Source organism: Arthrobacter sp. MA-N2 (assembly GCF_000517125.1).
Lineage (GTDB): Bacteria > Actinomycetota > Actinomycetes > Actinomycetales > Micrococcaceae > Arthrobacter > Arthrobacter methylotrophus.
In genome coordinates this window covers 59378-116083 of the sequence record NZ_KI912155.1, presented here as the reverse complement: position 1 = coordinate 116083, position 56706 = coordinate 59378, and the positions used below count along the sequence as shown (strand labels likewise).

At 63.6% G+C, this 56706-nt stretch carries 52 protein-coding genes and 3 tRNA genes (2 of these 55 only partly in view); 31 read left to right on the top strand and 24 right to left on the bottom strand.

Annotated features, from left to right (window positions below; all coding sequences use genetic code 11):
- From nagB to A3M3_RS0100880, 3 genes are all read left to right on the top strand, one after another.
- Positions 1-117 carry the 3' end of a glucosamine-6-phosphate deaminase gene (gene nagB, locus A3M3_RS0100895; protein ID WP_028264730.1) on the top strand. Its footprint begins 666 nt before the window's first position, so only the last 117 of its 783 coding nucleotides appear in the window; its start codon lies beyond the left edge, outside the window; the stop codon is at positions 115-117.
- A 64-nt stretch (positions 118-181) separates the two neighbouring features.
- Entirely contained in the window at positions 182-523 is a 342-nt protein-coding gene (locus A3M3_RS0100890; RefSeq protein WP_028264729.1) for a DUF3039 domain-containing protein, read from the top strand.
- Positions 524-791: 268 nt separating this feature from the next.
- On the top strand, positions 792-2570 hold the full coding sequence (locus A3M3_RS0100880; RefSeq protein ID WP_028264727.1) for a DEAD/DEAH box helicase: 1779 nt from the start codon (positions 792-794) through the stop codon (positions 2568-2570).
- A 41-nt stretch (positions 2571-2611) separates the two neighbouring features.
- Here A3M3_RS0100880 and A3M3_RS0100875 read toward each other — a convergent pair whose 3' ends face one another.
- Both A3M3_RS0100875 and A3M3_RS0100870 read right to left on the bottom strand, forming a co-directional pair.
- Positions 2612-3238, bottom strand: a complete 627-nt coding sequence (locus A3M3_RS0100875) for an isochorismatase family protein (protein ID WP_028264726.1) — start codon at positions 3236-3238, stop codon at positions 2612-2614.
- The gene (locus A3M3_RS0100870) at positions 3239-4567 is read right to left on the bottom strand and encodes a nicotinate phosphoribosyltransferase (protein WP_028264725.1); all 1329 of its coding nucleotides are present in this window, start codon (positions 4565-4567) and stop codon (positions 3239-3241) included.
- Positions 4568-4628: 61 nt separating this feature from the next.
- Here A3M3_RS0100870 and clpS point away from each other — a divergent pair, with 61 nt between their 5' ends.
- The 6 genes from clpS to rdgB all read left to right on the top strand — a co-directional run bounded on the left by clpS (position 4629) and on the right by rdgB (position 9033).
- Positions 4629-5015, top strand: a complete 387-nt coding sequence (gene clpS / locus A3M3_RS0100865) for an ATP-dependent Clp protease adapter ClpS (RefSeq protein ID WP_028264724.1) — start codon at positions 4629-4631, stop codon at positions 5013-5015.
- The gene (locus tag A3M3_RS0100860; protein ID WP_028264723.1) at positions 5008-5574 is read left to right on the top strand and encodes a DUF2017 domain-containing protein; all 567 of its coding nucleotides are present in this window, start codon (positions 5008-5010) and stop codon (positions 5572-5574) included. Before clpS ends, A3M3_RS0100860 begins: the two co-directional genes overlap by 8 nt.
- Positions 5575-5677: 103 nt before the next feature.
- Complete coding sequence (murI, locus tag A3M3_RS0100855; RefSeq protein ID WP_081736657.1) at positions 5678-6751, top strand: glutamate racemase; 1074 nt, start codon at positions 5678-5680, stop codon at positions 6749-6751.
- Positions 6748-7545 (top strand): MBL fold metallo-hydrolase, encoded by a 798-nt coding sequence (locus A3M3_RS0100850; RefSeq protein ID WP_028264721.1) that lies wholly within the window; start codon positions 6748-6750, stop codon positions 7543-7545. Before murI ends, A3M3_RS0100850 begins: the two co-directional genes overlap by 4 nt.
- An 82-nt stretch (positions 7546-7627) precedes the next feature.
- Complete coding sequence (gene rph, locus A3M3_RS0100845) at positions 7628-8386, top strand: ribonuclease PH (protein ID WP_028264720.1); 759 nt, start codon at positions 7628-7630, stop codon at positions 8384-8386.
- Entirely contained in the window at positions 8383-9033 is a 651-nt protein-coding gene (gene rdgB, locus A3M3_RS0100840) for an RdgB/HAM1 family non-canonical purine NTP pyrophosphatase (RefSeq protein WP_028264719.1), read from the top strand. The genes rph and rdgB overlap by 4 nt, the downstream gene beginning before the upstream one ends.
- Before the next feature lie 107 nt (positions 9034-9140).
- Here the strand turns inward: rdgB and A3M3_RS0100835 are convergent, their stop codons facing one another.
- Positions 9141-9905 (bottom strand): DedA family protein, encoded by a 765-nt coding sequence (locus tag A3M3_RS0100835; protein WP_028264718.1) that lies wholly within the window; start codon positions 9903-9905, stop codon positions 9141-9143.
- 209 nt (positions 9906-10114) lie between these two features.
- On the opposite strand from A3M3_RS0100835, the gene A3M3_RS0100830 reads away from it, so the two are divergent.
- The gene (locus tag A3M3_RS0100830; protein WP_028264717.1) at positions 10115-11128 is read left to right on the top strand and encodes an exonuclease domain-containing protein; all 1014 of its coding nucleotides are present in this window, start codon (positions 10115-10117) and stop codon (positions 11126-11128) included.
- A 66-nt stretch (positions 11129-11194) separates the two neighbouring features.
- Positions 11195-11743 carry a DUF4395 domain-containing protein gene (locus tag A3M3_RS0100825; protein ID WP_081736656.1) on the top strand — a complete coding sequence of 183 codons (549 nt, stop codon included), beginning with the start codon at positions 11195-11197 and terminating at the stop codon, positions 11741-11743.
- 12 nt (positions 11744-11755) lie between these two features.
- On the opposite strand, the gene A3M3_RS0100820 is transcribed toward A3M3_RS0100825, so the two are convergent.
- The gene (locus A3M3_RS0100820; protein WP_028264715.1) at positions 11756-12838 is read right to left on the bottom strand and encodes an ADP-ribosylglycohydrolase family protein; all 1083 of its coding nucleotides are present in this window, start codon (positions 12836-12838) and stop codon (positions 11756-11758) included.
- Positions 12839-13006: 168 nt separating this feature from the next.
- Here A3M3_RS0100820 and A3M3_RS0100815 point away from each other — a divergent pair, with 168 nt between their 5' ends.
- The 4 genes from A3M3_RS0100815 to A3M3_RS0100800 all read left to right on the top strand — a co-directional run bounded on the left by A3M3_RS0100815 (position 13007) and on the right by A3M3_RS0100800 (position 19757).
- On the top strand, positions 13007-13954 hold the full coding sequence (locus A3M3_RS0100815; protein WP_028264714.1) for an MIP/aquaporin family protein: 948 nt from the start codon (positions 13007-13009) through the stop codon (positions 13952-13954).
- Positions 13955-14044: 90 nt separating this feature from the next.
- Positions 14045-15235: an exonuclease SbcCD subunit D gene (locus tag A3M3_RS0100810; RefSeq protein WP_028264713.1), complete on the top strand. Its 1191-nt coding sequence runs from the start codon at positions 14045-14047 to the stop codon at positions 15233-15235.
- Positions 15232-18249: an AAA family ATPase gene (locus A3M3_RS0100805; protein WP_028264712.1), complete on the top strand. Its 3018-nt coding sequence runs from the start codon at positions 15232-15234 to the stop codon at positions 18247-18249. The genes A3M3_RS0100810 and A3M3_RS0100805 overlap by 4 nt, the downstream gene beginning before the upstream one ends.
- 113 nt (positions 18250-18362) lie before the next feature.
- Positions 18363-19757, top strand: coding sequence for an MFS transporter (locus tag A3M3_RS0100800; RefSeq protein ID WP_028264711.1), 1395 nt, complete (start codon positions 18363-18365; stop codon positions 19755-19757).
- Positions 19758-19948: 191 nt separating this feature from the next.
- On the opposite strand, the gene A3M3_RS0100795 is transcribed toward A3M3_RS0100800, so the two are convergent.
- Complete coding sequence (locus A3M3_RS0100795; protein ID WP_035741168.1) at positions 19949-20686, bottom strand: IclR family transcriptional regulator; 738 nt, start codon at positions 20684-20686, stop codon at positions 19949-19951.
- Positions 20687-20831: 145 nt separating this feature from the next.
- Here A3M3_RS0100795 and A3M3_RS0100790 point away from each other — a divergent pair, with 145 nt between their 5' ends.
- Both A3M3_RS0100790 and hpaB read left to right on the top strand, forming a co-directional pair.
- Positions 20832-21368 (top strand): flavin reductase family protein, encoded by a 537-nt coding sequence (locus A3M3_RS0100790; RefSeq protein ID WP_028264709.1) that lies wholly within the window; start codon positions 20832-20834, stop codon positions 21366-21368.
- A 70-nt stretch (positions 21369-21438) separates the two neighbouring features.
- Entirely contained in the window at positions 21439-22893 is a 1455-nt protein-coding gene (gene hpaB / locus A3M3_RS0100785; protein ID WP_028264708.1) for a 4-hydroxyphenylacetate 3-monooxygenase, oxygenase component, read from the top strand.
- A 168-nt stretch (positions 22894-23061) separates the two neighbouring features.
- Here the strand turns inward: hpaB and A3M3_RS0100780 are convergent, their stop codons facing one another.
- Positions 23062-23715: a phosphoribosyltransferase gene (locus A3M3_RS0100780; RefSeq protein WP_197023091.1), complete on the bottom strand. Its 654-nt coding sequence runs from the start codon at positions 23713-23715 to the stop codon at positions 23062-23064.
- Positions 23716-23798: 83 nt separating this feature from the next.
- Here A3M3_RS0100780 and A3M3_RS0100775 point away from each other — a divergent pair, with 83 nt between their 5' ends.
- Positions 23799-24212 carry a hypothetical protein gene (locus A3M3_RS0100775; RefSeq protein ID WP_028264706.1) on the top strand — a complete coding sequence of 138 codons (414 nt, stop codon included), beginning with the start codon at positions 23799-23801 and terminating at the stop codon, positions 24210-24212.
- 13 nt (positions 24213-24225) lie between these two features.
- On the opposite strand, the gene A3M3_RS0100770 is transcribed toward A3M3_RS0100775, so the two are convergent.
- The 5 genes from A3M3_RS0100770 to A3M3_RS0100750 all read right to left on the bottom strand — a co-directional run bounded on the left by A3M3_RS0100770 (position 24226) and on the right by A3M3_RS0100750 (position 29034).
- Positions 24226-25056: an alpha/beta fold hydrolase gene (locus tag A3M3_RS0100770; RefSeq protein WP_028264705.1), complete on the bottom strand. Its 831-nt coding sequence runs from the start codon at positions 25054-25056 to the stop codon at positions 24226-24228.
- A gap of 4 nt (positions 25057-25060) precedes the next feature.
- The gene (locus A3M3_RS0100765; RefSeq protein WP_028264704.1) at positions 25061-25390 is read right to left on the bottom strand and encodes a biotin/lipoyl-containing protein; all 330 of its coding nucleotides are present in this window, start codon (positions 25388-25390) and stop codon (positions 25061-25063) included.
- Complete coding sequence (locus A3M3_RS0100760) at positions 25383-26414, bottom strand: alpha-ketoacid dehydrogenase subunit beta (protein ID WP_028264703.1); 1032 nt, start codon at positions 26412-26414, stop codon at positions 25383-25385. Before A3M3_RS0100760 ends, A3M3_RS0100765 begins: the two co-directional genes overlap by 8 nt.
- Positions 26407-27444, bottom strand: a complete 1038-nt coding sequence (locus A3M3_RS0100755) for a thiamine pyrophosphate-dependent enzyme (protein ID WP_051423268.1) — start codon at positions 27442-27444, stop codon at positions 26407-26409. Before A3M3_RS0100755 ends, A3M3_RS0100760 begins: the two co-directional genes overlap by 8 nt.
- A 207-nt stretch (positions 27445-27651) precedes the next feature.
- The gene (locus A3M3_RS0100750; RefSeq protein ID WP_028264701.1) at positions 27652-29034 is read right to left on the bottom strand and encodes an amino acid permease; all 1383 of its coding nucleotides are present in this window, start codon (positions 29032-29034) and stop codon (positions 27652-27654) included.
- A 176-nt stretch (positions 29035-29210) separates the two neighbouring features.
- Between A3M3_RS0100750 and A3M3_RS0100745 the strand changes: the two genes are divergently transcribed.
- The 6 genes from A3M3_RS0100745 (at position 29211) to A3M3_RS0100720 (ending at position 35561) form a co-directional block, all read left to right on the top strand.
- On the top strand, positions 29211-29690 hold the full coding sequence (locus tag A3M3_RS0100745) for an Lrp/AsnC family transcriptional regulator (RefSeq protein ID WP_028264700.1): 480 nt from the start codon (positions 29211-29213) through the stop codon (positions 29688-29690).
- A gap of 92 nt (positions 29691-29782) precedes the next feature.
- Complete coding sequence (locus A3M3_RS0100740) at positions 29783-30502, top strand: NUDIX hydrolase (RefSeq protein WP_028264699.1); 720 nt, start codon at positions 29783-29785, stop codon at positions 30500-30502.
- A complete protein-coding gene (gene nadA / locus A3M3_RS0100735; protein WP_028264698.1) occupies positions 30499-31806 on the top strand; it encodes a quinolinate synthase NadA in 1308 nt (435 codons plus the stop codon). The genes A3M3_RS0100740 and nadA overlap by 4 nt, the downstream gene beginning before the upstream one ends.
- Positions 31807-31842: 36 nt before the next feature.
- Complete coding sequence (nadB, locus tag A3M3_RS0100730) at positions 31843-33516, top strand: L-aspartate oxidase (RefSeq protein ID WP_028264697.1); 1674 nt, start codon at positions 31843-31845, stop codon at positions 33514-33516.
- Positions 33509-34399, top strand: coding sequence for a carboxylating nicotinate-nucleotide diphosphorylase (nadC, locus tag A3M3_RS0100725; RefSeq protein ID WP_028264696.1), 891 nt, complete (start codon positions 33509-33511; stop codon positions 34397-34399). The genes nadB and nadC overlap by 8 nt, the downstream gene beginning before the upstream one ends.
- Before the next feature lie 4 nt (positions 34400-34403).
- Positions 34404-35561 (top strand): cysteine desulfurase family protein, encoded by a 1158-nt coding sequence (locus A3M3_RS0100720; RefSeq protein ID WP_028264695.1) that lies wholly within the window; start codon positions 34404-34406, stop codon positions 35559-35561.
- A 90-nt stretch (positions 35562-35651) separates the two neighbouring features.
- On the opposite strand, the gene A3M3_RS0100715 is transcribed toward A3M3_RS0100720, so the two are convergent.
- From A3M3_RS0100715 to A3M3_RS0100705, 3 genes are read right to left on the bottom strand one after another with little or no spacing between them, the layout of a single operon-like run.
- Positions 35652-36143, bottom strand: a complete 492-nt coding sequence (locus A3M3_RS0100715; protein ID WP_028264694.1) for a GtrA family protein — start codon at positions 36141-36143, stop codon at positions 35652-35654.
- A 30-nt stretch (positions 36144-36173) separates the two neighbouring features.
- Positions 36174-37010 (bottom strand): fumarylacetoacetate hydrolase family protein, encoded by an 837-nt coding sequence (locus A3M3_RS0100710; protein ID WP_028264693.1) that lies wholly within the window; start codon positions 37008-37010, stop codon positions 36174-36176.
- Between the two features lie 21 nt (positions 37011-37031).
- Positions 37032-37700, bottom strand: a complete 669-nt coding sequence (locus A3M3_RS0100705) for a DUF1684 domain-containing protein (RefSeq protein WP_028264692.1) — start codon at positions 37698-37700, stop codon at positions 37032-37034.
- Positions 37701-37832: 132 nt separating this feature from the next.
- Between A3M3_RS0100705 and A3M3_RS0100700 the strand changes: the two genes are divergently transcribed.
- Positions 37833-38624, top strand: a complete 792-nt coding sequence (locus A3M3_RS0100700; RefSeq protein ID WP_028264691.1) for a hypothetical protein — start codon at positions 37833-37835, stop codon at positions 38622-38624.
- 79 nt (positions 38625-38703) lie between these two features.
- Positions 38704-39510: a transglutaminase-like domain-containing protein gene (locus tag A3M3_RS0100695; RefSeq protein WP_028264690.1), complete on the top strand. Its 807-nt coding sequence runs from the start codon at positions 38704-38706 to the stop codon at positions 39508-39510.
- A gap of 48 nt (positions 39511-39558) precedes the next feature.
- Here the strand turns inward: A3M3_RS0100695 and A3M3_RS0100690 are convergent, their stop codons facing one another.
- The 7 genes from A3M3_RS0100690 to bcp all read right to left on the bottom strand — a co-directional run bounded on the left by A3M3_RS0100690 (position 39559) and on the right by bcp (position 48642).
- Complete coding sequence (locus tag A3M3_RS0100690) at positions 39559-40023, bottom strand: MarR family winged helix-turn-helix transcriptional regulator (RefSeq protein ID WP_028264689.1); 465 nt, start codon at positions 40021-40023, stop codon at positions 39559-39561.
- Positions 40020-41153, bottom strand: coding sequence for an LLM class flavin-dependent oxidoreductase (locus tag A3M3_RS0100685; protein WP_028264688.1), 1134 nt, complete (start codon positions 41151-41153; stop codon positions 40020-40022). Before A3M3_RS0100685 ends, A3M3_RS0100690 begins: the two co-directional genes overlap by 4 nt.
- Before the next feature lie 126 nt (positions 41154-41279).
- Complete coding sequence (locus A3M3_RS0100680; RefSeq protein WP_028264687.1) at positions 41280-44519, bottom strand: efflux RND transporter permease subunit; 3240 nt, start codon at positions 44517-44519, stop codon at positions 41280-41282.
- Between the two features lie 64 nt (positions 44520-44583).
- Entirely contained in the window at positions 44584-46089 is a 1506-nt protein-coding gene (locus A3M3_RS0100675; protein ID WP_028264686.1) for a malate:quinone oxidoreductase, read from the bottom strand.
- Positions 46090-46168: 79 nt separating this feature from the next.
- Positions 46169-47836: an ABC transporter substrate-binding protein gene (locus A3M3_RS0100670; RefSeq protein ID WP_028264685.1), complete on the bottom strand. Its 1668-nt coding sequence runs from the start codon at positions 47834-47836 to the stop codon at positions 46169-46171.
- A 132-nt stretch (positions 47837-47968) separates the two neighbouring features.
- Positions 47969-48050, bottom strand: a tRNA-Leu gene (locus A3M3_RS0100665).
- Between the two features lie 118 nt (positions 48051-48168).
- The gene (bcp, locus tag A3M3_RS0100660; RefSeq protein ID WP_028264684.1) at positions 48169-48642 is read right to left on the bottom strand and encodes a thioredoxin-dependent thiol peroxidase; all 474 of its coding nucleotides are present in this window, start codon (positions 48640-48642) and stop codon (positions 48169-48171) included.
- Between the two features lie 114 nt (positions 48643-48756).
- Here bcp and A3M3_RS0100655 point away from each other — a divergent pair, with 114 nt between their 5' ends.
- A complete protein-coding gene (locus A3M3_RS0100655) occupies positions 48757-49245 on the top strand; it encodes a MarR family transcriptional regulator (RefSeq protein ID WP_028264683.1) in 489 nt (162 codons plus the stop codon).
- A gap of 87 nt (positions 49246-49332) precedes the next feature.
- Here A3M3_RS0100655 and A3M3_RS0100650 read toward each other — a convergent pair.
- The 3 genes from A3M3_RS0100650 to A3M3_RS0100640 all read right to left on the bottom strand — a co-directional run bounded on the left by A3M3_RS0100650 (position 49333) and on the right by A3M3_RS0100640 (position 50920).
- Positions 49333-49408 (bottom strand) — tRNA-Lys (locus A3M3_RS0100650).
- A 70-nt stretch (positions 49409-49478) separates the two neighbouring features.
- A tRNA-Lys gene (locus tag A3M3_RS0100645) sits at positions 49479-49554 on the bottom strand.
- Positions 49555-49912: 358 nt separating this feature from the next.
- The gene (locus A3M3_RS0100640; protein WP_035741160.1) at positions 49913-50920 is read right to left on the bottom strand and encodes a sunset domain-containing protein; all 1008 of its coding nucleotides are present in this window, start codon (positions 50918-50920) and stop codon (positions 49913-49915) included.
- Between the two features lie 226 nt (positions 50921-51146).
- Between A3M3_RS0100640 and ilvD the strand changes: the two genes are divergently transcribed.
- The 4 genes from ilvD to ilvC form a co-directional block, all read left to right on the top strand.
- Positions 51147-52868 carry a dihydroxy-acid dehydratase gene (ilvD, locus tag A3M3_RS0100635; protein ID WP_028264681.1) on the top strand — a complete coding sequence of 574 codons (1722 nt, stop codon included), beginning with the start codon at positions 51147-51149 and terminating at the stop codon, positions 52866-52868.
- A 408-nt stretch (positions 52869-53276) separates the two neighbouring features.
- A complete protein-coding gene (locus A3M3_RS0100630; protein ID WP_028264680.1) occupies positions 53277-55178 on the top strand; it encodes an acetolactate synthase large subunit in 1902 nt (633 codons plus the stop codon).
- Positions 55179-55180: 2 nt separating this feature from the next.
- Positions 55181-55693, top strand: a complete 513-nt coding sequence (gene ilvN, locus A3M3_RS0100625; protein ID WP_028264679.1) for an acetolactate synthase small subunit — start codon at positions 55181-55183, stop codon at positions 55691-55693.
- Between the two features lie 81 nt (positions 55694-55774).
- Positions 55775-56706, top strand: partial view of a ketol-acid reductoisomerase gene (gene ilvC, locus A3M3_RS0100620; protein ID WP_028264678.1) — the 5' portion only. Its footprint extends 94 nt past the window's final position; the window shows 932 of its 1026 coding nt (coding positions 1-932); its start codon is at positions 55775-55777; its stop codon lies off the right edge, out of view.

Here is a 56706-nt window from a genome sequence, read left to right as displayed (position 1 = left end):
CTGCAAATGCACCCGCACGCCACCATCCTGATCGATGAAGCCGCGGCTTCCTCCCTCAAGCTCGCCGACTACTATCGGCACACCTACGACAACAAACCGAAGTGGCAGACCATCTGATCCACTGCATCCGAGCAACGGCATCCGACGCGGTGCATCTGACGCCGCGGCTCCAGCGGCTAAGATGGATGGCATGACGACGCTGCCTCCGGACCCATTCGAAAACGATCCCATGCGCGAGCTTTCCGGAGCCGGAACATCCACTGCGACCATTGAGCGCGAGGAAACGCGCCAAGAAGTGGAACCCGGTGACCGGGAGCGCTTCTCGCACTATGTCCGCAAGGAAAAGATCATGGAATCCGCCATGACCGGCGAGCCCGTGATTGCGCTGTGCGGCAAAGTGTGGACCCCGGGACGGGATCCGCAGAAGTTTCCGATCTGCCCCGAGTGCAAAGAAATCTATGACGGTCTTCGCCCCGGCAAGGATGGCGGAGACAAGGGCGGCGGCTCGGGCGACTCGAAGTAGTGATCAAGCCCTAGAAGTCGGGAATTCCTCGTAGTACGCGGAGGAGAGCTTTCTCCTGCTTGCTTGCTGCCCCGCGTGATTCCGCGCATTCGGAACAGATTGGTGTTTTTGTGGTTATTTGGGTTTCGCTGGCTGCAGCGGCCTTGCTGGGAATTGCCGCTGCCTCGCGCAGCGGCCTGCATATAGCCGTGCCTGGTGGCGTGGGTACTTCTGTGGCTGATGGCCTGGTTGCCGCGAGTCAAGCAGACACCAGGCGGGTGGAATCCGCGTGACTGAAACACTCTTCGGCGGCCCTGCGCTGCCCCCGGCATATCCGGAGCGTGCAGCCTGGGGAACCGCCCCGAAGTTGCGCGCCTGGCAGCAGGAAGCACTAGACCTGTATCTCAACAGCAGCCCGCGAGATTTCCTCGCCGTGGCGACGCCGGGCGCCGGTAAGACCACCTTCGCCCTACGTGTTGCGTCCGTACTCCTTGATAGCGGAACCGTGAACCGTGTGACGATTGTGGCTCCCACGGACCACCTGAAACGGCAGTGGGCGGACGCCGCAGCCAGGGTAGGCATTGCCATCGACCCGAATTTCAAAAATTCCGACGGGCAGCACGGCAGGGGGTTCGTCGGAGTTGCCGTGACCTATGCGCAGGTGGCCAGCAAGCCCATGCTCCACCGGGCCAAGACCGAGGCTGCCCGCACCTTTGTCATTTTGGACGAAATCCACCACGGTGGGGAGGCATTGTCCTGGGGCGACGGATTGCGTGAGGCCTTCGATCCTGCTGCGCGGCGCCTGGCCCTCACGGGAACGCCGTTCCGTTCCGATACCTCGCCCATCCCTTTCGTCGAATATGCGGAGGACCGCGACGGTATCCGCCGCTCGAAAGCGGACTACACCTACGGCTACGGCAACGCCTTGAGGGACCACGTTGTCCGTCCCGTGCTGTTCATGGCGTATTCGGGCCAGATGCGCTGGCGCACCAGCGCCGGAGAGGAAATGGCCGCTTCCCTCGGCGAAGCTGCCGTGACCAAGGACGTCACCTCCCACGCGTGGCGGACCGCCCTGAACCCCAGCGGCGAATGGATTCCTGCGGTTCTTGCTGCCGCCGACAAACGCCTGGGCGAGGTGCGCCGTACCGTGCCGGACGCTGGCGGCCTGGTCATTGCCACTGATCACGACGACGCCCGTGCGTATGCCGGTCAGCTCAAGAAAATTACGGGCCAATCGCCCACAGTGATTCTGTCCGATGATTCCAAAGCATCGCACAAGATCGAGGAGTTTACCGCCAGCGACAAGCGCTGGATGGTGGCGGTCCGCATGGTGTCCGAAGGCGTCGACGTTCCCCGGCTTTCGGTGGGCGTTTATGCGACGTCCACGTCCACGCCGCTGTTCTTCGCCCAAGCCGTGGGCCGTTTCGTCCGTGCCCGCAAGCGCGGCGAGACGGCGTCGGTATTTCTGCCTTCCGTCCCGCCCCTGATGGTTTTGGCGAACTCCATGGAAGCCGAGCGGGACCATGCCCTGGACCGGCCCGAGAAGGAAGACCCGGACGGTCTCTTCAATCCCGAAGAGAACCTCATGGCCGAGGCCAACCGCGAGGAAAAGGCGTCAGATTCCCTCGAAAAGGGTAAGTTCGAAGCCCTCGATTCCCAAGCGTCCTTTGACCGGGTGTTGTTCGACGGCGGCGAATTCGGCACAGGAGCGGACATCGGCTCCGAGGACGAGCTCGATTTCCTAGGGATCCCGGGACTGCTCGACGCCGAACAGGTGGGGACGCTGCTGCGGCAACGCCAGCATGATCAGCAGTCGCGCAAGAAGAAGCAATCGCCGTTGGCAGCGTCAGCGTCACCCGCTGTTCCGGACCACCGTATGCTGATGGACTTGCGTCATGAGCTTGCGAAGAACGTCGCGGCGTGGTCCGCGCGGACCGGCACCCCGCACGGCCTGGTCCACAACAAGTTGCGCGAGGTGTGTGGCGGACCGGCGGTTGCACAGGCGAACGAAGAGCAATTGCAGTCTCGCTTGCGCAAGCTCCAGGATTGGTTCATCGGGCGGAAATAGCCTTGCTTCGCTGCTCCCGGGCGCGCTCCAGTCAGCGGGGCTTAGCCGGTGCTGAGCTCGACGCCGTTTTCTTCCAGTTCCGTGTAGGTCTCGTCAAGATCCTCCGCGATTCCGGCGGTGAGTTCGCCGATCACTGTCACGGAGTAGCCTGCTTGGACAGCATCCAGGGCAGTGGCTTTGACGCAATAGTCGGTGGCGATTCCCACCACCACCACTTCTTCCACCCCATGGCTTTGCAGCCAGTCGTCGAGCCCGAGCGCGTCTTCGTCCGGTTCGAGGGAGGGGACAGCTCCGGAAGCGAGTTCGCCCGTGGGCACCTCGTCTTCGGGTGCCAGGACCCCTTCGAACCCTGAATAGGCTGCGGTGAATTGTCCCTTGCGGAAGTAGGCCTGGACGTACTCCGCATCCAGGTCCGGATGGAGCTCAGCGCCTTTGCTTCCGGCGCGGCAATGCGGCGGCCAACTGTCCACGAAGTCCGGGGTGTCCGAAAAGTGGCTGCCGGGATCCACATGCCAGTCCTGCGTGGCCACGATATGGTCGAAGTGCTGGTGGTTGGAGTCAAGATATTCGCTGATGGCCGCGGCCGTGGCGGCACCACCTTCGACTGCGAGGGACCCGCCCTCGCAGAAGTCGTTCTGGACGTCGACGATGATCAGGGCACGGGACATTCAGTCCTCCTCATAGACGGTGGGGATTGCCGGTTCGCCGCGCTGCAGCCTCCGGACCACTGGGGGTAGTTCGGCCATGGTGGCAGCATGGCGTTCCTGGGCCCGGACCACGCCTTCGTGTCCTGTCCACCCGGGAAGCAACTCGCCGTTCTTCACGAACTGCTGGAGCAGGGGGCGGTCGTTGCCGTCGTCGTCCGGCCGATGCCCGATGCCCACGATCTCCTGGCTTGCGATACCGAGTTCATTGAGCTTGCGGAGGGCGTATTTGCGGCCGCCGACACTAGCTTTGTTCTTGGCGGTCTTGGCCACGGAAACGAATTCCCCGGCATCGTTGGCCCGGCTGACCAGTTTGTAGACCATGCTGGCCGTCGGGGCCCCCGAGCCCGTGACCAAGGAAGTTCCGACGCCGTACACGTCCACCGGGGCTGACTGCAGGGCAGCAATCGCGAACTCGTCGAGATCCGAGGTGACGACGATCCGGGTGTCGAGGTTACCGAGACTATCCAGGAGTTCCCGCACCCATTGCGCCTGCGCCACCAGGTCTCCGGAGTCCAAGCGGACTGCTCCGAGCTTGCTCCCTGCGAGTTCCACCGCGGTGCGTACCCCGGTCTCGACGTCGTAGGTGTCCACCAAGAGCGTCGTTCCCGGTCCGAACGCCGAGATCTGCGCTTCGAAGGCTTCACGCTCGGTGTCGTGCAGGAGCGTGAACGAATGGGCGGCTGTGCCCACGGTCCTGATGCCGTAGCGGCGCCCGGCCTCAAGATTGGAGGTACTGCCAAAACCTGCGATCACTGCGGCCCGGGCTGCCGCCGTCGCGGATTCCTCCTGGGTGCGGCGGGAACCCATCTCGATGCACGGCCGGTTTCCGGCCGCGCTGGTCATGCGGGAGGCGGCCGAGGCAATGGCCGTGTCGTGGTTGAGCACGGACAGGATGTACGTTTCCAGGATGCACGCTTCAGCGAAGGTTGATTCGACGATCAGGATCGGGGAGCCGGGGAAATAGGCCTCGCCCTCGGGATAGCCCCAGATGTCTCCGGAGAACCTGTAGTCGGCGAGGAAGTCCAGCGTCTGCTTGTCCACTACTTTGTTCCGGTCCAGGAAGGCAAGCTCGGCGTCGCCGAATTGGAAGTCCTTGATTCCCTCAAGCAAGCGGCCTGTGCCGGCCACTATTCCGTAGCGGCGGCCATCGGGCAGGCGGCGGGCGAAGGCCTCGAAGACCGAGCGCCGATGGGCCGCGCCGGAATGGAGGGCAGCTTCCAGCATTGTTAGCTCGTAGTGATCGGTGTACAGCGACGTGCGGGGGTGGTCCCAGGCGACGGATCTACTCACGAATTCACTCTAGTCCCCACTCTCGCCGGTGTGCGCCCATCCATCGCCTTAGAATGGACAGATGACCACTACCGTTGCCCCCGGCACTGCAGCCGTCACAGACGCAGGCCTCAAGGGGGAGGAACGGACGGACACCGCGGAGCAGTCGTCCACCGACCTCCTCAGCGCTGCTGACATCCCTTGGAACCTGGTGATCTGGAACGATCCCGTCAATCTCATGAGCTACGTGAGTTACGTCTTCCAGAGCTACTTCGGGTATTCCGAGGCCAAATCCAACAAACTCATGCTTGAAGTCCACAAGAAGGGCCGTTCCATCGTGGCGCACGGTGGCAAGGAACAAGTGGAGCAGCACGCGGTTGCCATGCACGGCTACGGCTTGTGGGCGACGGTTGAAAAAGCAAGCAACAGCGGCGACGGCCGGGGACGCAAGGGCGGCGCACGTGGCTAAGGCTTTCAAGTACGGACTCAAAGGCATCACCGGCTACCTTGAGCCCGCCGAGCGCGAACTCCTGCGCGGTCTCCTGGACGATGTCATTTCCATGCTGGAACCACAGCTGTCCCAGGGCGAAGATCCCCTGACGGCCTTGATCGGGCTGGACATGAATGTCAAGGAACCGTCCGACCGCGCCCTGTTGAGGCTTCTGCCGAACGTCATGAAGAACGACGACGGCGCGTCCCTTGAATTCCGCCAGCTCACCGAGCGCTCGCTGCGGGAAGGAAAGATAGGCGCGCTCCGGGCCGCTGCGATGGGCCTGGACCGCAGCGAGCTCGTGCTGACGAAGGAAGAGGCAAAACTCTGGTCCATGGCGCTCAACGACGTCCGTCTGGTGTTGGCCGAGCGCCTCGATATCCGCGACGAAGCCGATGCCGACCATGTCCACGCCATGCAGGATTGGTCCCAGGCCGAGGACGTTGAAAGTTACTTGGCGCTCGTCTACAACTTCACCACGTGGCTCCAGGAATCGTTGGTGCAGGCCATGATGGCATCGATGGAACGGAAATCCTGAGCTGACACGAGGCGCTCGTGGTCTTCCGTGTGACAAAACAGACACGAGGCCCCCGACACAAGTCGTGGCTGTGGCACATGCCTTGCTTTATTCTCTAAGAATCATGAACTCAGCATCGGACCCGGTATCGGACGGGGAGCGCGCCGCCGAGGCAGCGCCGGAAACCCAGCGCAGGCCGGAAACACTGACTAACAATGCAGACAACCCTTTGCTGGGAGCACGCCCCATCGGCGTCTTCGATTCCGGGGTCGGCGGACTCACGGTGGCACGGTCAATCATCGACCAATTGCCCAATGAGTCCATCATCTATGTAGGGGATACCGCCAACGGCCCGTACGGGCCGCTCCCTATCGCCGAAGTCCGGGCCAATGCGCTCGGGGTCATGGACGAGTTGGTGGACTCCGGCGTCAAGCTGCTGACCATTGCCTGCAACTCAGCCTCGGCAGCGGTTCTGCGCGATGCCCGCGAACGCTACACGGCCCGCTATGGGATTCCCGTCATTGAGGTCATCCAGCCCGCCGTACGCCGGGCCGTGTCCGCTACCCGGTCCGGCCGGATCGGCGTGATCGGGACATCGGCAACGGTGGGTTCCCGCGCTTACGAAGACACCTTCGCCGCTGCTCCGGACCTGAGCATCACCTCGGTGGCCTGTCCGGAATTCGTGAGTTTCGTGGAAGCCGGGATCACTACCGGTCCGGAGCTCCTGGCCGCAGCCCACGGGTATCTGGAACCGCTCAGGCAAGCCGGCGTGGATACCGTGGTACTGGGCTGCACACACTATCCTTTGCTCACAGGCGTCATCTCATACGTCATGGGGGAAGACGTCACCCTTGTGTCCAGCGCCGAGGAGACGGCAAAGGACGTGTACCGCGCACTGGTCACCCACGGAATCCAGCGAAGCGATGCGGTCCAGCCCCACCATGATTTCATGGCCACAGGAGACGCCGCGCAATTTGAAAACCTGGCCCGCCGCTTCCTCGGCCCCGAGGTCCTCTCCGTGCGCCACGTGGACCATGTGGCCGCCCAGTACCCGACCGGAAGCCTCGCGCGCATCACCCCGGAAATGTTGGAGGCCGCCCGCGCCGGCGGCCATCATGCGAGGACGTCCAACTTCGTTGACCCCGCAGCCTTCACGGTAAAGGAGTTCGGCGCGGCCCGCGGGGGCCGCATCCAGTGAAACTGACCATTGTTGGCTGCACAGGTTCCTTCCCCGGGCCAGGCTCTCCGGCGTCGTGCTACCTGCTGACCGCGCACGACGGTGAACGCCAGTGGAAGATCGTCCTGGATATCGGCAGCGGTGCCCTCGGAGCCATCCAACGCTACACGGACCTCGAAGATATCGATGCCATCTTCCTGACCCACTTGCACCCGGACCATTGCATGGACCTGTGCGGCCTGCACGTGGCCGTCCGCTGGAAGCCGGGCGGCTGGGGGCGGGACAGGATCCGGGTCTGGGGTCCCGAAGCCACAGCTGATCGCATGGCCACCGCCTATGGGCTCGAACTGAACCCGGGAATGCACGAGGAATTCGACTTCAGCATCTGGGCCGAACGCCAGCCCGTGCAGCTTGGACCGTTCACCGTGACGCCCTATGCCGTGAACCACCCCGTGGAAGAGGCCTACGCCTTGCGCGTGGAAGTCACCGAGCCGGACAAAGAAGGCAATGCCGTGCGCCGGATCCTCACCTACTCGGGGGACACCGACTCGTGCGAAGGCCTTGAGGATGCCGCGCGCAACGCGGACCTGTTCTTGTGCGAGGCGGCCTTTGAAGAAGGGCGCGACGACGACATCAAGGATGTGCACCTGACCGGCAAGCGCGCAGCCCAAGCAGCGACAGCCGCCGGAGCCCGGCGCCTCTTGTTGACCCATATACCGGTGTGGACATCGCAGACCAAGGTCATGGCCGACGCGAAGCCCGAGTTCGCCGGTGATGTCGCCGTCGCTGTTGCCGGAGTTCACTACACGGTCTGACGCAGGAGTCCGCCTGCGCAGTCCAGCTGTGCAGTCCAGCTGTGCAGTCCGGGGAGGGCCGGGAGATCGCTAAGCTTGCAGTATGACTTCCGAAGCCACCTCTGTCCCCGTCATCCGTGCCGACGGACGTACGCCCGATCAACTCCGTCCCATCAGCATCACCCGTGGCTGGTCCAAGCAGGCCGAAGGCTCGGCCCTGATCGAATTCGGCAATACCCGGGTGCTGTGCACGGCTTCCCTGACCGAAGGCGTGCCTCGCTGGCTCAAAGGTGAGGGCCGTGGCTGGGTCACCGCCGAATACGCCATGCTTCCGCGTGCCACGAACACCCGTTCAGACCGTGAATCGGTCAAAGGCAAGATCGGCGGCCGCACCCACGAAATTTCGCGCCTGATCGGACGTTCGCTACGTTCCATCATCGACACCAAGGCTCTGGGGGAGAACACGATCGTGCTGGACTGCGATGTCCTGCAGGCCGACGGCGGTACCCGGACGGCCGCGATCACCGGGGCCTACGTGGCGCTCGCCGAGGCGATCCGCTTCGCCCGGGAGAACAAGATGATCGCCAAGAACGCGCAGCCCTTGATCGACACCATCGCCGCGGTCTCCGTGGGGATCATTGACGGTATCCCGATGCTGGACTTGCCCTATGTCGAAGATGTGCGTGCCGAAACCGACATGAACGTGGTGGTCACGGGATCGGGGAAGTTCGTGGAAGTCCAGGGAACCGCAGAGGGCGCCCCCTTCGACCGCGATGAACTGAACGCTTTGCTGGACCTTGCCCTCATTGGCACGGGAGAGCTGGCAGCCATCCAGCGCGAGACACTGGCTGAGGCCCCGTGAGCGAGGCAACGACAGCAGCTGCGCCGCGACTCGTTCTCGCTAGCCACAACAAGGGCAAACTTCGCGAACTCAGGGAACTCCTCAGGGGGCAGGTGCCAGGACTCGACGTCGATACCCAAGTCATTGACGCAGGCGCGGCCGGAGCACCCGATGTTGCCGAGACGGGCGTGACCTTTGCCGAGAACTCCCTGCTCAAAGCACGCGCTGTCGCTGAAGCTACGGGACTGGTGGCGATTGCCGATGATTCAGGTCTCGCTGTCGATGTGCTGGGCGGAGCCCCGGGGATCTTCTCGGCGCGCTGGTCCGGCCGGCACGGTGACGATGCCGCCAATCTGCAGCTTTTGCTGGCTCAACTCTCCGACGTCCCGGACGCCCACCGTGGAGCGGCGTTCGTCTGTGCAGCGGCGCTCGCTGTACCGGACGCCGTCGACGGCGGGGCGCGCGAGGTGGTCGAATACGGCCAGCTCGAAGGCATTCTCTTGCGTGAACCCCGCGGTGCCGGAGGATTCGGTTACGACCCCGTGCTGCAGCCCCAGGGCCTGGATCGCAGTTGCGCCGAGCTGAGTTCCGACGAGAAGAACGCCATCAGCCACCGGGGCAAGGCATTCAGGGCACTGCTCCCGGCCATCGTGAACGCCCTGCGCTGAGTCCTCCGCGCGCAAGGGTCACAACGAGAGAGGCACCCCGCAACTGGACTGCGGGGTGCCTCTCTCGACAAATCAGTTAGCTCGGTTGGGGGCAGTCAAGCCCTGGCCTAGCGCTCGATGTGCTTGCCGGCTTCGTGTTCTTCGATGAACTCTTGGACGGGTTCTGTTCCACGCTCTGTGGCCTTGCGCTTGGCCAGGAAGCCGCGGATGACCTCGACGGCCACGGGGACCACCGAGAGCAGGACGATGACCACAAAGATGATGTCGAGGTTGTCCCGGACCCACGGCACCTTGTCGCCCAGAAGGTAGCCGAGCAACGTGACGCCGCCGCCCCAGAGCACGGCCCCGATGACGTTGAAGATGAAGAACTTGCGCTTGTCCATCTGCGCGACGCCCACAATCACCGGGACGAAGGTGCGGATGATCGGGACGAAGCGCGCCAGGACCAGGGCCTTGCCGCCGTGCTTTTCGAAGAAGGCGTGTGCGCTCTCGACGTTCTCCCGCTTGAACAGCTTGGAATCAGGCTTGTTGAAGATGGCCGGCCCGGCTTTGGAACCAATGAGATAGCCGCTTTGGTTGCCGATGATCGCAGACACGACAATGAGGGCCGTGAGTGCCCAGATATTGAACTTGATGGTATCCGTGGCGACGAGCAGTCCTGCGGTGAAGAGCATGGAGTCGCCGGGCAGGAAGAAGCCCACCAGCAGTCCCGTCTCTGCGAACACAATGCCGCACACGAGCAGGACGACCCATGGTGCCAAGGCGGGGTCGGCCAGGAAGACTTGGGGGTTCAACCAGTCGGGGAGGAGCGCGGACATGTGCGGCTGCACCGGTCCCGCGCCCACCAAAGTGGATACGGCAAAGTCGTTCATCGCAGAAAGGGTCACCCTTCAAGGGTACGGGACAACCGCCGTCGGGCCATTGAGACATCCGATGGGGCGGAGCAAGCGGCGTGGCAGCGTTCGCGACGCGTTGGGCAAGCTGCAGGTGACCGCGGATGAAGTCTGATCGTTTGCACACACGATGTGGCGACGACCGCGGGTGCGCCGTGCGGATTCGTTTCCACCTGTAACCTTGTCCAGTGGCATTGGACTTTACGGCGATCGACTTTGAAACTGCGAACGGCTTCAGGGGCTCGCCATGCTCTGTCGGCCTGAGCAAGGTCCGCAATGGAGTCGTGGTGGAGGAAGCCTCCTGGATCATGCGGCCACCGGAAAACCATGACCACTTCGAATACCACAACACCCGCATCCACGGCATCCGGGCCGAGGACGTCGCTGGCGCTCCCCGCTTTGGTGAGCTCTTTCCTGAAATAGGGGCATTTATCGGCGGGGATATCCTGGCCGCCCACAATGCAGCCTTCGACCTCGGTGTCATCCGCTCCGGGCTCGAAGTTTCCGGGCTGCCCGGCCCCGCCTACGAGTACGTCTGCACCGTGATGTTGGCCAGGCGCTGCTACTCCTTGGTGTCCAATTCCTTGCCCTACGCAGCCGAAGAAGCCGGCGTGCCCCTCGTGAACCATCACGACGCCGCCGAGGACGCCAGGGCCTGCGCCGGAATCCTGGTGGATATCGCGCAGCGGAACAACGCCAACAGCATTGCCGAACTCTATTTGTCCCTCGGCCTGGCCATACCCAAACAGCAGGCCTTCCAGCCCGGAGACAGCCTGTCCAAGCAGACTCTGGCTGCGCTCGCGGTCGGCGGAGGACGGGACGCGCAAGCCGCTGGCCGGGCCGGCGCCGGCCAGCTTGGGCGGGCTTGGAGCAACTGGCCGGAAGAGGGCACTAATCCGGAGCCCAACCCCGCCGCGGAACCGGGCCACCCCTTGTTCGGCCAAACAGTGGTCTTCACGGGTGAGTTGGCGATTGCCCGGCCCGAAGCGAAACAGCGCGCAGCCGAACTGGGCGCGCGTCCGGAAAGCCGGGTGACAGGAAGGACCACCGTCCTGGTGGTGGGCGACGGCTTTGTGGCCGGCGATCTGCGGAATGGTCGGCTTACCGGAAAAGCAAAGCGGGTTCTGGAGTTGCACAGCCGCGGCCAACAAATCGAGGTGCTCTCCGAAGGGGAGTTCCTACAAATGGTCGGCGGACGCTAGCGAGGCCAAAATTCACACGGAGCAACAAAGCTTCCTGTTGCGTTCCCGCGCTCCTAGCCTTGAGCCATGACACAAGGCAACCAGCCGTACACTGCACGGTTCATCTCAGGGACGCTGGCTCCGGCAGCCACCGGTTGGCGGGCCGTCTTCGCTTTCCCCAACCCGGTCAATGAATACGCCGCGAGGATCACCGCCGGGCTGGTGGTTTTGGCGTCAGTGGCCACCCTCGTGAGCGGCTTTGGCTGGGGACTCGTGCTGATCGCGGCCGGCTTCTGGCTGCGTGTGCTCTTCGGGCCGAGGATCTCGCCGTTTGCGCTGTTGTCCGTCAAGGCGCTGGCTCCCAGGGTGGGTTCAGCCAAACTTGTCCCTGGACCGCCCAAGCGTTTCGCACAGGGAATCGGCGCCGTGCTCAGCACAGCGGCCGCGGTACTGTTTTTCGCCGATTTCGCGCTCGGCGCCTGGATCCTGCTCGCCCTGTTGATTGTGGCTGCGTCCCTTGAGTCCATCTTGGGGTTCTGCCTTGGCTGCGCCATTTTTGGCTTCCTACAGAGGCACGGCCTCATTCCCGAGGAAGTCTGCGAAGCTTGCAACAACATCTCTCTTCGCCGGTTTTGAGCCGATTGCCTTCTAGCCGGCCGTGACAGCAATAAGCCGCTGCGCCATCCCGCGGATGACATCCGGTGCCTCAAGCGCTTCAAGCCAGTCGGAGGGCAAAGCGCCTTCGCCGTGGAAAGCACCCAGGATATTGCCCGCGATGGAGGCAGTGGAGTCGCTGTCGCCGCTGTGGTTCAGTGCCATGGCTATGGCTTGGCGGAAATGGTCCGCCGGATCGGGCCGCGCTTCGGCTGCAGCGGTTGCCAGCACAGCATAGAGCCCGACGGCGAGTGCCTCCTCCGCGACGCAGCCTTCGCCCAGTTGCGCCGTGAGTTCCTCCGGGCTGAGCAAGGTGCCGGTGGACGACAGTTCCAGGGCCTGGCGAAGGCGTTCCAGTAGTTCGGGAGCCGGATTCGGCAATGCGGCCACCACGCTCAACGCATGTTCAGCCGCGGACCGTACATCCGAGCCGGTGGCCAGCCGGTGCACCAGTACGCTGAAGGCGCCCGCACTTTGCCGGGCAGAGGGGTGGCCATGGGTCAAGGACGCGGCATCGGTGCTCAACTTGTAAACCGCAGCCTCGGAGATATGGGGGATCAAGCCAAACGGCGCGGACCGCATCACAGTGCCGCAGCCCTTCGATTCCGGGTTGACGGGGCGGAAGACGGTTCCCATGTCGCCGGTGGCAAGCCCGCTGAGACACGCCTTGCCCGGGTTCCTGCGATGCCGGAGCACATCCTGGCCGTCAATCCAGCGAGGCTGGGGAACGGGCCCCGACGCCGGCAAAGCTACCCCCTGGGTGGCGAGCCACCGTAAGTATGCGAGCCAAAGGCACGCAGTTTCATCGGCAGCCACGCCGTCGTTGGCCCATTCGAGGGCATCCACGAGCCCGTCGACGGTGTACAGCGTCATCTGGGTGTCGTCCGAAAAGTGGCTGCCGCCGTCGAGCTGTCCAAAAGAGGTGAGGCCCGCCGGGCCGAAGCGAGAGCGGATGGTCGCTACGTCGTCGAACTCCACCGCATAACCGAGCGAATCGCCGAGGGCGCCCCCCAACAGGCAGCCGTGTACCCGGGACTCGAAGGACGGCGCAGCGAAGGGGGACGGTTCAGCACTCATAGTGGTAATCTACCGCGGCTGCTTGCCGGGCTTGACCTGGCCCGGCGCTCGCGGTCGCCGTAATCGCGTTGGGCGGCTAGGCTCGGATTCAGGAAGCGTCCAGTCTCGGCTGGCAGGATGCTGCAGGCAAGAGCGCCACCCGAACCTCGAACTAAGGAATCATCCCCCATGACCACCACTGTGTCCGTTCCCTCCTCCCGCGGCCCCCGGCTCCTTGCCCGGGCGTCCGCTGAAGCTCTGGGGACGTTGTTCCTTGTGGTTATTGGCTTGGGCGTGCTCATTTTCATCAATCCACAGGCGGTTCCAATGCCGGCACCGCTGGCAAGCGGCCTTGCCGTTACTGCTGCGATGCTGGCGTTCGGCTACCTGTCGGGCGGCCACTTCAACCCGGCCGTCACGGTTGGCCACGTGATCGCCGGCCGCTTGAAGCCCGTGGATGGAGCCGCGTACCTCGGGGCCCAGATCGTCGGTGGCCTGCTGGGCGCTTTGGCGATTTTCGCCGTCGTGCGGACCGTGCCGGGTATCACGGACAGCCGCACCGTCTTTGACACGGCAACGTCGGGATTCGGTACGCACTCCAGCTTCCAGGTTCCGCTCGCCGGCGTCCTGCTGGTTGAGGTCCTTGGTGCCGCGCTTTTGGTAGGGGTCTTCCTTGGTGTCACGGCGCGACGAAACCCCAACCGGGTCGCGGCACCGTTCGCTGTGGGCCTGACCGTCGCTGTGCTGCTGCAACTGGGCCAGTCCACCGGCAACCTCGCGTTCAACCCCGCCCGTGCCACGGCCTCCGCAGTCTTCAGCTCCAGTTGGGCGCTCGAGCAGCTCTGGCCTTTCTGGGTTGCACCGTTGGTGGGGGCAGCGATCGCGGGTCTCGTCTTCCGCGGGTTCGGTGAATCCACCCCCGCAGCTGCGGTTGCGGTCGAAGAACCCGCAGAACCCTTAGATGCCGATGAATGGGACGAAAAGTCGGACGAAAAGTCCGACGACGGCGCTGACGCCGTGGCGCCTGTTGGCGCGGCCGAGGTTTCCACACCGGCTGCAGGGCCCGCAGCTGTGCCCGCTGAGGCGACGCCCGACGTCGACCCCGCCCGTGATTTCTTCGACGGCAAGCGGGACTGACACAAGAATCCAGCTGTCTGGAAGGCACTCTGACGGCCGGTGCCGCCGCGCCGCACCAATAATGTCCGTGCCTCCGGTTAGCGTGAAAACATGAGGCTTCTTCACACTTCGGACTGGCACCTGGGACGTTCGTTCCATGGCGTCGGGATGCTCGATGCCCAGCGCGACTTTGTCGAGCAATTGCTGGAAGTCGTCCGGGAACGGTCGGTGGACGTCGTGCTGATTGCCGGGGACGTCTACGACCGCGCGCTCCCTGGCCTGGATGTCGTGAAGCTCCTCGACGACGCCCTGGTGCGGATCACCGACGCCGGTGCCAAGGTGGTGCTGACAAGCGGGAACCACGATTCGGCGATCCGGCTCGGTTTCGCCTCACGCTTACTCGAACGCGGGGGAGTTCATCTGCGGACCCGGGTAGAGGATCTTGATTCTCCTATCTTGTTTCCACTGGACGGCAACGAAGACACAACAGCGAGGCCGGATGCCCCGGTGCTGGCCGTCTACGGTATCCCGTATCTCGAACCGAGGCTCGTCGCCGAGCGGCTCGGCACGGAAACCGCGAATCACTTCGACGTCACCCAGGCCGCGGTACAGCTCATCCACGAGGACATCTCGCGGCGACGTGAGACGGGACCTGTGCATTCCGTCGTGCTGGCACACACCTTCGCCAGCGGCGGCATTACCTCGGACAGCGAGCGTGATCTAAGCATCGGTGGTTTGGGGGCAGTCCCCTTGGATCTCTTCGAGGGCTTCGGCTACACGGCCTTGGGCCATCTGCACGGGCGGCAGGAGCTTGCGGAACACGTCCGGTATTCGGGTTCGCCGCTGGCCTATTCTTTCTCTGAAGCCAAGCACCGGAAGGGAGCCTGGCTGGTTGACGTTGGCGTCGGCGGCGTTGAAAACGTTGAGGAAATTCTGTGGAAAGCACCGCGGGAGCTCGCGATACTCCGGGGAAAACTCACCGAACTCTTGGAATCGGAAGAATACCGCTGGGCTGAAGCCGCTTATTGCCAGGTCACTCTGACGGACGCTGCACGGCCCGCGCAGGCCATGGAACAACTGCGTGCCCGGTTCCCTGACACCCTCGTGTTGGGCTTTGATCCTGAAGATGCCGAGGGAAAGGCCAATGTCAGCTATAGCAGCAGGCTTGCCGAAGCAGAGGACGATCTAGGCGTATGCTGCGGCTTCCTTGACCATGTGCGGGCAAGGCCTGGCGACGAAACTGAACTCTCCGCCCTTCGTGAAGCTTTGGAAGCGGTCAGGCTGGAAGGAGCGGAGTTGTGAGAATCCACCGCCTTGAGATGACGGCCTTCGGGCCATTTGCCGGGCTCCAGTCGATTGACTTCGACCAGTTGGGCGCACAGGGTCTGTTCCTCCTGAACGGTGCCACCGGTGCAGGAAAAACGAGTGTCCTCGACGCAATCTGTTTTGCGCTCTACGGCTCGGTGCCAGGCGCGCGTCAGGACGGCAAACGCTTACGGAGCGACCATGCTGAACCGACCGCGGAGCCCAGCGTCGTCTGTGAATTTTCGGCGCGCGGACGGCGCTTCGAGGTCACCCGCTCGCCGGCATGGGACAGGCCCAGTGCCCGTGGCCGCAAAGGCTTCACCACCCAGCAGGCCAAAACGCTTCTCCGCGAACGGGTCAATGGTTCGTGGGAAGAGAAGACTTCCCGCAACGACGAGGCCGGAGTGGAAATCGGGGACGTTCTCGGAATGGACCGGGAGCAGTTCACCAGGGTTGTCATGCTTCCGCAAGGAGATTTCGCGGCGTTCCTGCGCTCCAAGGCCTCCGACCGCCTGGACTTGCTGCAGAAGCTCTTCGGCACCCAGCGCTTTGAAGCGATCGAACAGCAGTTGGCACTCCAGGCAAACGCCGCGCGGGCCAAAGTGCAGGAGAGCGAGAACGAACTCCAATTGCTCCTGCAACGGGCGGAGGCAGAGTTTGCGCAACTCGGCATGGAAGAGTCTGAGGACCTTGCCCTGGTCGCCGACGCGGGTGCGCCCACGAACCAAGCAAGACTCGAGTACCTCGAGCAGCAGGCGCGCCTCGAGTCGGCGGCCCGGCAGCAAGATGCCAGCTCTGCCGAGGCTGCAGCGCTTCAGCTAGCAGACAAGTTCAACTCCGCCCGGGAACGGGTTCAACGGCACGGGAAGCTCGACGCCGCCACGCGCCGACAGCTTGTGCTCGCCGCAGGCGCGGCAGAAGTCCAGGATTTCCGTGACCGCCTGGGACGTCACCGGAAAGCTGCCGTGCTCGGCGGACAGCTCGAAGGCGTGGATCGTGCCACGAAGGCACTTCACCTGGCGGCCTCGAAGGCTGAGTCGGCTACGGCGAAGCTGACTGCAGCGTCCCTGGATGCCAGCGATCCTGCCGCGGCCTTGGCCAGGATTCAGGAAACCACGGCTGTCCTGGAAGCCCGGGTCCCGGACGAACAAAAACTCGAGGACATCACCGCGCGGCTTGGTGCGCTCAACGTGGCGGCAGAGCAGCGCGAATCCTCCAAGGAAGCGCGGTCCCTCGCTTTGGCCGCGGTTCGCGCGGAGGCAACTGCCTTGGAAACCCGGATAGCTCCATTGGAAGCGGCGGCTGCGGAACTGCCCCTGCGCGAAGCCGAGGCGGCTGCAGCGCAGAACACGGTCAAGACCGTAGCCCGTTACACAAGCTCCCTCGAGTCCCTGTCCGTGGCCGGGAAGCGGCACGCATTGGCCCGTGCGCTTTCCCAGGACCTCCGCCAACTCTGGCTGGACCTCCGCGAAACCCGGCTAGCCAATGCCGCCGCCGAGCTCGCCGCCAAACTGCGGGAGGGCGAAGGATGCCCTGTCTGCGGAAGCGTCGAGCACCCTTCCCCGGCAGCGGCCGGGCTGACGGCCTTGGCTCTTGCCCAAGAAGAGCAATCGGCCCGCGAACGCTATGACGCGAGTGAGCACGACCTCCTTCAGGCGGCGGCCGAGCTGGCGGCGGCCGAGCAGGAGGTCGCCGTGCTCGCGGCCGGGGGCGGAGACCTCGATCCGAAGGAAGCCGCTTCGGCGGAGACCGTGGCCAGAGAGGCCCTTGCCTCGGCGCGTTCCGCCGTCGAAGGGCTCAAGCAAGGCACAACGGATCTCAAGCGCGCGCTTGAGCACATTGCCCGATTGGAAGATGAACAACGCCAGGAGGAGACAGCCGCGGCGCAAGCTGAGTCCACCATGGCCTTGCTCGTCGAACAACGTGGGGCGCTGGACTCTGTGCTTTCCGGGCTTCGCGATGGCTTCGGCACATTGCGCGGCCGGATTGAGGCGTTGGACGGGAAACGTGAGCTCCTGCAGCATGCCGTCACCGCCAGCGTGCAGTTGGAACGTGCCCGGGAGGTTTTGGCCGATACTTCCACAGCCCTGGAACGGGCTCTGTCGGTCAACGGATTCGAAACCGCGGAGACCGCCCGGCTCGAAATCCTCGACGAGAAGCACGCCGCACGGCTTGACGAAGCCATCCGGGCGGCCGAGACCGAAAGTGCCCGTCTGGCGGAGCTCTTCGAGTCCGAGGACCTCGTGCTCGCCGCCAAGGAAGCGCGGATCGGAGAGGTGCCGCTGTCCGCCGTCGAGCTCGCCGCCGTCGAACACGAAGCCGGCCATGCGGCGGAAACCGGCCGCCGCCTGGCTCTTGCTGCCGGACTTGCCGCACGGACGGTGGCTACCTTGGCAACGATCCGCTTGCAGTACGAAGAGGCTGCGGCCTCGGGGCGCGGCCCCCGCGAACGCGCCCGGGTTCTCAGCGAGCTCGCCGAAACTGCCAGGGGGGCAGGCGACAACGGCTACAAGATGAGCCTCAACAGCTACGTCCTCGCGGCCCGGCTCGAACAGGTCGCGGCAGCAGCTTCGGAGCGGCTCATCGCCATGAGCGATGGCCGGTACACCCTGCAGCACACCGACGCGAAGGCAGCCAGGGGAGCGAAATCGGGTTTGGGCCTGGAAGTCGTGGATGAGTGGACGGGCCAGCGGCGCGACACCGCCACGCTGTCCGGAGGGGAATCCTTCATGGCTTCGCTCGCGTTGGCTCTGGGGCTCGCGGATGTTGTCCAGCAAGAAGCCGGGGGAGTGGACATCGAAACCTTGTTCGTGGATGAGGGCTTCGGAAGTCTCGACGAGCAGTCCCTCGAACAAGTCATGGATGCACTTGAGGGACTCCGCGACGGCGGAAGGGTCGTCGGGCTGGTCAGCCACGTTGCCGAGATGAAACAGAGAATCAGCAGCCAGCTGCAGGTGATCAAGGGCCGGAACGGCTCCACCGTGCGAATCGTCGACGCCGCAGCGGCTTAGGAGCCGCTCGCCCAGGCCACCCTCAGCAGGCCGTCCGGTATACTCGGGGGGTTACACCGGGTCGCGCGCATCGGGAGGAGGGACGATGCGCACTATTCAGCGAACCCGGAATCATGAACTCCTCTCCACAGAACTCTGCGGCCAGTGCAACGCTTCAGGCCGCCCCGTCATTTCCTGCTTCCCCGGCGCCACGCCGTTCCCGTCTACCGGGACGCTTTGCCCGCTTGCCCGAACTTGCAGGGCGAAACTTCCTGCCGTTGGGACTCTTCGCAAGGCTGCCGCTCGCCATGCTGACTGTTGGCACCCTCACGCTCGTGACCGCTGTCAGCCACTCTTATGCCATCGGAGGCCTGGCGGCCGGAGCCGTCGGAATCGGTTCGGCCCTGGGCGCGCCTGTGCTCGGCTCGCTTGCCGACCGGAGAGGCCAGCGCCCGGTCTTGCTCGTGGCCGCGGCCGTCAATGCAGCCGCAGTGATTGCGTTGCTGGTCGCCGCATACCTGACACCTGATTTCAACGCTCCCACGGACACGCTCGCGATTCTGGTGACGGCGTTCCTCGCGGGAGCAAGTTGCCCGCAGGTCGGTCCCATGGCCCGTGTCCGGTGGATGGCTCTGACCACACGGAACGTGAACTCTGAAGGCGGCACGGCTGCCGTCGGTTCCGGCAGCGCGGCGGCCAGCCGCGCAGACCTGGACACCGCTTTGTCTTACGAGGGAACCGCAGACGAAATCACGTTTGTCCTGGGGCCCGCGCTGGTTGGAATTCTGGCCAGCCTGGTAGCCCCGTGGCTTCCGCTCGCACTGGCGGCCGTGCTCACTGCCACCCTTGTGCCTGCCTTCGCCGTCCATCCTTCACAACTGGCCGTGGTTCCGGCAAAACGCAAAGTGCCCGCCGGCGTCGGGAGCGCCCGCGCGGAACGGAAATCAGCCGTCGGTTCCGTGGCCTGGCTGAGGGTGGCCGTTCCGGTCCTGGCCATGGTTTGCATGGGAACGTTCTTCGGTGCGACACAGAATGCCTTGAGCGCGTTCTCTGCCCAGTTCGCCACGGCGGAGATCGCCGGATTGTTGTATTCGGTCGTGGGGCTGAGCTCGGCAGTCGCCGCGCTTTCCGTTGCCTATTGGCCCCAGCGCTTTGGGCTGGCCATCCGCTGGGTGGTCGCCGCGGTCGCGATGACGGCGTTCTCCCTTCTCTTGTTCCTTCCGGCCGGGATCTGGCCGATGGTCATCGTTCTGTTCGTGCTGGGAATTCCTGTCGGACCCGTCATGGTGACTGTTTTCAGCATTGGGGGAGTGGTTGCGCCGGCGGGTCGCATGGCAACGGTCATGACCGCCCTGGCGAGCGGGATCGTGGCCGGTACGGCCTTGGGTGCCTACCTCGCGGGCCAGTTGGCCCAGACTCAGGGTCCCGCCGCAGCTTTCGTGGTATCCATAGCCGCGTCGGGGGCTCTCCTGGTGCTCGGCATCGTTGCCGGACTCGTCCTCCGCCGCAAACCGAGCCCCCAAGGATAGCTCCTCGACCCCCAGCCGCCCGCCCCCAGCCGCCCGCCGCCCGCCCCGAACCCACCCCCGCCGTCGACGCCCGCTCACTTTTGGGTCCCTTTTTGGAAACCCTCGCTCACGTCTTTGTGAATTGCTGCAGGAGGATTTCCGATTTTGGCGCTAAAGGTGAGCGAGCGTCGGAACCAGCGGCAGACGGGTCTTTACGCCAGCTGGTTTTCGATACGGGCCGCGCTCGCGGCCAGGGCTTCGCCGACGGCGGCCTGGTCCTGTTCGCGGCGGATATAGACGACGGCGATCGCCGCGGGCCGGCCGCCGGGCACCTGGATGGGGGCGGCCAAGGACGACAGCCCTGTGATGACTTCGTCGTGGCTTGCCGCGTAGCCGAGTCGACGCGCTTCGGCTGCCTCGCGCCGATAGGGCAAGCCTGGAGCACGGACGGCCCATTCTTCCTCGCTCATAGTCGACTGGATGGCGATTCCCGGGGCTCCGATGTTCACGGGGTGGCGAGTCCCGGGGTGCTGTGCCAGAGTCGCGGGCGAGTGGCGCGGCTCAACGGTGACCAAGGTGACGCAGTCCTGATGGTCCCAGATCGCCACGAAGGCCGTCATGTTCAGGGCGTTGGCAAGCTGGGTCAGCTCAGGCAGCGCGGCCGTCTGGAGGTCACGGGAAACCCCGCGCGCCAACACTGCCAGGCCAGGGCCGGGCTGGACACGGCCCGCGTCGTCGCGTATCAGTAAGGAATGGTCCTCCAGTGTGCGCAGGATCCTATAGGCCACAGAGCGGTGAACGCCTAAGGCGCCGGCAAGTTCCGCAATGGTCAGGGAGCGTTCGGCGGCGGCCAGGATTTCCAAGGCTTGGATTCCGCGGGAGAGGGTCTGCGACGGCGAGACTGTCGCCGTCGTTTCTTTCAGATCCTTCGCGGCACTGGGAGACTTCATGGGCTCCATCCTATGTTGGCATTTAACACGGCTGAGCCGTCGTCTTGTGCTCTGGGACGTAAACGACTATGGTTCTTTATGAGAATTTATTGTTCAAATATAGAACAAGTTCACATATAGAACAATCTCCAAGCAGGAATCAACGATGATTGCCAAGTCCAGCCGGAATGCGGAGCCCGGCCCCTTCAGCCGTACTGCGCGGACACGGGCACTTCATTTCCGCGGCAGTCTGGGCCGCTTTGCCACAGGTGTGGCCATTGTGACCTTCGACGGTGCCACCAGGCGGCACGGCATTACTGTCAATTCCTTCACGTCGGTGTCCATGGAGCCGCCACTGGTCCTCGTCAGCATCGCCCGCACAGCGAGGGCCCACGACGAGCTCGCTGGGCGGCCGTTCACCGTCAACATCCTGGGGGCGGAACAAAAGCAGCTCGCCCTCCATTTCTCGGGCCGCCCCGGGCCGGAACCACTGTGGGTCGAAGGCGGCACGGCGCCTCGGCTATCCAACGTCCTGGCTTATTTCGAATGCAAGCCATGGGCCGCTTACGACGGCGGAGACCACACCCTCTATGTAGGCGAGGTGGTGGACTTCAACTACCGCAACGGCGATGCGCTCGCTTTCGCCAACAGCGCCTTCACCACCATCCCGGAAAGCCAATTAGGAATGGAGGATCTTCTCTAGTGGCCGCGGCCCGTCCACGGCGCATCCATCATGCAATGCCGCTTCAGCTCAACCCCTCTTGGAGACAACCATGGGAATCCGGACCGGACAGCAATACCTGGACAAACTCAACTCAATGACCCCGCACGTCCTGATCGACGGCGAAATGGTCACCGGGAAGATCGCAGACCATCCCTCCTTCAGGAACGTGGCCCGCACGTACGCGAAGCTCTTCGACATGCAGCATGACCCGAAGTATGCGGATGCCCTCACCTACGAATCCCCGACGACGGGTGACCAAGTGAGTGCCTCGTTCCTGGTGCCGCGCAGCAAGGCGGACCTCGAGCATCGGCACGCGGCCATCCGTACCTGGGCCGAGTACTCCCATGGATTCCTGGGCCGGACCGGCGACTACATGAACGGAGCCCTTACGGCGCTCGCCGCCGCGGAAAAGTGGTTTGCCCAGGCCGATCCGATGTTCGGCGAAAACATGCGCAAGTACTACGAGCATTGCCGCGAGAACGACCTCCTGGCCACACACACCCTGATCCCGCCGCAAGTCAACCGCTCGGTGTCCGGTTCCGAACAGCTCGGCGGGCAACTCTCGGCCAGGGTAGTCGAGGAACGGGAGGACGGAATCGTCGTCCATGGCGCTCGTATGCTCGCCACTATCGCTCCGATTGCCGACGAACTCCTTGTTTTCCCTTCGACCCTCCTTCGCTCGACGCCTGAGGATGCTCCCTATTCCTACGCCTTCGCGCTCCCGAATGACGCTCCGGGAATGCGTTACCTTTGCCGCACCTCCCTCTACAACGGCGGCGGCATCCACGATGAGCCGCTCGCGAGCCGTTACGAGGAAATGGACGCCGTGGTTGTTTTCGATCATGTGTTCGTCCCCAACGAGCGAATCTTCATGCTCGGCCATCCCGAACTGTGCAACGCTTTTTACTCCGAGACCGGCGCAGGAGCCCTGATGACCCACCAAGTGGTCACGAGGACCATCGCGAAGAGCGAGTTCTTCCTGGGCCTTGCTTCGGAGATTGCCGCATCGATCGGGATCGACGGATTCCAACACATCCAGGAAGACCTCGCGGAGCTGATCGAGACCGTTGAAATCGGCAAGGCCCTCATGGTGGCGGCGGAGGCCCAGGCTGCCCCGAGTCCGGATGGCGTGTTCCTGCCGCATTGGCCCACATTGAATGCGGCCCGTAACTGGTATCCCAAGGTTGCCCAGCGTTTCCCGGCGATCATCCGCAAGTTTTCGGCGTCCGGCCTCATGGCCCTACCGGGTGAAGCGGACGTCGCCAGTGAGGCATTGCCGGACATCGAGTTGTACATGCAGGCGAAGACACTGACAGGACCGGAGCGCGTCCGACTCTTCAAGCTTGCCTTCGATGCGAGCATTTCCTCGTTCGCCGGGCGCCAGGCTTTGTACGAGTACTTTTTCTTCGGCGATCCCGTTCGTATGGCGGGCGCCCTTGTCAGCAGCTACAACCGTGAGCCGGCCCGCGCCCGCGTTCGCGAATTCCTCGAACGGACAGACTGAACGCGCCACGGCGCGGACGACGACTGCAGCCGACCGCCGTCGTCCGCAACTCCGACGCCCGCTCAGCTATGATCGGAACGATCGCAACCCTCATGCAGAAGATGTGCAGGAGGGTGCGCCCTTCCGGCCTTAAAGGTGAGCGAGCGTCGGAATTCCGGCAGATACCGGCTACGCAGCCCGCTCCAAAAGCCGCACAGCGTCGTCGTCGGTCAACTGCTCGAAGTGTTCGTAGAACGCCCCAACCGCGTGGAACCTGCCCGGCGTGTGCAGGCACATCACGAAGTCGCACACCCGGCTGATGGACGCCTGGGCTTCGAGTGATGCCACGGGAACGGCTGCCACCACGGTCCCCGCTCCGCGTGCGCGGACTGCCTCGACGGCGGCGCGCATCGTCGCTCCCGTGGCGAGGCCGTCGTCGACAAGGACCACGGTCTTGCCCGAGAGGTCTACGTTGACGCCGGGATAGGTTTTCACGCGCCGCAGGAGTTCGCCCCGCTCGCTCGTTTCCACCGCGTCGAGAGATGCCTGGCTGATTCCGTGCTGCGCCATGCGTTCGGCGAGGGGCCGGTTCACGATGCGGACGATTCTGCCGCCGGACCAGGCGAGGGCGCCGAACGCGGTTTCTTCGCGCCCCGGGATACCAAGTTTGCGCACCAGAATGGCGCCAAGTGGCTGGTCGAGCTCGACGGCGGCCGCGGCCGCCACAGGAATCCCACCACGGGCGAGGCCCAGAAGGATGGTGTCCGGCCGGTGCCGGAGTTGCGGAAGCCCGGCTGCCAAACGGCGACCGGCATCTGCGCGGTCCTTGAAGCGCATGCCCATTCGACCCACTTCCACGTAATCCGGCGCTGAATCCAGCCTACCGTCCTTGCCGCGACAGGCTCCCCGCTGTCACGATGGGCCATGTGAACAAGCCGATCGGTTATTGGACCAAACGCCTGGACGCCGCCTTGGAAACGCATCTGGACAGGACACTGGCGAGGTTGAAACTCAGTCGGCGGCAGTGGCAGGCCATTAATGTCCTGGCCGAGACGCCCCTCAGCCCCGAGGACCTCGACGGCGTCCTCAGCCCTTTTTGGGGCGGTGACACGCGGCGCCGCGAAAGCGAACTCGCCGCGCTGGTGGGCCGCGGAATGATCATCATGGTGGATGATCGCATCAGTCTCAGCGAACTGGGCCACGCGAAACAGGCCGAAGCCCAAAGACTTGTCGAGGATTCCCGCCGGGAACTTTCCATGGGGATCGGCATCGACGAGTACGCCATGGCCCTCAGCGTGCTGGAACGCATGACCCGCAATGCGGAGCGGTTGGCACGGTAGAGCCGGGAGCGCCTTAGACGCCGAGGAACGCCACCGTAGCGTCTTTGAACACCCTGCTGGTGACGGCGTTGCCATGGTTCCGTCCAGGAATGAGCAATTGTTCCACCATGCTCCCCGCACGGGACGCGATTGCGGCAAGCTCGGGCATGGTGCTTGCCCGCTCGTCCTTTTCACCGGCGACCAGCAGCATCGGCATGTGGGGCACGGCTTCGGCGGGATCGTAGGGTTCGCCCTTGATGGCCTCGATCAGTGACAAGAGCGCAAACAGATCGTTGCTCGGCAAGAGCTGCGCCATTTTAAGCAAGCCTGCCGTGGACGCGTCTTCAATCGGCGTCCCGTCCGCGAGGTAGCGCTGGGCGGCCACGAGGTCGAAGGATGCCAGTGGGTCTTCCTTGTTCGGGCCACCCAATACCAAGCGGTGCACGAGTTCGGGCTGGGTTGCTCCGAACTCCCAGGCGAGCCGGGATCCCAAGGAATAGCCAACGACGTCAAGCCCGCTCGATGGGTCGCCGTCGCGCACAGGGCGCGCCCCGGCGTCGGCCACTATTTGGAGCAGGTCCGCGCGGATCCGGCTGGGGGTGTAGGAGTCCAGGTCTTCGGGCGAAGCGCTCCGGCCATGTCCTGGGAGGTCTATGGTGATCACGCGCCGACCGGCGGACCGAAGAGTGGAAATCCACCCCGTGTCGCCCCAATTGAGTTTGCTCGACGAGGAGAAACCGTGCAGCAGCAGGACGGGACGCAACCCGGCGTCGGTGCCTTCGGCAGGCTCATGGACCTCCACGAAAATATGGGGATCCGTTCCTTCCACGGTGTGGATGTGCTCTCCTGTGTGCCTGCCGCTCATCGTGTCAGTCCTCATCGAGTACGGCGCTCAGGCGGACCCGGCGCTTCGGTGCTTCATCCTTCGGAACCGTGCCCACGATGCCCGCAGTATTGTCCGGCACCTCGAACACCACCAGCGGCTCGCCGACGTTGATGGTCTCGCCCGGCGCGCCGTGGATACGGATCACTTTACCCGCCTGCGGGCTTGGCAACTCGAGCGCTGATTTAGTCGTTTCCAGTTCTACGAGGGGCTGGTTCCGTTCCACCTGATCGCCGGGGGAGACGAGCCAGTCCAGCACGGTCGCCTCGATGAGGCCTTCGCCGAGATCGGGCAGGGGGAAGCTGATTTCAGCCACGTCGATACTCCAGTACTCGTTGGATCCCCAGAAGGATGCGGTCAATGTTCGGAATGTATTCGTCCTCCAGATCACCGGAGGGGTAAGGCACGTCGAATCCGGTGACCCGCTCGACCGGCGCTTTGAGGGTGTCGAAGCAGCTTTGCGTGATCAGTTGGGCGACTTCCGCGCCGAGTCCGGAAGTCAGCGGAGCTTCGTGCACGACGACGGCGCGCCGCGTCTTTCCGACGGACGTCGCCAGTGTTGCGGCGTCGATCGGCTTGAGCCAGCGCAGGTCGAGGACTTCGACGTCGATTCCGTCCTCCGCTGCGAGTTCGGCAACCTGCAGGCATCGGGCCACCATGGCGCCCCAAGCGACGAGGGTCAGGTGGCGGCCCGGGCGGACAATGCGGGCGCCGGTGAGGGTGCCCCCGTGGGCTGTGTCGACGTCGCCCTTCTGCCAATAGCGGGACTTGGGTTCCATGAAAATCACCGGGTCAGGTCGCGAGGCAGCGTACTTGAGCAGGTGATAGGCGTCATGCGGGTCCGACGGCGAGACAACCTTCAGGCCGGGAACGTGCGCGAAGAGCGCCTCAAGGCTTTCGCCGTGGTGTTCGGGGGCGCGGATGCCGCCGAAGCTGGGCACCCGGAGCGTGATCGGCATCGGCAGGGTGCCGCGGCTGCGGTAGTTCATGCGGGCGATCTGGCACACGATCTGGTTGATGGCGGGATAGGCGAAGCCGTCGAACTGTACTTCCGGAATCGGGTGGAAGCCTGCCATGGCCAGCCCTACGGACATGCCCAGTATTCCCGATTCCGCGAGCGGCGTGTCGAACACGCGGGTGTCTCCGTGCTTTGTCTGTAGGCCGTCGGTGATGCGGAAGACTCCGCCCAATTGGCCACAGTCCTCACCGAAAACAAGCGTCTTTGGATCGGCGGAAAGGATCTCGTCCAGGGCGCGGTTGAGTGCCTGTTGCATGGAGAGTTGAGTTAGCCGGGCCTCCATGGGTGCCCGGGCTTCAAGGGTGGCGGTGCTCTCAGACATGTTCGGACTCCTCGCGCCAACGGGTGGCCTGATTTTCAAGGGCGGGGGTGGTTTCCTGGAAGACGAAATCGAACATTTCGTTGCCGGGCCGGGGGCCGAGGGCTTCAATTCCGGTGCGGATTGCTTCCTCTTCTGCCCGCGCGGCCTCGTGGGCGGCGGCGAAGAAGGCCTCGTCGGCTACGCCTTCGGCCAGCAATCGCTCGCGGAGGCGTTCCAGTGGGTCCACACCGGCGTCGATGCGCTCGTTGTCGAGGCTCCGGTACCGGCCCGGATCGTCGGCGGTCGAATGCGGCCCGCGGCGGTAGGTCATCGCTTCGACCACCACGGGGCCGTTTCCTTGGCGGCAATGGGCGAAGGCATTGCGGGTGGCTTCATACACGGCGACCACATCGTTGCCGTCCACCTGAATGCCCGGGATGTCGTAGCCGGCGGCCCGGGCAGCGACCGAGCCGCCGGCCACTTGCCGCTCGGTGGGCACGGAAATCGCCCAGCCGTTGTTCTGGATGAAGAAGACGACCGGCGCTTTCATGACGGCGGCAAAATTCATGGCTTCATGGACGTCGCCTTGCGAGGAGGCGCCGTCGCCGAAGTAGCTGAGGGCCACGCCTTGCTCGCCGCTCAGGGTTTGGCCGTGGGCCCAGCCGACGGCATGGAGCACCGAACCTGCAACCACGGCCTGGATGGGCGCGAGGCGGCTTGCCAGGGGATTGTACATGCCGCCGTGCCACGTTGCCTTGTGGGTGGACATGTACGCCACCATGTCCACGCCCATGGCCCTCGCGACGCCCATTTCACGGTACGTCGGAAAGGCGAAGTCGCGGGCCGTGTCGAGGGCGTAGGCGCTCCCGACCTGGGCTGCTTCCTGGCCGAGTTCCGGAGCATAGCCGGGGATGATTCCCTGGCGCTGCCACGCGACGGCAGAGGTATCCAGGTATCGAACGGCAGCCATCAGGGAGTAAAGCTCCCTGAGCTGTCCAGGGCCGAGGGGCTCAGTGTCGGTTGTGGCCACAGCGGGAAGAATTGAGTCCATGGACGTGACCGTAGTCACCGTCCGGACAATGGGCAATCCGCCTATTTACGCCTAGTCAAACTGCCAAGAACTGTCAGCTATCCGGAGGGAAGGCGTGACAGTTTGTGCACCCTTCCGCCCACCCAACTGACTGACATTTATTGTCGTTATGAGGGCTCAAAACGACGTTAAATGCGAGTTAGTTGGGTGGGCAGAGAGCTGGGCGGATCAAGCGCTTCGTGCAGCTTTGGCTTTGGCCTTGATCCGGCAGGCGATAGCGATACCGGCGACGAGTAGGAACGTACCGATCAACTGACCGGCGCTCTCGGCATTTGAGAAGCCCACCACGAAGATGACCGCAAGCAACGCCAATCCGAAGAGGGTGAGGAAGGGGAAGCCCTTCATGCGGAGGGGCAACTCCGTTCCTTCGCGGTCGGCGCGGCGGCGGAGGATGAACTGGGACACGAGTGCGGTGCCCCAGACCACGAGGCAGGTGGAGCCCACAAGGTTGAGCAAGGCCGGGAGTACGTGGTCGGGGAACAGCAGTTCCAGGATCGTGGCGATGAAGCCGAATGCAACGGAAACCCCGACGGCGGCCATGGGCACCCGAGCGCCGCGAAGCCGCGACAGGAAAGCCGGTGCCTCGCCGCGTTCAGACAAGGAGAAGACCATGCGAGAGGCGCCGTAGAGGTTCGCGTTGAGCGCCGAGAGCAGGGCCACAACGGCAACAAGCGTGATGGCTGTGCCAGCTCCCGGGATGCCGGCAAGGTTCAGGACACCGGCGAACGGCGACTTCAATGCCTCTGAGTCGGAGGGCAGGACGGCTGCAATAACAAAGACCGAGCCGATGTAGAAGACCAGGATGCGCCACACCACCGTACGGATGGCTTTGCCCACGCTTCGTACCGGATCCTGCGTCTCCGCCGCCGCCACGCTCACTATTTCCGTCCCCCCGAAGGCGAAAATCACCACGAAGAGTGCCGTGGCAATTCCAGACCAACCAGACGGGGCGAAGTTGCTCGTGAGGTTTCCGAGGCCGGGGGAGGTCAGTCCCGGCAGCCAACCAAACAGCAAAGCCGCACCGATAACCAGGAAAGCGACTATGGCCGCGACCTTCAGGATGGCGAACCAGAACTCGAACTCGCCGAAGTTGCGTACCCCGGCGAGGTTGATCGCGGTGAACGCCACCATGAAGACCAAGGCGAGCGCCCACACCGGAACGACTGGCCAGACAGAGAACAGCAGCCCGGCCGCGCCGAGTGCCTCCGCGGCAATGACGACTACCAGCTGCAGCCACCAAAGCCAGCCGACGGTTGACCCGGCCGTCTTGCCCATGGCCTTTTCCGCGTACACAGAGAAAGCGCCGCTATTGGGGTTGGCCGCCGCCATCTCGCCCAGGGCCCACATCACCAGGATGATCAGGGTGCCCGCCGCTAGATAGGAGATGAGCACGGCCGGGCCGGCCGCATGGATCCCTGCGCCCGAGCCGAGGAAGAGACCTGCGCCGATGGCACTGCCCAGGCCCATCATAGTGAGCTGGCGCGGCTTCATTGCGTGGCCGAGGCCATGCGAAGGAATGGTTGGTCGAACAGCGGTGGACTTCGTTGTCATTCGTGTTTGCCTTCTTGTGGATGGTTTCTCGGCGGGTCCTCATGGGACTTATCGAATTTACCGCTTCCGAAGGAAAGTGGCGAAAAACACCCATGAGAGAATGCTTACAACTTGGTGCAGCATGTGGGAATCAAGTGCCAATATGTTCAGCTCATGGGTGGAAGTAGGAAAAACTGGTGGCTGTTGACGAGCTGGATGCCAAGATTGTTCGTTTCTTCACGGACTCTCCGCGAGCCTCCGTCCTTGAGGCATCCCGCGTCTTGAAGGTCGCCCGCGCTACGGTCCAGTCCAGGCTTGACCGGATGGCCGAACGCGGAGTCGTGGCTCCTTGGGTTCCGCAGCCTGACCCTGCCGGTTTTGGGTATCCGGTGGTGGCCTTCTGCTCACTGACCATCAATCAGGACCTGGGGCACGACGCCGTCGTCGAAGCCCTGGCCGCCATCCCCGAATTGATTGAGGTCCACACCGTTTCCGGCAGTTCGGATCTGATGGTGCGGGTGGTGGGCAAATCGAACTCGGACTTGCAGCGCGTGCTGGACAAGCTCATCGCCACCAAGACGGTGCTCCGCTCCTCGTCGGTGATCGTGCTGAATACCCACTTCCAAGGCCGCACCTTGCCTTTGCTGGAAGCTGCGGCCAAGGAGGATGTGAGCTGAAACATTTGGACACCGTCCGTTGACAGTCGTACCATTAGTTCTAGTCATATTGACTATAACTAATTTTCCAGTTCCAACGGCAAAGAAGCGGGGTGAACACCGTGTACGCCAACTCCGCGAACGTCGCAGAGCGCAGGCTCGCACCGCCGTCGTTGGCTATTTCCACGGTGATTTTCGCGCTCCGCCCGAGTGAACGCTCCGGGCGCCCGACGCTGTGGCTGCCGCTGGTGCGGCGTATCCGCGAACCGTTCAAGGGAATGTGGGCGCTCCCCGGTGGGCCGCTGCAGCATGACGAGTCCCTTCAGGATGCCGCGTCCCGGAACCTGCGTGAGACAACAGGGCTAGCGCCTCAATACCTCGAACAGCTCTACGCCTTCGGCGGCCTGCACCGCTCGCCTGCCCAACGGGTCGTCTCGATTGTCTACTGGGCCTTGGTCCAGCCCACGGAAGCCGCACTGGCGGACGAATCCGAGAATGTCCGCTGGTTCCGCGCCGACAGGCTTGCGGAGCTGGCCTTCGATCACAATGCGATAGTGGACTACGCCCTGTGGCGGCTGCGCAACAAGATGGCCTACGGGTCCATCGCCTATCACTTGCTGGGTGAGTTCTTCACCCTGGCACAGGTCCGCGAAGTCTACGAGGCTGTCCTGGACCGCCAATTGGATCCGGCGAATTTCCGCCGGCAAATCAAGGGAACGCCGGAGATCGAAGAGACCGGTGAATACCTCCAGGGCGGAAAACACCGCCCGCCCCGCCTCTACCGCTTCACCGGCACGCCCGGACTCGGGCCAGACAACAGGAGTACACCATGAGCAGCGTCAACACAGCTATCCAGCTGATCACGCGGGAAGAAGCCGAGAGCGGCCGTTCCGCGGCCGGCTCAACGTGTAGCCCCGCTCTGGCCAAGGGGCCGTGGGAGTACGACCTCGCTGAGGACCTCGCCGGCGTCCCCGCGTACGGGCCCGGCGCCTCAAGCTCCGACGCCGCTCCCAAGGCCACGCCCCGCCAAGGCCAATTGCCTGAAGAGTACAAGGTGGCCAGCGACGCCGAGCTCGACGCCCGCATCCGCGCCGCCAAAGAGACACTGGGGGACCGGGCCGTCATCCTGGGACACTTCTACCAGCGCGACGAAGTGATCCAGTACGCGGATTTCGTGGGGGACTCCTTCCAGCTGGCCAACGCGGCCCTGACCAAGCCCGACGCCGAGGCCATCATCTTCTGCGGTGTGCACTTCATGGCTGAAACCGCGGATATCCTGTCCAGCGAAGGCCAGGCCGTGATCCTGCCGAACCTGGCCGCAGGCTGCTCCATGGCGGACATGGCGGACGAGGACTCGGTCGAGGAATGCTGGGAGCAGCTCGAAGAGCTCTTCGGCAGCGCCCCTGATTCCGAAGGCCGGGCGCAGGTCATCCCGGTGACCTACATGAACTCATCGGCGGCATTGAAGGCCTTCTGTGGCCGCAACGGCGGCATTGTCTGCACGTCCTCCAACGCCAAGACGGTGCTCGAATGGGCCTTCGAACGTGGCCAGCGTGTGCTCTTCTTCCCGGATCAACACTTGGGCCGCAACACAGCCAAGGCCCTCGGCGTGCCGCTGGAACAAATGCCCATGTGGAATCCCCGCAAGGAGCTCGGCGGTAATGACGAGCAGACCCTGCAGGATTCCCGCGTCATCCTTTGGCACGGCTTCTGCTCGGTCCACAAGCGCTTCAACGTGGGCCAGATCGAGAAAGCCCGTGCTGACTTCCCGGGCGTGAACGTCATTGTGCACCCCGAATGCCCCATGGAAGTTGTTGATGCCGCGGACGGCGCAGGTTCCACAGACTTCATCAAGAAGGCCATCGCCGCTGCTACTGAGCCCACCACTTTTGCGATCGGCACCGAGATCAACATGGTGAACAGGCTTGCCGCGGAAAACCCGCAGCACACTATCTTCTGCCTGGACCCGGTGATCTGCCCTTGCTCCACGATGTACCGCATCCACCCCGGCTACCTTGCCTGGGTTCTTGAGGAACTGGTGGAAGGCCGTGTGGTCAACCGGATCACGGTGGACGACTCGGTCAAGGACAATGCCAAGATCGCCCTCGAACGGATGCTGGCCGCACGCCCGCTCTAGGCCATACCCCCATCAACCAGTCGAATTGAGGCTGACATGACTGCAGAACGCTTCCCGGGCGCTTCGGCGCGGCGGCGACTCGTCGTCGTCGGGAGCGGTATCGCCGGACTCTATTCCGCGCTGCTCGCCGCCGAGGCCGGTGCGGATGTTGTCCTGCTCAGCAAGGGCGCGCTGGCTGACAGCAACACGTTCTTCGCACAGGGCGGGATTTCGGCAGTACTGGAGGAACCCGCACCCGGCGACACGGTCGCTTCGCACATTGCGGACACACTCAAAGCCGGGGCGGGCCATTGCGATGAGGAAGCCGTGCGGGTGCTGTGCACCGAAGCGCGCCTGGATATCTTGGGGCTGGAGCGTTTCGGTGTCCGTTTTGACGCGGACGACGACGGCGAGCCCGCCTTGGGGCTCGAAGCCGCCCACTCCGCCCCCAGGATCCTGCACGCCGGTGGAGACGCCACTGGCGCGGAGGTCGCCAAGGCGCTTATCCTCGCGGTCCTCGACGCACAGGAAGCGGGGACGATCCAGGTGCTGGGACATGCGCAGGCCGCTTCCCTGATCCAGTCCGAGGGACGCGTGACGGGTGTTGACTTCCTGCGGAACGGACGTGCCGAAAGCGTCTACGGCGATGCCGTGCTTCTTGCCACGGGCGGGGCAGGGCAGCTGTTCGCCCAGACCACCAACCCTTCGGTAGCGACGGCTGACGGCCTCGCGCTTGCGTGGCGCGCTGGAGCGGAGCTCGCAGACCTCGAGTTCTTCCAGTTCCACCCGACGAGCATGGTGTTGTCTGCTGCCCGGGGCCGGGACCACACCGGCGCAGATCCGCTCCTCATTTCCGAAGCGGTCCGCGGTGAAGGCGCCGTTCTGGTGGACGCCAACGGCCGGCGATTCATGCCCGACTACCACCCGGACGCGGAACTTGCCCCGCGCGACGTCGTCTCCCGCAGCATCGCGCTCCACCTGGCTTCACTGGGCGATCCCAACGGGCACGTCTTCCTTGACGCCCGGGTCGTCGAAGCGAACAAGGGGGAGGGATTCCTCGAGAAGCGCTTCCCCACGATCAGCGCCAGGACCCGTGACGCCGGCGTCGACTGGACACGCGAGCCCGTTCCGGTGGCACCGGCCGCGCATTACTGGATGGGCGGCGTGGTCACCGATCTGCACGGCCGCACCTCCGTGCCCGGGCTGCTTGCCGCCGGCGAAGTCGCCTGCACCGGAGTCCAGGGCGCCAACCGCTTGGCCAGCAACTCCCTGCTTGAAGGACTTGTGTTCGGGCGCCGGGCAGTCGAGGGTTTTCTGGGCGAGTTGCCGTCGAATGGTGGGTTGACCGACTCGCCAGATCCCACGGCGTCGGCCGAGGCACTCGCTTGGCAGCCTGAGCTTGTCCCCGAGCCCTTCAGCCGTCCCGCCCTTCGTCGGCTGATGACTGCCAAGGCCGGGGTTCTCCGGACCGGGGGGCTGCTCCGGGAGGCGGCTGAGGCACTCAACGCCTGGGCCGACGTCGTGCTTCCCCGGAACGTGCCGGATTCTGTGGATCCGCGCGAGCATGAGGACGCTAATTTGCTTCTGGCCGCGCAGCTGTTGGTGCAGGCGGCGGGAGCGCGGCGGGAGTCGCTGGGGGCGCATTACCGGAGCGACGCCGTCGAAACCCCACGCGAAGCAATTGTTCGAAGATACACGATCCGCCGGAAAGCGAGCCTCGTCAATGACTAGCCTGACCCTCCCCGCAGCACCTGTCCGGGACATTCTGGAGCGTGCTTTCGCGGAGGACGCGCCGAGCGGGGACATCACCTCACAATTGCTCATCCCCGCCGAAGCCCGGGCAACTGCCGTTCTCAATGCCCGGGTGCCCGGCGTCTTCAGCGGCGGAACGGTGTTTCGCGACGCCATGCTGCTCATCGATCCGGACACCGAAGTGGATTTGCTGCTGGCGGACGGAGAAGCGTTCGACGCCGGAGCGCACCTCGCGCGGGTCAGCGGCCGGGCGCGCTCGGTGTTGCTCGCCGAACGCGTCGGGCTCAACCTTGCCCAACGAATGAGCGCCATTGCCACCAAGACAGCGGAGTTCGTGAAGCTGGTCGACGGCACCAAGGCCCGCATCACCGACACCCGGAAGACTACCCCGGGGCTGCGGGTGCTTGAACGCTACGCCGTACGTTGCGGCGGGGGAGCCAACCACCGCTACAGCCTGTCCGATGCGGTTCTTGCCAAGGACAACCATTTGGCCGTGATGACCGGAGGTGACTCGGCCAAGCTGACGGCCCTGCTGAAGGCCGCCAAAGCCCAACTGGGCCACACCACGCATTTCGAGGTGGAAGTTGACCGGGCCGAGCAGATCGAACCGGTGCTCGCGGCCGGGGTAGACACCATCATGCTGGACAATTTCTCCCTCGAGGAACTCCGCGCCGGCGTGCAGCAAGTGGCTGGGCGCGCCGTCGTCGAAGCGAGTGGCAACGTCAATATCAAGACGGTGGCGGAGATCGCCGCTGCAGGAGTTGATGTCATTTCGATCGGCGGACTCACACACAGTGTTATCGCGCTGGACCTGGGCTTGGATGTGACGCTGGACGTCACGCCCTCCTCGGGTCTGGGCTGATGCCATGATCTTCCTCGACGCCGCGGCGACAACACCCGTCCGCAGGGAAGTCCTCGAAGCGATGTGGCCGTTTCTGACGGGGGAGTTCGGCAATCCCTCCAGCCATCACAGCCTCGGAGAAGCGGCTGCGAATGCGTTGTCCGGGGCCCGCGCTGCGGTAGCGAACGCACTGGGCTGCCGGCCGGGGGAGATCACCTTCACCTCCGGCGGTACCGAGGCCGACAATCTGGCGGTGAAAGGAATCGCCCTCGCCAGACGTGCGGCGGATCCTGCTCTGAATCGCGTTGTTGTCAGCGCCATTGAGCATCCCGCCGTCGAGGAATCGGCGCTCTACCTGCAACGCGTCCATGGGTTCGAGGTGGACGTGGTCCCTGTGGACCGGCGTGGCGTGGTGACGCCCGGGGCGCTTCGGGCTGCACTGGGTCCGGCGACGGCACTGGTCAGCGTTATGTATGCCAACAACGAGATCGGGACGGTTCAGCCGGTAAGGCAGCTTGCGGCGGTGGCCGCGGACCAGGGCGTGCCGTTCCACACGGACGCCGTCCAGGCTGCGGGCTGGCTGCCCATCGGTGTCAAGGAACTGGGAGTCGACGCCCTGAGCATTTCGGGCCACAAACTCGGCGCGCCCAAGGGCAGCGGCGTGCTCTATGCCAAGGGAAGGCTGCGGCTCGAGCCGTTGATCCACGGCGGCGGCCAGGAGCGGGGCAGGCGCTCGGGAACGGAAAACGTGGCGGGTGCAGTTGCGCTGGCGACGGCTTTGACGCTTGCGCATGCCGAACAGGCCCGACTCGGAGCGAGCGTCTCGGCGCTGCGGGATACCTTCATTCGAACTGTCCTTGAAAGTGTGCCCGGTGCCGTACTAACCGGCGATCCCTCGCACCGCTTGCCCTCGCTCGCGTCCTTTTGCTTCCCGGGTACAAGTGGCGAGTCCGTCTTGCTGGAGCTTGAGCGGCTTGGTGTGGTCTGTTCGAGCGGATCGGCGTGCGCCGCGGGCTCCGATGCCCCGTCGCCGGTTCTGCTTGCTTTGGGAATCGAGCCCGAGGTGGCCCAGACTGCCGTGCGCTTCAGCTTCAATTCCACGGTGACCCCCGCGGAACTGGAGCACGCCGCGGAAGCCGTGGCTGCCGCCGTCGGGAGCGTCCAGGGCCTCGGTCGCCGCTGACTGCCCCCAGCCCAACTAGCTCGCAGTTGTTGTCGTTTTGAGGGCTCATAACGACAACAACTGCGAGCCAATTGGGTAGGACGGAGCGGGTCAGACGTGGCGGGCTCGGCGGAAGATCCAGTGCCGCAGCAAGGTGAAGCGCACCCCCGTCGCGACGAATCCGGACAGCGTTGTGGTCCAGAGATCCTCGCTCAGGGTGGCTTCGGGCCGGAGCGCGTGCAGGATGCCCAGGCTCCCGCCGGTGATGACCAGGGCGACGGCGATCACGATCAGCCCGTTCACATGGTCACGGGTTCTCTTCCAGTTGCCGGTGATCTTGAAGGTCAACCGTCGGTTCAGGGCCGTGTTCATGAGCGAAGTGATGATTAGCGCAGATGCGTTAGCCAATTGGGGTCCCATCCACGGCCGGAACAGCGCGTAAAGTGCCAATGAGGTCGCAGTGCAGACGAGTCCGACGCCGGTGAAACGGATGAGCTGACGGACCACCGGATAGCGCAGAAGGCCTTTGCGGCCCTGGCTGGCGGGCGGCCTGGCGAGGGATTCCTGCCGCGGCTCGGTTCTGGGTGCGGCAGAAGAATCCATGGCTCAACCATTTCACATCAAGCTGGAGATCTACTCCCAAGATGCTGTCTTTACGGGGTTGCTGAGCTCTCCGATGCCCTCAATGCGGCACGTCACAACGTCTCCGGGTTCGATCCGGGCGCACTCCGCGGGGAAGCCTGTGAGGATCAGGTCGCCGGGGTGCAAGGTCATGAATGAGGTGAGGTACACAAGGATTTCGTCCACTTTCCAGCCGAGATCGGCGGAACTGGCCGCCCGTAATTCCCTGCCGTTGTGCACGATGCTGATCGATAGCTCGCTGTCGTCGAGGTCCGTGACGATCCACGGTCCAGCGGGAGTAAACGTGTCTTGGCTTTTCGCGCTGATCCAGAGTTCGTCGGACCGCTGCAGATCGCGTGCGGAGACATCGTTACCGATCGTGAAGCCGAGGATGGCGGTGCGCGCGTTGTCAAGCGTCAGACCCCGGACTTTGCGCCCGACGACGACGGTCAGTTCCGCTTCGGGGTCCACGTGGCCGACGTCGGAAGCGAGCTCGATGGCGTCGCCCGGTCCGATGACACTGGTGGCTGCCTTATGGAATGCCTGCGCAGGCAGGTCCCGGCCTGGTTGACCGGTGTTGTGCGCCATGCCGAAGACGTTGGCGGGAACGGACGGAGCCAGAAATGTGAAGGAATCTTCCGGGACTTCGGCGCCAGTGTGCCAACCGGGTCGATCGGCGCTGCTGCCATTTGCCGGTGAGCCCGGGAAGGGACTGTCCACCACGGTCCAGTTTCTGCCAGCCTCGGAATCGAAGTCGACGGCGTCGTTGGCTACGAAGAATTGTTCGTTCGGCGTGGCGGGGAAGAGTGGGCGGACGCGGGCGATCCGGCATGAACGTGAAGATGTCATGAAGACATCCTACGTCCTCGGTCAGGCGGGCAGGTAGAGCTCACCTACCGGGACGCCCGCGGCCAGTCGATTTGCCGGTCCGGCCAAAGGGCAGGCCCAGGCCTCGTTATACGCGCACGACGGGTTGTAGGCGAAGTTGAAGTCGAGGATGAACTCCTGTTGCCCGGATCCGCGAAGGCCGTGGAAGGCACCCTTGATGGTGTCCAACAAGTACCGGCCGGCGCCGTAGCTTCCTCCCGGTTTGCCTGCCGTCGCGTCGCGGAAGGGTACGAAGATGCCGCCGCCGTAGCTGCGGAGGCGCCACACGGCGAGCGAGCCAAGCTCGTCGAGATCGAAGGTGCCGAGACGGACAAACGGCACCACGCCGTCGGTGCCGGTCTGGACGTTCATCTCCTGGCCAGCGCCTTCCGGAGACAGGGACGCATAGCGGCGAAACCGGGGATCATAGTCCGCGGTGCGGAGGCCGGAGAAAGCCTGCTTGCTGGCGGGAGTCAATGCCGACGCCGGGTGGGTCCCGAACATGCGGTCCCGTTCCTGGCGCCAATAGACATGGGCCTCGAAAGGATCGTCGCCCGCGATCTTCCGGACGTCGTCGTACAAGGCAAACGTCCGCAAACGCCAGTCCGCGATGTCCAGGGCGGAAATTCCCGCCACACTGTCTTCGTCCTCATCAAGCTGATCGGGAGCCATGCGTCCAGCCTAGTCCTACGGCGCGGGCGGACGCCGGGCCCAACGCCGTCGGCAGCTCTGCGCGTGCGAAACGCCGTCGAAACACTGTTCCGGACGAACGGGCAGCGGCTCGGCGCCGCTAGGCTGGTGCGCATGAGAGCGAAACGGATCCCGTCGAAGGTTTCAACCGCCGTCCTGGGCGCACTCATCGTCGTTGCCGCGGCTGGCTGCAGTTCCGCGGGCAACGGCGGAGCTGCCTGGACGGCAGGGTCCAACAGCGCATCGCCGGGCGCCAGTACGGCCCCGCTGTCGGGTGCCCCCACCGCTAGCCCCTCCGCTGGCGCTACAGCTTCGCCGGGGGCAACCGCCGCGGTTTGGAAGACGTACTCGGATCCGGCCAAGAAGGTCAGCTTCGATCTGCCAAGTGACTGGATCGCGCAGTCGGTCACACCCGATCCCGGATCCCTGCCGGGCGCTTTGAAGATCGAGGTCAAGGATGCGAAGGGAGGGTATCTGGCGACCCTTCATACCGGACTGCCCCCAGCGAGCCCGGCTGATTGCAGCCCAGCCGCCAAGCGGCCCTACGTGGTGGTCAGCAGCGTGCCCATTGACCTGCCCCATGCCGACGGGGACTCCACGATTCCCCCGCGCGTGGTGTTCCGGGTGATCCAAGGCTATAAATTCTTCGGCTCGTACGGCATCACCAATCTAGTGGCCGGGACCGATAGCCAGGCCTGCCAGCTGCGGAACCTTGTGGTGGGACCCGCAGGAAAGGGAGACTACTACTTTGGGGACATGCCCGCTGTGCACGCTTTTGCCACGGATGAAGTGGTTGCGCCGGCGAAGTCCTTCGACACTTTGGACCAGGCTGCCAAGTACGTTGACCAGAGCTCGGAATTTGCCAACGTCCAGCGGATGCTACTGTCTCTGAAGGTCAATCCGTAGAACCACGATTGACACATACACTCGCTGGTGCCAACCCCGCATCTCAGCGGGTTGTCCAGCCGCAATACTCCGGAGATCCATGGAACGCAACGTTGCTGCCCAGCTCGTTTTCAAGACCGTCGCGAACACCAAGGTAGCGATGGCCATCGCCGTGGCCAGTAATCCAGGCTACGAATCTTTGACTGAAGAATTGAGCGTCACGGTCGAGGGTGCGGCAGTCCCTCTCACTGAGCTGATAGACCACCATGGTGGGCGATTCCATTACATGGAGTTCGCCGAACCCAGCGAGGTCACAGTGGACTACCGCGCCTCGGTGGAGGGTCTTGGCCTTCCCGACGAGTCCTCACGCATGGAACTCATCCGTTATGTGCGTCCCAGCCGCTATGCCGAGTCTGATCGGCTCCTTCCGACGTCGTACGCTGAGTTCGGAGGGGTGCACGGCGAAGAGCTGTTGCACGCGGTCCGGAACTGGGTCCACGGAGAGCTGCGCTACGTCAGTGGTTCCTCGCGCGGAACCGATGGGGCGGTGGAAACGCTCCTGCACCGCAAAGGAGTTTGCCGCGACTTTGCCCACTTGGCTGTTGCCCTGCTCCGTTCCAAGGACATCCCCGCGCGGCTTGCCGCAGTGTACGCCCCGGGCCTGAGCCCCATGGATTTCCACGCCGTGGCAGAAGCCCACATCGACGGAACATGGTACGTGATAGACCCCACCGGACTGGCCCCCAGGGAGTCCATGCTCCGCATCACGGCCGGGCGAGATTCCTCCGACACCGCGTTCTTGTCCACGGTGGGCGGTAGCTTGTCATTGAAAAGCATGAAAGTCACTGCGGTAGTGGCCGACGAGCTGCCGGAGGAGGATCCGGAAAAACTCGTCATCCTTCGCTAGCGGTCGCTGCGGCAGTCCCCGGCCGGCCGCAGCGAGGCCCTCCTCTGGCTATTTGCGAGCGACGAAGGCTTGCAGCTTTTCCGTCAGGCGGAGAAGCTCACGCTGTTCCTCGACCGTCAGGGCAGGGGCTACCAGCTCGGCAATATCGCGGATGTGTTCCCGGCCGATCTCCTTCTGCAGTTCCTGGCCGGCCGGGGTCAGCCCGAGGAGGATTCCGCGACCGTCGTCGGGGGCGATGCTGCGCTCCACCAGGCCGCGCTTTTCCAGCCTGTCAACCAGCCGGCTCAGACTGGATTGACTGAGCAGGACGTGGTCGTTGATCTCGTTCAGCCGCAGTTTGCCCGTGGGGCATCGGGAAAGGGTGAACAAGACGTCATATTCCTTGATGGGCAACGTCCTGAATGCTTTCCCGGCCTGGAGCCGGCGCATCACAGCCACCTGGGAGCGGAACAAGGACTCCCAGGTTTCGGCGGCGAGGCGCACTGACGAGGAGCTGGGCGTCTTGGTGCTCACGGCTTCCGCCCTGCGGTGTCACTGGCAGCATCGGCAACCGCCTCACTGGCGGAGGCGATCACGGACGCGGCCACGCGTGAGGCGTGGGTAGGGGCGTCAGGTACGTGGGCCGGCTTCCGCTCCGCGAATTCCTTGCGCAGGACCGGCAGGACTTCTTCGCCGAAGAGGTCCAGTTGCTCCAGGACGGTCTTGAGCGGCAGCCCGGCGTGATCCACCAGGAACAGCTGGCGCTGGTAATCGCCGAAGTACTCGCGGAAAGCCAGGGTCTTTTCGATGACTTCCTGCGGACTGCCGACCGTGAGGGGCGTCTGGGAGGTGAAGTCCTCGAGCGAGGGTCCGTGGCCGTAGACCGGTGCATTGTCGAAGTAGGGACGGAATTCCTTGACGGCATCCTGGGAATTCTTGCGCATGAAGAATTGTCCGCCGAGTCCGACAATCGCTTGGTCTGCCTTGCCATGGCCATAGTGCTCGTAGCGTTCGCGGTACAGGCCGATCAGCTGCTGGTAATGCTCCTTGGGCCAGAAGATGTTGTTGGCGAAGAAGCCGTCGCCATAGTATGCGGCGAGTTCCGCGATCTGGGGGCTGCGGATGGATCCGTGCCAGACGAAGGGGGCCACGCCGTCGAGCGGGCGGGGCGTGGACGTGAAGTTCTGCAGCGGGGTGCGGTACTTGCCGCTCCAATTGACGGTGTCTTCATCCCAGAGCCGGCGCAGCAGGGAGTAGTTTTCGACGGCGAGCTCGATCCCGTCTTGGATGTTCTTGCCGAACCAAGGGTAGACCGGTGCGGTATTGCCGCGGCCCATGATGAGGTCCACGCGGCCATCCGCCAGGTGCTGCAGCATGGCGAAGTCTTCGGCAATCTTCACGGGATCGTTCGTGGTGATCAGCGTGGTGGACGTGGAGAGCGTGATGCGCTCCGTCTGCGCCGCGATGTAGGCCAGAGTGGTGGTGGGGGACGATGAGAAGAAGGGCCGGTTGTGGTGCTCGCCTATCGCATAGACATCCATGCCGATTTCTTCGACCTTTTTGGCGATGGCCACGGCGGCCTTGATGCGCTCGTTCTCCGTCGGGGTGTGGCCCGTGGTTGGGTCAGTGGTGATGTCGCTGACGCTGAATACGCCGATCTCCATGATGTGCCTTTCTGCCTGCCCGGTTGGTGTTCGGGCTCTGCCAACAGTCTATCCCAAAATAGATGCATTTGCATGTATCACCGCCTACAACGGGGTAAGGCACCATTTTGTTCCCGGTATGTTGGCCTACTCGGCGGGGCCGGAGGCGGCCCGCCGCCCGGTGACGCGGGGGATCATTCCCGTGGTCCAGTCCAAGTGGTCTGCATCGCCGTGGCCTGCGACACCGTGGTCTACATCGCCGTGGCCAGCGACGTCGGGGCGTTGCCTGAGTGCCTTGAGCAGCGCCTTCTTCTCCCGCTGGCCTTCGACCAGCTTGTAGAGGACAGGTACCAGGACGAGCGTCAGCGCCGTCGAGGAGACAAGGCCGCCGATAACCACGATCGCCAGCGGCCGCGAAATGAAACCGCCGCCCCCCGTGAGGCCCAAAGCCATGGGCGTCAAAGCGAAGACGGTTGCGAGCGCAGTCATGAGGATGGGACGCAGCCGCTGCCGGGCGCCATGGGTGATAGCTTCGGCCACGCTCATTCCAGGGGTGCCACCGTGTGGTTTACGGTACTGGTTGATGAGGTCGATCAGGACAATCGCATTGGTCACCACGATCCCCACCAACATCAGCATGCCGATCAGGGCAGGAAGTCCGAGCGGCACACCGGTCACCAGGAGCAAGGCAATGGCGCCCGTGGCCGCAAAAGGCACGGACACCAACAAGATGAGTGGCTGGATGAGGGACTTGAACGCGGCCACCATGATGACGTACACGATGGCGATGGCGGCCAGGAGCGCCAGGCCGAGCTGCTGGAACGAGTCCGCCTGCTGCGTCGTCGCACCCCCGATAACGGCGGTGACGCCTGCCGGGAGCTGGACTGCTTTCAGCCGGTCAGTGACTGCCGTGCTGACGGCACCGAGGTTGGAGCCCGACGGCGTGACAGTCACCTTCGCGCTTCGCTGGCCGTCGCTGCTGGTGATGGACACTGGCGTGTCAACTTGATCCACGGAAGCGATGCTGGCCAGCGGAACCGGCCCTCCCGGCGTCGGGAGCTTGATGGCCCTGACATCGGCGATGCTGCTGAAATGCGTGCCTTCGCCGATCTGTACGGGGAAGTCCGTCGTCTCGATGCGGACAGTGCCCGCGGGGACGGGACTGACCGTGGACGCCAAGACACCGGCGACCTGCTCTTCGTTCAGTCCGGCTGCCACGGCTTTGGTGCGGTCAACCTTTACTTGGACCACGGACTGGCTGGCATCCAGGTTCGTGGCTACCTCCGAACTCCCGGGGACGCCGTCCATGGCTTTCACTACCGCATCGCTTGCGGTCTTCAGATCCGCGGAGCTCGCGGCGTTAATGGTGATGTCGACCGTGGACGAGGTGCCCAAACCACCCTGTTGGGCACCCACCGTGACCTTGCCTGCAGTCGAAGCGCCGGCGAGGCGGGACCGCACCGTATCCTGCAGCTTTTGCTGGTCAGCTTTGTCGTCCGTCACCACTGTGAACGTCGAGTTGGACGCGCCGCTCGAGGTGAGTGCGGCGAAACCCGTCTGGGCGTTGCCTGAGGTTACCTGGATGTCCTTAATGCCATCGATCCCGTGCAGGACGGATTCCACTTGCGCAGCGGCAGCGCTGGTTTGTTCGAGGCTGGTGCCCGCAGGTAGCACCTGGCGCACGGTCATGCTGTTCTGCCCGGAGTCGCCCAACAAGTCAGTGGCCAACAATGGCGACATAGCTGCTGTTCCGCCTAACACAAGGACCGCAGCGACGATCGTCATGACCGGGTGTTTCTGGGTTTTGGCAAGGATAGGCAAATAGCCGCGCTGCAGCCGGCTGCGTTGCTCGGCTTCGTGCGCGGCGGCAACCGCATCGCCGGTGCGGGAATCGTCGGCTCCCGCAGCGCCGGCGGCTGGCGACCTGAGGAACCAGTAGGCCAGTACCGGGACGATGGTGAGGGACACGAGCAACGAGGAGAGCAAAGCGATCGTCACCGTCAAGGCAAAGGGCCGGAACAATTCGCCCGCCAGGTTGCCCACAAAAGCGATCGGCAGGAAGACGGCAACCGTGGTCAGCGTGGATGCCGTGATGGCCCCGGCAACTTCCCGGATGGAATTGAGGATCGCCGCGAGCTTGTGCTCTCCGTAACTGAGGTGCCGCTTGATGTTCTCAATCACGACGATCGAGTCGTCCACCACCCGGCCTATCGCAATGGTCAAAGCGCCGAGGGTGAGGATGTTGAGCGAGTAGTGGGTCGCTGATATTCCGATGAACGTGATCAGCAGCGACAAGGGAATCGATACTGCTGTCACCAGCGTGGAGCGCACCGACATGAGGAACACCAAGATGACTGCCACGGCGAAGCCGAGTCCAAGAAGGCCCTCCGTGGTGAGGTCCTTGATGGACTTCTCGATGTACGGTGCCTGGTCGAATACCGGAGTGAAATGCGCATTGGCGCCGAGTTCTGCCTCCATCTGGGCGATGGAATCCTTGACGGCGTGCGAAATGGCAACGGTATCGCCGTCGGGCTTCTTCGTGATGGACAGGGCCAGCGTCGGCTTCCCGTTGGTCCGGGTAATCGAGGTTGCGGCGTCGTCCTGGATGCTCACGTCGGCAACGGTGCTGATTGTGGTTCCGGCCTTCGCGCCGGTGAGCGGCAAGCCCTTGACGACGTCGAGGGAGTCCACCGGGCTGCCGATTTGAAGGGAAAGCGTCTTGCCCTTGTCCTCAATGGTTCCAGCCGGGACCAGCGTCCCGTTGTTCTTCAGGGCATTCGTCAGCGACTGGACCGTGGCGCCGCTCGCGGCCATGGCCTGGACATTGGGTTGGATCAGGATGTGCTGCGTAGCGCCACCGGTCACGTCAGCGCTCCGCACGCCGTCGAGCTTTTGGAGTCGGGGAACACTAAGCCGCTGCAAGTCCGTGTTCAACTCACTTAGCGGCTTGTCCGACGACACGGCCAAGTACACGATCGGGAAGTCGCTGATGCTTCCCGCGAAGGACTGCGGCTCGACGTCGGCCGGCAGGACACGTTTGGCGTTGGAGATGGCGCGATCGATTTGATTGCGTGCCCGGTCCAGGTTCGAACCGTAGGTGAACACCATGGTGATCTGCGAGACGCCGTTCCGCGATGTCGACGTGGTTGATTCGAGGCCCTCGACACTGTTCAACGCCGTCTCCAGGGGGCGGCTGAGTTGCTTGTCGACAACTTCCGGAGACGCGCCCGGCATGGCCGTGATCACCGAAATCTGCGGGAACTCGATCGAGGGGATAAGTTCCTGCTTGAGCGAGGACATCGTGATCACGCCGAACACCGCAGCGAAAACGGTGATCAGCGCGATCAACGCCCTGTTCGCCAGTGAAAGCTTTGCCAGACGGAACATCGCATTGTCTCCCGGGGTCTACGGTCTGTTTCGTATCGCGAACCGGCCGTAGCCTGGACGGTTCCTAATGCTGAACGGCGTCCGCAGCCTCAAGTTGCAGCGAACGGGCAGTACTGGCTTCCAGCTCGGCGGCGAGTTCCGGATTTTCGTTCAGCCTGACCCCGTACCCTGGCATCATTTCCTTGAGCTTGGACTGCCAGCCCTTGAAATTCTTCGGGAAGGACCGCTGAAGCATCTCGATCATGATGGGGACGGCGGTGGAGGCTCCGGGGGAGGCACCGAGCAGTGCGCCGATTGAACCGTCGCGAGCCGTGATGACTTCCGTGCCGAACTGCAGCACGCCGCCCTTCTTGGAGTCCTTCTTGATGATCTGGACGCGCTGGCCCGCGGTGATCAGTTCCCAGTTGCCGCCGTCGGCCTGGGGGTAGTACTCGCGGAGTGACTCCACCTTGGCGTCGTGGCGCTTGGCCACTTCCTTGATCAAGTAAGCGGTCAAGTCCATGTTGTCCTTGGCCACGGCCAACATCGGGATGATGTTGCCCGGGCGGATGGATAGCGGCAGGTCCAAGTAGCTGCTGGTCTTCAGGAAGTTGGTGGAGAAACCGGCGTACGGGCCAAAAAGCAGGGAACGCTTGCCGTCAACGTAGCGGGTGTCCAGGTGGGGCACGGACATGGGCGGGGCGCCCACCGAAGCCTGGCCATACACCTTGGCGCTGTGCTGGCGGGCGATTGCCTCGTCGGTGCAGCGGAAAAATTGCCCGGATACGGGGAAACCGCCGTAGCCCTTGCTTTCCGGGATTCCCGAGGCCTGCAGCAGATGCAGCGCTCCGCCGCCGGCGCCGACAAAGACGAACTTGGCGTGGATCTGGCCATGTTCGCCGGAGGCGGGGTACTTGAGGGAAAGGTCCCAGCCGCCGTCGGACGCTTTGCGGATGTTGGTGACGTTGTGGCCATAGTTGACTTCAACGCCGTTGCCGGCGAGGTAGCCGGTAAGTTCGCGGGTCAAGGCGCCGAAGTCGACGTCGGTGCCTTCCGCTGCGCGGGTGGCGGCAACGCGCTGCTTGGCGTCGCGCCCCTTGACGATCAGCGGAGCCCACTTGGCGATCTGGGCTTGGTCTTCCGTGTATTCCATGCTGCGGAAGAGTGTGTTGGGCTTGAGGGCCTCGTAGCGGTTCTTGAGGAAGTCCGCGTGCTTGTCGCCGATGACGAAGCTCATGTGTGGAACGGTGTTGATGAAACCCTTGGGGGAGCCGATCAACTTGTTGTCCACCAGATGGGACCAGAACTGCCGGGAAAGCTGGAATTGCTCGTTGATATGGAGGGCCTTGGACGGGTCAACAGAGCCGTCTTTTGCTGCGGGCGAGTAATTAAGCTCACACAGCGCGGCGTGTCCGGTTCCCGCGTTGTTCCACGGTCCGGAGCTTTCCAGGCCGGCTTCGTCGAGCCGCTCAAAGAGGGAGATGGTCCAGTTGGGTTCGAGCTGCTTGATGAACGCACCCAAGGTGGCGCTCATGATCCCGCCCCCAATAAGGACGACGTCAGCGTGGTGTGTCTTGGAAATGAAGGTCACGATCAATCTCCGATAGCGGCGGCACTGGCTGTCACAGAATATCCCCGCGTGGGCCCATAACTGAAATTGCGGCGGGCCGTCAAGACTTCAGACGAACGTTTGTAAAAACTTCGTTTAAGACAGGCGACGCGGGGTACTTTTCAACACGGTCGGACAGGGCCAAAGCCGAAATGGGGAAGGCGATCGGGACTGCCGGGACAGTGGCAGCGATCTGGGCGTTGATGGTCTGGTACTGCGAATTGCGGTCCGAGCCGTCGGGGAGCCCCCGTGCACGGTCGATTTTTGAAAAGACCTGCGGATCGCTGTAGCCGAACTCGCCGTTGTTTTCACCGAAAAGGGTGCCAACGAAGTTGTCCGGGTCCGAGTAGGCGCCATTCCAGCCGAGCAAATGAAGTGCATGGTCCCCCGGGGATTGGACCTTCTGGAGGTAGCCGTCATCCCAGTTCACAGGCACTGGCTTGATGTTCAGCCCGATGGCCGTGAGTTCTGCGCTGATCTCCGCGTAGATCTTCTCCGGAGTGGGAAGGTAGGCGCGGGTGACGTTGAGCGGGTAGTAGAACTTGAGTTCCTCGCCTTTGTAGCCGGATTTGGCGAGCAGCTCCTTGGCCTTGCCGGGGTCATATCCCAAGGACGGGGCGTTGTTGTTGAAGCCGCTCAGCTTGGGTGGGACGAATTGAGACGCCGGAGACGTGTTGTCGATGAAGAACTTGTGGATGATGGTGTCCTTGTCGATGGCCATCTCTATGGCCTGGCGCACGCCAAGGTTCTGAAGGGGCGCCACGGACTCGTTCATGCCGAGGTACATCACGGAGAACGGGTCCCGTTGGACGATTTGCATCCCCTTCTTGACCAGTTGATCGAAGGTACCGGCGGTGACGAGGTCGTATCCGTCGATGGTGCCGGCAAGCAGGGCTTGGAGGCGGGCCTGCGGATAATCGAAGGGAATGAAATTGACCGTGGCTATCTCTCCACGGTCGCCCCAGTATCCCTTGTAGCTAGTGAGTGTGATCCGGTCTGCGGTCCACGAAGAGAAGGCGTAAGGACCTGTACCCACCGGGTGGGAAGCATAGGACGACGCCGGCTGCCCTCCCAGCTTTTTGTCCAGGAGGTTGGCATTGCCTTCAGCCAAGGCTTTTGGGGAAGACATGGCGAAAGCAGGCAGGGTCAGGGCTTGAAGGAAGCCGGTGAAGGGCTTGCTCAGGTTGATTTGGACGTGGTCGCCAGAGACAACCTTGCAGTTTTTGAAGATTGACAGCGATGGCTCGTCCGAGAAGGACTTGAAGACACTCTTGAAGGGGATCCCCGGTGCCTGCTGGCGAAGAGTTGCCGGGAAGTTGAACCAACGATTGAAGTTGCTGCACACGGCGGCTGCGTCAAAGGCGGTTCCGTCCTGGAAGGTGACCTTTGACCGCAGCGTGAAGTCGTAGCTGAGTCCGTCATTCCCTTGCGACCACCCTGTGGCCAGCAGCGGAGTTGGCTGGCCGGTGGAGGCGTCGACTCCCACAAGGCCTTCCATCACTTGCCGGGTGACGCGATACGACTCCGAGTCGTTCGTCAGGGCAGGGTCGAGTCCCAGGGGCATCGACGGAGTGCCGAAGTTGAAGGTCTTGCTCGGCTCCGCCTGGGTGCCGCTTCCGGCCGATGTTGACGGAGCAGGTCCTGGATTGGCTGTGCACGAGGCCAAAGCCACGGCCAGAAGGCCTGCGCCGATTTGGAGCGTAACTCGGCGAAGCTTGCTGCTTACCACTCTTGTCCCCTCAAGGCAGTCGGACGGGCTGGGGCCCTCGGCAGCCGGGCCGCGGGCCAGTCTAGTTCAGGGCCCTGAGTCCTGGCTGAAAACGGGAAGTGCCCCGATCAAGGACCGGGACACTTCCCTGTGTGCGCAAGGGGGGACTTGAACCCCCACGCCCGAAGGCACAGGAACCTAAATCCTGCGTGTCTGCCAATTTCACCACTCGCGCCGGCATCGGTGCGTTGGCCTGGAAGCAGAGTTCGTGCTCCGGGCCATATACCGGCCTCTATTGTACCCGCGGTTAGCCCCCGGCTGTCCCAGCCCGGAACGACGCCGCGCAGAGGGAACTACTTGTTGAGCTTTAGGTCCCTGAGGAGCTTTCCGACATGGCCGGTAGCACGCACGTTGTACTGCGCCACCGCCACCTTGCCATCGGGGTCGACAACGATGGTTGAGCGGATCAGCCCTTGGTACGTGCGGCCGTAGTTCTTCTTTTCACCCCACGCCGCATACGCGTCGGCCACGTGGTGCCCTTCGTCCGACAGGAGGGGAAACGTCAGTGATTCCTCGGCCGCGAACTTTTCCAGATCCTTCACCGGGTCCGGAGAGACCCCAAGGACCTCGTAACCGGCAGCCTGCAGGACTGCAAGGGAGTCGCGGAAATCACAAGCCTGTTGTGCACATGCCGGGGTGGATGCCGCCGGGTAGAAGTAGATGACTGTATTGCGGCCACGATAAGAGGCCAGGGCGACCTCGTGGCCATGATGGTCCTTCAGGGTGAAATCGGGGGCAGTATCACCCGGAATAAGTCGTTCGGCCAAGATGTGCTCCTTATTGCGTTTTCGTCCGCGCCCACTCAGCATAATGACGAGCTGTCCGCTTCCCGAATTGAATCCGGGCGCAAGCTGTTCATTGCGGTCGATATACTGGCCCTTATGCCTGATATGGAACGGTGGCCCACCGGGCGCCTGCTGTCCACAGCGGCGCGGCTCGTGGAGCACGCCTGGAACGAGAAACTGCGCGGTATGGGGCTGACTCACGCCGGAGTCATTGTCATGGAAGTCCTTGCCGTAAAGGGACCCACCACCCAATCCATGCTCGCCCAGATTATTCGCGTGCAGGCGCAGACGATGGGCAAGACGCTCACCAGGTTGGAGGCCCACGGCCATATCAGCCGCACGCGCAGCATCTCGGACCGTCGAAGCCAAGTGGTCAGCCTGACCGAAGCGGGGGAGCGTACACTCGGGCTCGCCACGCAATTGGAAGGTGAAGTGCTTGCGCCTGTTCCGGTGGATACGGCCAAGCTGCGGCGGGAACTCCAGGCTTTGGTGCGTGAGCTGGCAAACAGTGATTCCTCGGCCGTTGTACATGACATTGTCGCAGCCGCGGAATCAGTCGGAGCGCCCGGGGAAGTCTCCAACTGAGCTTTGGCTCGCTCGTTCATCCGGTGCGGAGCCGGCCGAACGACAAAGATCCCTGGAGGGCGTTTCGCCGTCCAGGGATCTTCCTTTTGGTGCACCCCCCGGGACTTGAACCCGGAACCCATTGATTAAGAGTCAATTGCTCTGCCAATTGAGCTAGAGGTGCAATTGTTTGTTGCTCACGACGCAAAGAAATAACCCTTGGGCGGCTAGTGCCGCCCAAGGGTCCTTCCTTTTGGTGCACCCCCCGGGACTTGAACCCGGAACCCATTGATTAAGAGTCAATTGCTCTGCCAATTGAGCTAGAGGTGCATCTGTTGAATTCAATCAGCTGAAGGCTTTTCTTCCCTCGTTGATCTCCGCAACGACATGTAACTCTACACGACACTTGCCGAAGTGTGAAATCGACTTGAACCCCTCGGCCGCCCTTGGCCGGGAGGCTTCAGGAGCGGCGCGAAATCAGGGTTTTTGTTGTTGCTCCGGACCCGCAGGGTGCCGTCCGGCTCCATGCCGCTCGGTGAGAAATCCGCCGTCGTGGGTTGGGGCTTTGGGAATGCCGGGGAAGGTGACGTCGGGCGTGCGGAGGCTCAACCGCCCGTCCGCGGTCCCGGCAGCCCATCTTCACCTGCGGGCACGACGCCGGGAAAATCGCAGACCGTCATAGCTCCGATTAGCGCCGGTTCCTCCGCGGCGGCCGGAAACCGGCTGCTTCGGCGTGGGCACTCGAAACGAACCAGACCTCGGCCTTGACCTCGTCGTAGGAGGGACTGTCCTCATCGTGGTAGGTCATGGTGTCGGCGTTTCCCTTGACGGTATAGCCATCAGGTCCGCTTCCATCCGCGGCGGCAGCAGCCGAGCCCTCACCATACGGCTGCTCGGCGGCAAGATGCCCGCCCAGCGGAACCGCGTCAGTGGATTCCGGAGCAGCGTCGACAGTTTCCGCCGCGGCGGATTCCGCACCTGGAAGCGTTGGTGCATGCGGGTCCGTGTACTCGTGGTGGTGGATCGGCGCGCCAGCACCTCCCTGGGCGCCGCCTTCGCTCCATGTGACTTCCCATTCGGCCCTATCTGCCAGCTGCTCGGGGGTGGCTGGTTGAGGTGTTTCCGATCCGGTGCCCGGCGCAAGGCGACTCGCTGGGGACGCGGGACCGGAAGGTCCCGCGTCGGCCGGCGTGACGTCGTCGGCTGTCACGCCGCCTTCGGGCTCCGGTTCGGGAGCGCCTTGTCCGGGGGCTTCTTGTTCGGGGGCTTCTTGTTCGGGGGCTTCTTCCTCGGACAGCACGGGCTCTGCAAGCGTGGGCTCGTCGAAAATCGGCTCCCCGGGAACGCTTCCGGCAGCTGGTGACTCTGGCGGGGTGTCCATCCCGGATGCGTGGGGTGGGACAGGGTGCTCCCAGTCGTCGACGTCGCCCGGTTCAGAGTCGCCCGGTTCAGAGTCGCCCGGTTCAGATGCGGGTTCGGTGGCGAGTTTCGATTCGGACGCCGGCACGGTTTCGGGCTCTCGTGCCGCCGTGCGTTCCTCGGCCAAGTCTTGTCCGGCGGTTGGTGACGAGGCGGCTTGCGACGGCGCGGACCCTGCCGCGCCGCTCGAAGAAGACTTCGCGCTGTTGCGGCTCAAGAGCCACCAGACAACCGCGACGATCAACACAATGACGATAACCCAGATCAACCAATCCATGGGAGGAGCCCTTCTGTTCGAGTGGCACAGGTGTCGTGATTTGACGTTACGTCCGCGCCACGGGGCTGTCTAGCACGGGCAATCGATTCGAGGCGTCCCGGCAGATTTCATGCATTGGGATGGCTGTCCACTATTTGCATGAAATATTGGATGAATTAGCACTGAATTTGCCTCCACCCGCCCGCCGTGCTCGTGGCCACAACTCAAGAGTCATAGACTCGTGCCCATGAGTGAGCACACCCCCATTGCGTCAGACAGCCAGCCGGACATCAAGCCACGTAGCCGGGTGGTAACGGATGGCATTCATGCCGCTCCCGCGCGAGGCATGTTCCGGGCCGTAGGCATGGGCGATGCTGACTTCGCCAAGCCCCAGATCGGTGTCGCGAGTTCGTGGAACGAAATTACGCCGTGCAACCTCTCGCTGAACCGCCTCGCCCAGGGCGCCAAGGAAGGCGTTCACGCCGGCGGCGGGTTTCCGATGCAGTTCGGCACTATTTCCGTGTCGGACGGCATTTCCATGGGACACGAGGGCATGCACTTCTCCCTGGTTTCGCGCGAAGTCATTGCCGACTCCGTCGAGACCGTCATGCAGGCCGAACGCATCGACGGCTCCGTTTTGCTGGCCGGTTGTGACAAGTCCCTTCCGGGCATGCTCATGGCTGCCGCCCGCCTGGACCTGGCCAGTGTCTTCCTGTACGCCGGTTCCATCATGCCCGGATGGGTCAAACTCGAGGACGGCTCAGAGAAGGAAGTCACCCTCATTGACGCCTTCGAAGCCGTGGGTGCGTGCGCTGCCGGCAAGATGAGCAAGGGCGACCTGGACCGCATCGAACGCGCAATTTGCCCGGGCGAGGGTGCCTGCGGCGGCATGTACACGGCCAACACCATGGCGTGCATCGGCGAAGCGCTCGGCATGTCCCTCCCGGGCTCTGCAGCCCCGCCCTCGGCAGACCGCCGTCGTGATGATTTTGCCCGCAGGTCCGGGGAGGCAGTGGTCAACCTGCTCCGCCTCGGCATCACCGCGAGGGACATCATGACCAAGAAGGCGTTCGAGAACGCCATCGCCGTCACGATGGCCTTCGGCGGGTCCACCAACGCGGTCCTGCACCTGCTCGCGATCGCCCGCGAAGCCGAGGTCGAACTGACCCTGGATGACTTCAACCGCATCGGCGACAAGATCCCGCACCTGGGTGACCTCAAGCCCTTCGGCCGCTATGTGATGACCGATGTCGACCGGATCGGCGGCGTGCCGGTCATCATGAAGGCACTGCTCGACGCCGGACTGCTGCACGGGGACTGCCTGACCGTCACGGGCAAGACCCTCGCGGAGAACCTGGCCTCCATCAACCCGCCGGACCTGGACGGCAAGATTCTGCGCGCCCTGGACAACCCGATCCACAAGACCGGCGGCATCACCATCCTGCACGGCTCCATGGCCCCGGAAGGCGCCGTCGTCAAGAGCGCAGGCTTCGACGCCGACGTCTTCGAAGGCACGGCCCGCGTGTTCGAACGCGAACAAGGTGCGCTCGACGCCCTGGACAAGGGCCAGATCATGGCCGGGGACGTCGTCGTGATCCGCTACGAAGGACCCAAGGGCGGCCCGGGCATGCGTGAGATGCTCGCCATCACCGGCGCCATCAAGGGCGCGGGCCTGGGCAAGGACGTGCTCCTGCTCACCGATGGCCGCTTCTCCGGCGGCACCACCGGGCTGTGCATCGGGCACGTTGCGCCTGAAGCTGCCGACGGCGGACCCATCGCCTTCGTCAAGGACGGCGACAAAATCCGCGTGGACATCGCCGCACGCTCCTTTGACCTCCTGGTCGACGACGCCGAACTCGAGTCCCGCAAGACCGGCTGGGAACCCCTCCCGGCCAAGTTCACCAAGGGAGTCCTCGCCAAATACGCCAAACTCGTCCACAGCGCCTCCACGGGCGCCTACTGCGGGTAACAATCCTGATAGCGCCCGTTGCCCAACTAACTCGCACTTGTTGTCGTTTTGAGCCCTCAGAACGACAACAAGTGCGAGTTAGTTGGGCGGAGGGCAGCGTAGGGTCCGGCAGGCGGACATCAAGGTCCAAATAGTGAGATAGGGTGTTACTCAATTGACACGAATCTCACTCAGAGGGAACACTGAACGCATGATCACATTCGTTACTGTCGGCGTCGTCGTACTTACCAAGCGCGTGGCCCTGTAGCCCGACTGGTAACGAACCGTCACGCGCAACCCCTCGAAGAGCCGCAAGGCTGAGGGGTTTTTTTATTTCCCGCTGGGGAGAGCGCACCAAGCACCAACCCGCATGAACGCAGTACCAAGCAGTACCTTTCACTAATTGAAGATCCCCAAAGGAAGAGTCCGATGAGCAAAGGATCGCCGATCAGCCCCTCGCTGATGGCTGCAAAGTCCGCTGGAGCCCCCAAAGCTCCGGAAAAGGTCGACCGTCCGGCTGACGCCGTCGTCGACAATGCTGCAACTCCCTCTCCTGTACTCGGGCCGAACAACGTTGTACCCCCAACGGTGATGACCGGCTCGGAAGCTATTGTCCGCTCGCTCGAAGAACTCGGCGTGGACGATATTTTTGGTTTGCCCGGTGGCGCGATCCTCCCCACCTATGACCCTTTGATGGCCTCCAAGATGAATCACATCCTGGTCCGTCACGAACAGGGAGCCGGCCACGCAGCCCAAGGCTATGCCATGGTTACCGGGCGGGTTGGCGTCTGTATCGCCACCTCGGGACCCGGTGCCACCAACCTCGTTACCGCCATCATGGATGCCCACATGGACTCCGTGCCCATCGTTGCCATCACGGGTCAGGTCTCGGCCTCCGTCATTGGTACGGATGCCTTCCAGGAAGCAGACATCGTCGGCATCACCATGCCGATCACCAAGCACTCCTTCCTGGTGACGGATCCCAACGATATTCCGCATGTCATGGCCGAGGCTTTCCACCTTGCAAGCACCGGGCGTCCCGGTCCCGTATTGGTGGACATAGCCAAGAACGCCCAGCAGGGCACCATGACCTTCTCATGGCCCCCCAAGATCGACCTGCCGGGCTACCGTCCGGTGCTCCGCGGCCACAACAAGCAAGTGCGCGAGGCCGCCCGGCTTATCGCTGCGGCCAGCAAGCCCGTGCTCTACGTAGGCGGTGGTGTGGTCAAGGCGCATGCTTCGGCCGAGCTCCGCGAACTCGCAGAGCTCACCGGCGCCCCCGTGGTCACTACCCTCATGGCCCGCGGTGCGTTCCCGGATTCCCATCCCCAGCACGTCGGTATGCCGGGCATGCACGGCACGGTCTCTGCGGTCACCGCACTTCAGCAGTCCGATCTGCTGATCACCCTCGGTGCGCGCTTCGATGACCGGGTGACGGGTGTCCTCAGTACCTTCGCTCCGTACGCCAAGATCATCCACGCCGACATCGACCCCGCGGAGATTTCCAAGAACCGCCTGGCCGACGTTCCGATCGTGGGATCTGTCAAGGAGATCATTCCGGAACTGACCGAGGCCGTCAGGACAGCTTTCGAACAGTCCGGCACCCCGGACCTCGAAAGCTGGTGGGCGTTCCTCAACAACCTCCGCGATACCTACCCACTGGGTTGGACCGAACCGGAAGACGGACTGAGTGCTCCGCAGCGGGTTATTGAGCGCATCGGGGCGCTCACGGGCCCCGAAGGCATCTACGTTGCCGGTGTCGGCCAGCACCAGATGTGGGCCGCCCAATTCATCAAGTACGAGCGTCCCCATGCCTGGCTCAACTCCGGCGGCGCCGGCACCATGGGCTATGCCGTGCCGGCAGCCATGGGCGCCAAGGTCGGGGAACCCGACCGCGTGGTCTGGGCGATCGACGGCGACGGCTGCTTCCAGATGACCAACCAGGAACTTGCCACCTGCGCCATCAACAAGATTCCCATCAAGGTCGCCATCATCAACAACTCTTCGTTGGGCATGGTGCGGCAGTGGCAGACCCTTTTCTATGAAGGCCGCTACTCCAACACCGACCTGAACACCGGCCACGACACCGTCCGTATCCCGGACTTCGTCAAGCTGGCAGACGCGTACGGCTGCGCCGCGTTCCGCTGCGAACGGGACGAGGATATCGACGCCACCATCCAGAAGGCCCTGGAAATCAATGACCGCCCGGTGGTCATCGACTTCGTGGTCAGCCCGAACTCCATGGTGTGGCCGATGGTCCCGTCCGGAGTCTCCAACGACCAGATTCAGGTTGCCCGCAACATGACCCCGGAATGGGAAGAGGAGGACTAACCATGAGCCGCCACACATTGTCCGTTCTGGTCGAAGACAAGCCCGGAGTGCTGACCCGCGTGGCCAGCCTTTTCGCCCGGCGCGCCTTCAACATCAACTCCCTGGCTGTCGGCCCCACCGAGGTCTCCGGGATTTCCCGGATGACGGTCGTCGTCGACGCCGATGGCGACCTTATCGAGCAGGTCACCAAACAGCTCAACAAATTGATCAACGTGATCAAGATTGTCGAGCTGACCTCAGAATCTTCCGTGCAACGTGACCACATCCTGGTCAAGGTACGTGCGGATGCCGCGACACGCCTGCAGGTCACCCAAGCTGCAGACTTGTTCCGTGCCTCAGTGGTAGACGTTTCCACAGACTCGGTGGTCATTGAGGCAACCGGTACCCCGGAAAAGCTCGCAGCGCTGCTTTCAGTGCTTGAGCCGTTCGGCATCCGCGAAATAGTGCAGTCCGGCACCTTGGCCGTTGGGCGGGGATCCCGCTCCATGAGTGACAGGGCTCTGCGGAGCGCTTAGGCACTGTCCTATGTACTGCGTAGTAGCCCGATACCGAACCACAGACAATATCTACAAAACCACTCAAGAGGAGTTACGCAAGTGACTGAAATGTTCTACGACGACGATGCTGACCTGTCGATCATCCAGGGTCGCAAGGTTGCCATTGTCGGCTATGGTTCCCAGGGCCACGCCCACGCGCTGAACCTCCGCGACTCCGGCGTCGAGGTTGTCATCGCGCTCAAGGAAGGCTCGAAGTCGATCGCCAAGGCCGAGGATGCCGGCTTCACCGTCAAGAACGTCGCGGACGCCGCCGAATGGGCCGACGTCATCATGATCCTGGCACCGGACCAGCACCAGCGCGCGATCTACAACGACTCCATCAAGGACAAGCTCACCGCCGGTAAGGCCCTTGCCTTCGCCCACGGGTTCAACATCCGCTTCGGCTACATCAAGGCACCCGAGGGCGTTGATGTCATCCTGATCGCTCCGAAGGCTCCGGGCCACACCGTGCGCCGCGAGTTCGAAGCCGGCCGCGGCATCCCGGACATCATCGCCGTCGAGCAGGATGCTTCCGGTTCCGCTTGGGAGCTGGCCAAGTCCTACGCGAAGGCAATCGGCGGCACCCGCGCCGGCGTCATCAAGACCACGTTCACCGAAGAGACCGAAACCGACCTCTTCGGCGAGCAGGCCGTCCTTTGCGGCGGTGTCTCCCAGCTGATCCAGTACGGCTTCGAGACCCTGACCGAAGCCGGCTACCAGCCGGAGATCGCCTACTTCGAGGTGCTCCACGAGCTCAAGCTCATCGTTGACCTTATGTGGGAAGGCGGCATCGCCAAGCAGCGCTGGAGCGTTTCCGATACCGCAGAGTACGGCGACTACGTTTCCGGCCCGCGCGTTATCGACCCCCACGTCAAGGAAAACATGGCCGGCGTCCTCGCCGACATCCAGTCCGGCGCTTTCGCCAAGCGCTTCATCGACGACCAGGACAACGGTGCCGTCGAGTTCAAGGCGCTGCGTGCCAAGGCTGAGCA

Excerpts from the sequence above, each read along its gene's own strand:
- A3M3_RS0100780 (WP_197023091.1), bottom strand. The coding sequence starts at position 23,715 with ATGGGCATGCGCTTCAAGGACCGCGCAGATGCCGGTCGCCGTTTGGCA.
- A3M3_RS0100835 (WP_028264718.1), bottom strand. The coding sequence starts at position 9,905 with ATGAACGACTTTGCCGTATCCACTTTGGTGGGCGCGGGACCGGTGCAG.
- A3M3_RS0100640 (WP_035741160.1), bottom strand. The coding sequence starts at position 50,920 with ATGGATTGGTTGATCTGGGTTATCGTCATTGTGTTGATCGTCGCGGTT.
- A3M3_RS0100680 (WP_028264687.1), bottom strand. The coding sequence starts at position 44,519 with ATGTTCCGTCTGGCAAAGCTTTCACTGGCGAACAGGGCGTTGATCGCG.
- nadB (WP_028264697.1), top strand. The coding sequence starts at position 31,843 with ATGACTGCAGAACGCTTCCCGGGCGCTTCGGCGCGGCGGCGACTCGTC.
- A3M3_RS0100700 (WP_028264691.1), top strand. The coding sequence starts at position 37,833 with ATGAGAGCGAAACGGATCCCGTCGAAGGTTTCAACCGCCGTCCTGGGC.
- A3M3_RS0100655 (WP_028264683.1), top strand. The coding sequence starts at position 48,757 with ATGCCTGATATGGAACGGTGGCCCACCGGGCGCCTGCTGTCCACAGCG.
- A3M3_RS0100685 (WP_028264688.1), bottom strand. The coding sequence starts at position 41,153 with ATGGAGATCGGCGTATTCAGCGTCAGCGACATCACCACTGACCCAACC.
- A3M3_RS0100695 (WP_028264690.1), top strand. The coding sequence starts at position 38,704 with ATGGAACGCAACGTTGCTGCCCAGCTCGTTTTCAAGACCGTCGCGAAC.
- A3M3_RS0100820 (WP_028264715.1), bottom strand. The coding sequence starts at position 12,838 with ATGAGTGCTGAACCGTCCCCCTTCGCTGCGCCGTCCTTCGAGTCCCGG.
- A3M3_RS0100715 (WP_028264694.1), bottom strand. The coding sequence starts at position 36,143 with ATGGATTCTTCTGCCGCACCCAGAACCGAGCCGCGGCAGGAATCCCTC.
- rph (WP_028264720.1), top strand. The coding sequence starts at position 7,628 with ATGACTTCCGAAGCCACCTCTGTCCCCGTCATCCGTGCCGACGGACGT.
- murI (WP_081736657.1), top strand. The coding sequence starts at position 5,678 with ATGAACTCAGCATCGGACCCGGTATCGGACGGGGAGCGCGCCGCCGAG.
- A3M3_RS0100770 (WP_028264705.1), bottom strand. The coding sequence starts at position 25,056 with ATGAGCGGCAGGCACACAGGAGAGCACATCCACACCGTGGAAGGAACG.
- ilvD (WP_028264681.1), top strand. The coding sequence starts at position 51,147 with ATGAGTGAGCACACCCCCATTGCGTCAGACAGCCAGCCGGACATCAAG.
- clpS (WP_028264724.1), top strand. The coding sequence starts at position 4,629 with ATGACCACTACCGTTGCCCCCGGCACTGCAGCCGTCACAGACGCAGGC.
- A3M3_RS0100815 (WP_028264714.1), top strand. The coding sequence starts at position 13,007 with ATGACCACCACTGTGTCCGTTCCCTCCTCCCGCGGCCCCCGGCTCCTT.
- A3M3_RS0100630 (WP_028264680.1), top strand. The coding sequence starts at position 53,277 with ATGAGCAAAGGATCGCCGATCAGCCCCTCGCTGATGGCTGCAAAGTCC.
- A3M3_RS0100720 (WP_028264695.1), top strand. The coding sequence starts at position 34,404 with ATGATCTTCCTCGACGCCGCGGCGACAACACCCGTCCGCAGGGAAGTC.
- A3M3_RS0100800 (WP_028264711.1), top strand. The coding sequence starts at position 18,363 with ATGAACTCCTCTCCACAGAACTCTGCGGCCAGTGCAACGCTTCAGGCC.
- A3M3_RS0100795 (WP_035741168.1), bottom strand. The coding sequence starts at position 20,686 with ATGAAGTCTCCCAGTGCCGCGAAGGATCTGAAAGAAACGACGGCGACA.
- A3M3_RS0100755 (WP_051423268.1), bottom strand. The coding sequence starts at position 27,444 with ATGGACTCAATTCTTCCCGCTGTGGCCACAACCGACACTGAGCCCCTC.
- A3M3_RS0100710 (WP_028264693.1), bottom strand. The coding sequence starts at position 37,010 with ATGACATCTTCACGTTCATGCCGGATCGCCCGCGTCCGCCCACTCTTC.
- nadC (WP_028264696.1), top strand. The coding sequence starts at position 33,509 with ATGACTAGCCTGACCCTCCCCGCAGCACCTGTCCGGGACATTCTGGAG.
- nadA (WP_028264698.1), top strand. The coding sequence starts at position 30,499 with ATGAGCAGCGTCAACACAGCTATCCAGCTGATCACGCGGGAAGAAGCC.
- hpaB (WP_028264708.1), top strand. The coding sequence starts at position 21,439 with ATGGGAATCCGGACCGGACAGCAATACCTGGACAAACTCAACTCAATG.
- ilvN (WP_028264679.1), top strand. The coding sequence starts at position 55,181 with ATGAGCCGCCACACATTGTCCGTTCTGGTCGAAGACAAGCCCGGAGTG.
- A3M3_RS0100825 (WP_081736656.1), top strand. The coding sequence starts at position 11,195 with ATGACACAAGGCAACCAGCCGTACACTGCACGGTTCATCTCAGGGACG.
- A3M3_RS0100760 (WP_028264703.1), bottom strand. The coding sequence starts at position 26,414 with ATGTCTGAGAGCACCGCCACCCTTGAAGCCCGGGCACCCATGGAGGCC.
- A3M3_RS0100890 (WP_028264729.1), top strand. The coding sequence starts at position 182 with ATGGATGGCATGACGACGCTGCCTCCGGACCCATTCGAAAACGATCCC.
- A3M3_RS0100875 (WP_028264726.1), bottom strand. The coding sequence starts at position 3,238 with ATGTCCCGTGCCCTGATCATCGTCGACGTCCAGAACGACTTCTGCGAG.
- A3M3_RS0100705 (WP_028264692.1), bottom strand. The coding sequence starts at position 37,700 with ATGGCTCCCGATCAGCTTGATGAGGACGAAGACAGTGTGGCGGGAATT.
- A3M3_RS0100810 (WP_028264713.1), top strand. The coding sequence starts at position 14,045 with ATGAGGCTTCTTCACACTTCGGACTGGCACCTGGGACGTTCGTTCCAT.
- A3M3_RS0100790 (WP_028264709.1), top strand. The coding sequence starts at position 20,832 with ATGATTGCCAAGTCCAGCCGGAATGCGGAGCCCGGCCCCTTCAGCCGT.
- A3M3_RS0100750 (WP_028264701.1), bottom strand. The coding sequence starts at position 29,034 with ATGACAACGAAGTCCACCGCTGTTCGACCAACCATTCCTTCGCATGGC.